Below are 57671 nucleotides of genomic sequence, written 5' to 3'. Positions count from 1 at the left end.
CCTTTGTTGGTATGGGCGGCTGATACCGGATCGGTTGCCATAAATACGGCGCCAAAAGCAAACCCGCCTAATACTAAGTGCCAATAAAAGGGCAAACTCATCATTAGATTGTCATCTGAACCAATCGCATTAAATACTAAAGAGGTTGCTACTAAACCGATGACACAGCCGGCGATAATGCGCCAAGAGGCAATACGTGTCCAAATTAATACAATCATGCCAAGTAAGATCGCAAGTGTAGACACTTCACCAATACTGCCTTGCATGTTGCCTAAAAATGCATCCATCCAGCTAATAACATTACCGTATGCATCCGTAAATTGGTCAGGCGTGACATTAATGGCAGATAAACCTAGCGGAGTGGCACCTGAAAAGCCATCAACCGCTGTCCATACCGTATCTCCTGACATATAAGCCGGGTAGGCAAAGTATAAGAAAGCACGGCCTGATAACGCTGGGTTTAAGAAGTTTTTACCGGTACCGCCAAACACCTCTTTTGCCACCACAACGCCGAAGGTTATACCTAAGGCGACTTGCCATAAAGGAATATCGGGTGGTAAACATAAGGCAAATAGCACAGAGGTCACGAAAAAGCCTTCGTTGACTTCGTGGCCGCGTACCACAGCAAAAATAATCTCCCAAGCGATACCCACCGCAAAGGTCACAATATAAATAGGTAAAAACTGCATGGCACCATATACAAAGGCCGCCCATATGCTATTTGGGTCATAGCCTACCATATTGGTAATGGCCGTACGCCAACCCTCAGGCTGTAAACCTAACTGCTGAATAGCGGTTAATGCTTGGAAACCGACGTTGTACATACCCCAAAACATAGCAGGAAAAGTACATAACCACACCATGATCATAATACGCTTTAAGTCAATACCGTCACGTACATGCGCCGCTGAATGGGTAGTACTACTAGGCTGACGTAAGAAAGTATCAAACATCTCAAACACAGCATAGTATTTCTCGAATTTGCCGCCTATAGTAAAGTTAGGCTCTAAGCGGTCAAACATATTGTGTAAAAATTTCATCAGCGTTAGCCCTCCTGCTCAATGCGAGTTAAGTTATCACGCAAGATGTCGCCAAACTCGTATTTACCGGGTGAAACAAATGTACATAGAGCCAAGTCTTCTTCATCTAGTTCTAATGCACCGAGGTCTACTGCTGAAACAATATCTTCTACAATTAACGCCCGTAATAACTGAGTCGGTAAATAATCTTGTGGCATGACTTCCTCATAAACACCAATGGGAACCATGGCACGAGGGGAGCCGTTTGTGGTGGTGGTAAAATTGTATTTTTTACCTTTGAAAAATTGTGAAATATAAATCGGGAGCTTAGAGAAACGCTTGAAACCAGGGCTAAAGAAGTGGAACGCTGGACGCTCATGACCTTCTTCTAAAGCGCTGACTTGATTATGAAAACGCCCTAGATAAGCGGTGGTAGAAATGGTGTTACGCCCAGATAATACTGAGCCACTAATAACACGGGGATCGCTACCTTTAAGCTCGCCACTGGTCAGCTCTGTCAAATCAGCGCCACGTTCTGTGACAACCAATCTCGGCTTATCTACAGCAGGACCTGCAAAGCTTATCAAACGACGTGTAAATAACTGACCTGTAGTAAATAGCTTACCAAATGCAATCACGTCTTGATAACCGATGGTCCACACAGTGACCTCACGGCTAACAGGATGTAAAAAGTGGATATGCGTACCAGCATTACCCGCAGGATGCTTACCTGCAAAAGCGTGGTATTCAGTCACGTTAGTTGACGCTATACTCGCAACTTTTGGAATACTGGCACTGCCATGATGGCAAACGTACGTCTTTGGTGAGAGGGTCGATAGAACTGCTAATCCATCGTTAAAGGCCTGTTGTTCTTCTTGAATAAGAACCATAGGATCAACCGCCAACGGATTGGTATCGATTGCAGTAACAAAGATAGCTTGTGGACGGGTTCCAATATCAGGTGTACGGCTATAAGGACGCGTACGCAGTGCCGTCCATTCACCTGATTTGACCAGCTGTGCTTCAACCGTTTCAGGATTAAGACCCGCTAATTCGCTTGAATCAAACTTATCAAAGCTTTCTTCACCAGCGCTGGGATCAACTTCAATAACTAAACTTTCAAAAACACGGCGCGCACCGCGATTTATAGCCACAACCTTTCCTGAAGCAGGTGCGGTGTAAATCACACCAACCCGTTTTTTATCTTCATAAATAGGCTGACCTTTGGTGACGATATCACCTTCTTTAACGTTCATCGTAGGCTTCATGCCGACATAGTCGTAGCCGACAAGCGCAACGTGCTTTGGCGAATGCTGGGTGATTTCACTGCTGGGTGCACCAGCAATGGGCAAATCAAGCCCCTTTTTAATGGTAATCATAAGCGAACTTATTCCATAAGCGAAGAAAGGCCAGACGTCCCGTCGGGAGTGAGCAAACCAGAACGGCGCAGTGGCCGAGATTTGAACTTGATGATATAAGATTTATTAGTTACCGCTCTATAATACGTATGTCAAAGCCCATCATCATATAACTATTGAGATGGGTGCTTACGAATATAAAGGTTTATTCTAATTTCTTATCATTGAAGACAGTGGCGACTGGCTACCAAAATACATATACAATATATCCTAGGATTATACGTTAAATTGCCCTAAAATTGCCAGTATGTTTACTTAATTTTAATGGCGACATCCAAAAAATAGCCGCCGGGAATAAATTTATAACCATTTTAATTTAAAATTTAAATTCAATTAAGGTTTTTGATATGCAAACTCAATCATTGAGTACTACAAATTTAACCACAGAGCAAAAGAATACTCAAACCGCTTCAGGTTCAAAAGCGCCTGTTCTTATTCCTGCAATTGATCTTAAAGATGGTAAATGCGTTCGATTAAAGCAAGGTCGTATGGAGGATGATACGGTTTTTTCAGATGATCCGGTAGCCATGGCAACCCGCTGGGTCGATGAAGGCGCGCGCCGTTTGCATTTAGTAGATTTAAATGGTGCTTTTGATGGCGTGCCTGTGCATAAAAATGTCGTTACTCAAATAGCAAAGGTTCATCCTAATTTACCTGTGCAGTTAGGCGGCGGTATACGCAGCTTACAAACGATTGAACATTACCTAACAGCGGGCCTAACCTATATTATTATCGGGACAAAAGCGGTCGAAAACCCAGAATTTGTTGAAGAAGCATGTCGTGAGTTTGCAGGTCATATTATCGTTGGTATTGATGCCAAAGATGGTATGGTAGCAACGCATGGATGGGCCAACGTAACCGATACCAAAGCCATCGATTTGGCAAAACGCTTTGCTGATGCAGGCGTGTCTTCTATTGTTTATACCGATATTGCGCGTGATGGTATGATGCAAGGGGTGAATGTGGAGCAGACCGTTAATCTTGCACGCGAAGGCGGTCTACCCGTTATTGCCTCAGGCGGTGTGACGAATATGAAAGACATTGAACTGTTAAAGCCATATGGTGATTGCTTAGAAGGCATCATTACTGGCCGCGCGATTTATGAAGGTACATTGGATTTAGGTGAAGCGCAGCTTTATTTAGATAAATAGCTTAGACAACTAGCTTTAACCAATAACTTATAGCGTTAGTTTTTAATTTAATTAAGTTGTGAACTGAGCCCTTTTTTAAGCAGTAGTTTGAAGATAAAAATACAAAAAGCTTGTTAATTTTTAAGCTAACTTGTCTAAAGTTAATGGGTTTAATAGTAAATTGGTTTAAAAGTTAATGGGTTTTAAAATTAATAGGTTTAAATACAAGTGGTATAGGGATAGCTTGCGTGCTTGTTTTAATTTAACACTGTGACTCAGTACTGCGACTCAATCTTGCGCACCATTTGCGGCTCAATACGGCGACTCAATACCAAAGGATAACTCAGTAATGGCAACCTCCCCCTCACAGCGATTAAGGCTGCGCCAAGTGTTTTTAATCCGCTTTATTGTTAGGTTTATAGCCAAGTTGATATATAGATTTATAAACCAGTCTAAGCTGCCCATAGCGATGTTGATGTTATTGCTGCTATCGGTATTGCACCTACCTGCTCATGCGGTATCAGAAGAGGTTGCGGCGGCAGGAGAAGCGATACTCACTGGTGATATTGCTGCTGCTAATGACGCATTAAAAACGGCTTCCAATGCTAATGACTCGGCAAATTCTGATGAGCAAGCACAGGCGGCAAGCGGCGATGAGGGCTCAGGGGGAAATACGGAAGAAAATAGTAGCGATGTGTCAACTGACGATGCGTCTGTTGATGCGCCTACTATCGATTCAGCACCTGCAGCAGGTAATATCACTGAAAAAGACACCGTTATTGAAACCAGTGCCAATCAAGTTAATGATGGTGATATAAAAAAACGTATTACGGGTATCTTTTCTGAAATCGAAGGATTGAAATCCATTGTTGTGGGCGTCAGCGAAGGGGTAGTGAGCTTAAGCGGTGAAGCACCAAACGAAAAAAAGGCACAGCAAGCTATTAATCTTGCTAATCGGGTGAGTGACGTCGTCGCCGTCGAAGATCGAATTAATCGCACATTAGATGTGCAGGATAATGTGACACCAGTGATTGCAGATTTAAAACAGCAAGCACGAGGTCTAATCAAAGCCTTGCCTTTATTGCTCGTTGCTATCTTAGTATTTGTTGTGGTGGTATGGATTGGGACATGGATCTCTCGGCGTAAGTCTTTATGGAAGCGCATCACCCCCAATCCTTTTGTCGCAGAGCTATTGTCACAAACGATCAAAGTGCTGTTTGTAATTATAGGCCTGATACTCGCGCTTAGCCTTATGGGAGCTGAAGCCATTATTGGTACGTTGCTTGGCGGTGCAGGAGTCATTGGTATTGCCGTTGGTTTTGCAGTCAAAGACACTATTGAGAATTACATTGCCTCGCTGATGCTTAGCGTACGTCAGCCCTTTAGAGCGCGTGATTATGTTGATATCAATGGTCAAGAAGGTATCGTCGTTCGTCTCACTAGTCGAGCCACCATCTTAATGACGTCAGATGGTAACCAACTGCGTATCCCAAACTCCGAGGTCTTTAAAGCCACTATCTTGAACTATACCAAAAACCCTGAACGGCGCTTTACCTTTCAGCTGGGTGTGGACGCCAACGATGACCCTATTGCGGCGATTAAAGTGGGTCTGGATGCGGTTAACGCACTGGATTTTATTTTAGCTGATCCAAAATCGGTGGCAATTATTCAGGAAGTGGGCGACTCTAATATCATTTTAGAGTTTCAAGTGTGGGTAGATCAAACTAATACTGATTTATACAAAGCGCGCAGTATCGCTATACGTGAAGCCAAACATGCTCTAGAGAATAACGGATTTAGCTTACCTGAGCCGATATACCGTATGCGTCTAAATGGAGATGTTGAAGAGGCTATTAAACATATCAATCGCGCGGCCAATACGGAAAGTACGCAGGACGGTATACAAGCAACTATTCAGCCTGAGATACCAGATCAGCCTGAGATACCAGAAGACGCCATCAAATCGTCCGAAGGATCATCTCAAAGCCTGAAAACTAAACCAGATGACCTTGAAAAAGAAAAAGCCAAGCAGCGCGCGAGACAAATCCTTGGTGATAAAGATGCCGATGATGTGCTTGATGCGCGTCCAGATCCAAAACTAATGCAAAAAGTTGAAGCAGAGATTTTGGAAAATTCTGGTGATGAAGACCTACTTGATCATAATAGCCCGCAAGAATAGTGGCCGAACCTCATAAATGAGACGTGTTATAAAAATAAAACAAACAAGGAGTCAGTTGTGTCCGCTAATCAATCCCTACCGCAAACCCAATCCGCCATTATTATTAATGATTTTGGAGAGCCTGATGTTTTAACGTATCAGTCAGATGTCCAAACGCCTGATATGAAAGAAAATTTGGTGTTTGTTAAGATCGCTTATGCGGGTGTAAATCCTGTGGACTATAAAACTCGACAAGGCTTGGGCTGGGGTGCGGATAAGATTAAAGACAATCAGTTTGCACAAAATAAGCCCGCTATCTTAGGATTTGATATGGCAGGTGAGGTGCTTGCCAGCAATTCTCAAAATTTTAATGTGGGAGATAAGGTGGCTGCACTAAGCTTTGATGGTGGGTGTTACGCGCACTACAATGCAGCAGATGCAAGCTTATTTGCGCGCGTACCTGATGGGGTGTCGCTACAAACTGCGGGCGCTATCCCGTGCGTAGGTACTACGGCATATCAAGCAGTTAGATTTGCACAGATTAAGTCAGGAGCGCATGTCGTTATGAATGCTCCAGCAGGGGGCGTGGGGCACCTTATGCTACAAATGCTAATCGATAAAGTAGACAATAATGACATTAAGCTCACGCTTATCTGTTCTCCTGAAAAATATAATAAGCTTAAAGCGCTTATTGATATCACGAAACTTGAAGGGTGGATAGATTACACCAAAGAGTCAGATTTTCCAGCGCTTGAGGCAGACTTGTTATTTGATTTAGTTGGTGATGATGCAGGCGTACGAGCATTGGCCTTGGTCAAAAAGGGCGGACGTGTCGTCGTATTACCCTCCATTTGGGTAGATAAATTACAAAAAGCAGGTTCTGATAAAGACATAGAGGTTGATGGGTTTGCAGTAAAGCCAAATGGAGAGGATTTAAAGCGCGTGTTAGATATGGTTGGTAGTGGTAAATTAACGCTTGGATTTGAAGCTGTGTATTCGTTACAAGATACCAAGCAAGCACACGAACACATTCAAAATGGCGACAGCTTTGGTAAAATAGTCCTTAAGGTCTGACGTTATTAACGTGAAACTTAAACAAAATCACGCCTTTGTATTGAGGCAACATATCCTTTTATAATTGGAACATAGAGCCAACCTTATAAAAATTAACGCTTTTTAACAAGGCTTATATATAAGCATTAAGTCATACATGTTTCACTAAACTGTATTAATTAAAGCGGCTTATTAACAACCGTTTATTAAAAGCTATTTGTTAAAAGCGGCTTATTTAAGCACCCTGTTAAAAGTTATAGGGTTAGTTTGGAAGAGCTAAGCTTCTATGAGCTCTTTTCTTTTTACCGCTTTTTGGTAACTCTCTAAAACCTTAAATAAATATAAGACGCTAATAATCAATAAAACACTTAATTAAAAGGATGATGATTAAAATATGCCAAACGATAATATGGACAGTACACAAGAAAATTTGGATAATAACCAAACAGATTCCAAAGACTATAATGAAAAAGCTAGAGCAGAGATCAATGAGTGGATGCATCCAGATTCAAATCTGCTAACCAAGTCACTATCTGCACTAAGTACCCCTATAGAAAAAGCAGGGGATGCGTTATTAAATGCGCCGCAGTTTGGTGAGACGTTAAAAGAAGTCATTGAAAAGTCGTTGACAACGTTTAGCGATGCGGCCACCTGGTCTATTGATATCCAAGACATACTTAAAGCTTATAATGAGCAATCAAATGAAGTGATTGCTACTCTAGAAGATATCCAAAAGCTGCCACTTGAGACTATTGATAATCAAGTTAACCTGTTTAAAAGTAAATATGTTGCGGCAACCAGTGCGCAAGGCGTTACCACTGGCATGGCAGGCTGGGCTGGTATTCCTGCTGATATTGCGGCTGTGATCGCAGCAAATTTACGCGCTATATCCGAATTCGCCACTTATTATGGGTTTGATGTCAGTAAAAAAGAAGAGCAGCTATTTGTCATGTCGTTGCTCTCTATTGCCACATCGACGTCAACAACAGATCGACAAGCGGCATTAGATGAGACCCTAAGTCTATTAAAAGACCCTGAAACGCTTGCCTTTAACAAAGTGAATGAAGAGGTGGCCTCACGCATCATTAGACAAACGGCGACAAAAGTTGCGACAGATATGGTAAAAACCAAAGCCGCTCAAGTTATCCCTGCAGTTGGCGCTATCGTAGCAGGCGGTGTGAATGCTAATTATACTGCCAATGTGTGTGAAGCAGCCTATCAATGCTATCGTGAGCGCTTTTTAGACCGCCAAGCATCGGCATCTCAATAGTGCATAACATTTATATAGACAAGTGCTGTAAAGGCATTTGCCGAAAGGTAAGACTGATACGACCTTCTTGAACACTTTTGGTCTTAGTGACGGTATGTTTCCAATTCTGCTGCGTCTTACCTCGCATGACAATCAATTGACCTGACTCAAGATAGAGCTCAACTTTATCTTGAGTCTTTTTGTGTTTGAGTACAAACTTTCGCGTAGCACCAAGCGATAGCGAAGCGATGATAGGCTCAGGACCAAGCTCAGCTTCATCATCCGCATGATAGCCCATACCATCTTGCCCTGTGGGATAGAAGTTTAATAAACACGTATTAAAATGGACTTGAACACCGATTTTTTGCAGTTTGGATTCGATGATGTGTTTCACGTGAAACACAGTATCATGCCAAGGAATTATGGGGCGAGTATGCCCTGAATAAGTATAAGCGAGCGAGGAGCCGTGTGCCATATCTCCCATCCAGACAATCTTGCGCGTGGTGATGTGCGTCTTACCGAATAGCGTGACCTTATCTGACTGCCAAGGGAGTTGATTTAAAAGCGTATGATATAGAGCTTTATCTTCAGCACAATTATCCTCAGCGTCATTATTTTTTGCGTGAGGGTATAAAATAACACCCAAGTCATTCACAACACCATCATAAGGCAATAGGTTGTCATGTTCGCTTTGGCTAAATAGATCTCGCATGCTACGGGTACTCGTTAGGTTGTCGACTTAACTGTAGGTTTAAATCGCTTGCCTATGGACTTTATCTTAGCGAATGTTCAAGGTTCATTTTTATATGATAGGCCTTTATTATCTTAGCTTAGTGGCGCTTCGTGCTTGCTCATAATCAAAGATAACATTGGCACATACTTTGGGTGCTTCCAGTGGCAATAGATGACCATAGTCTCTTAGCGTAATCATATTATCGTTTGGCACCACGTTTCGCCAACTGACGCGGACTTTGTCACTATTAAATATCGAAGGCTTTGCCAATATAAGTAAATAGGGTACTTCTTTTTTATTAAGCTTTTTTAAAGCAGGGGTCATATAAGGCGTACCATAGTAGCTTGCGAGCTCGTATTTTGGATCAAATAACAAGGCAAAGCTGGATGACGCGCTGTCTTTTTTATACAGACTGTTTTGCGCAAACAGGGTTAAGTTTGCATTACTAATACGTTTAAAAGCCCGATTATTACGTAAATACTGATAATAGTCGTCAACACTGGCCCAATTTACCTGCTTTACTTTTGTACTCTTAAAAGGCTCTTGCGTCTGTAATATAAAACGGGGAATACGGTTTACCAGTAGCGTTTGACTTTTGGTGAACGTGACTGGATCTATAAAGTAAAGACTGGAGAATAGGTCAGGGCGTTTAGCTGCGGCTATTGCTGTTGCTGTAGCACCTTGAGAATGCCCAATACCAATAACGGGTCCTGACTGGGTCTTTTCCAAAAACTTAATCAAAAGATCAGCGTCTTGTTCGCGCGTGAGTGTCTTTTTTTTGGGTAGGTCATACCAGTAGCCTTGTAGCGCCAAGCTGCACAAGTCATATTCCTGACTTAACTCAGTTAATAATGGCTCGTATGCGCCTACTGGAAAGCCATTACCCCCATAAAAATGAGCAAGTGGTTTTTTAGAGTCAGACATCTTGGATGTTTTGGATTGATGCTTGCTACCCAAAATGTGTGGCTTATCAGAGTATTTTGAGCGAATTGGGCCATCTGATTTAGCTGAGCTATTTGATACAATGAGCTCTTTTAAATCATAGTATCGAGCCTGTCTGCCCTCTATTTCAATACGCTTTTCAAACGGCTGCATTCGATCATATTGTGTCTCATCCATATATGTACTTATTCCCTACGTGTTAACTAAGTTTTTAGGTTAGCTAAGTGGTTAGGTCAACGACGCTAATAGATTAAAAAAGCTATTTGGTTAACTTTACTCACTCATTTTAACGCAATTATGTCTATAATCCTTATTTATATAGTCGTTTTTTCTATAGTCGTTGTTTCTATAGTTGTTATTAAGGTATCAGTTATACCTATTATATTTTTATCAATAATTTACATTTAAAGCATCTATCTACACATCAATCATCTTCACCCAAGAACCCACCACTTTGACGGTCCCATAAACTTGCATAAACGCCATTTTGCGCGAGTAGCTCATCATGGCTACCTTGCTCAATAATACTGCCTCTATCCATAACCACTAACCGATCTAGCGCAGCAATAGTGGACAACCTGTGGGCAATAGCAATGACCGTTTTACCTTCCATCATAGCATTCAAGCTTTCAGTAATGGCGTGTTCGACTTCTGAGTCTAGTGCGCTGGTGGCTTCATCAAGCAGTAAAATAGGTGCGTTTTTTAGCATAACTCGGGCAATGGCGATACGTTGACGCTGCCCGCCTGATAGCTTAACGCCGCGCTCACCCACTTGGGTGTCAAGCCCGACATTGCCTTTGGCGTCATGTAGCTCTTGAATAAACTCCCACGCCTGCGCTTGTTTGCACGCTTCGATAATCTCCTCATCAGTTGCCGAGGGGCGTCCATAAGCGATGTTTTCACGTACCGTTCGGTGCAGCAAAGAGGTATCCTGCGTGACCATACCAATCAGACGGCGTAAGCTTTCTTGAGTCACTTTATCGATAGCCTGTGAGTCAATAGTAATACGACCCGAATCCACTTCATAAAAGCGCAGCAATAAATTCACCAAAGTAGACTTGCCGGCACCCGAGCGACCGACTAAGCCTATTTTTTCACCGGGCTTGATATCTAAGTTAAAGCCATCTAGCAGTTTCACATAATCAGACTCACTATCAGCCGATTGAGGTACCCCATCCAAACTGTCATCCGCAGTGGCAACCTTACACCCCATACTCGCTTTATCAGCATCTTCATAACCAAAGTCAACGTCTTCAAAACGAATATGCCCTTTGCTAATAACAAGCTCTTTGGCATCAGGGGCATCCACAACTTTTTGCGGTGTGGATAAGGTGCGGATACCATCTTGCACTGTACCAATGCTTTCAAACAAGGTTGCCATCTGCCACATAATCCAGTGAGTCAAGCCATTGATACGCAGTGCCATTGCGGTAGCGACCGCAAGCGCACCGACGCCCACATCACCACGTTGCCACAAATACAAGCCAATCGCAGCGGTGCTACCTATGAGGGTAACGCTCACCACATGGTTAACAAATTCAAGCACCGTTACCCAGCGCATCTGCGCATGTACCGTACCCAAAAACTGCTTCATGGCAGACTTGGCATACCCAAGCTCCCGCCGTGAATGGCTAAATAGTTTCACCGTCATAATATTCGCGTAAGCGTCGGTGATACGCCCTGTCATTAATGCGCGAGCATTGGCCTGAATACTTGCCGTTTGACGAAGTTTGGGTAAAAAATACCACAGCGTTGCACCAAACATAATTAACCATAGCGCAAAAGGGAGTAATAACAAACTGTCTAATTTAAATAAAATAATCCCACTGGTAACGAAGAATACCAATATATAGGTCAACATATCGACCACAGTCAAAATAGTGCCTCGAACCGCCAGCGCAGTTTGCATTACCTTGGCGGAAACTCGACCCGAAAACTCATTTTGGTAAAACTCCATCGATTGACCAAGCATACGCTTGTGGAATCGCCAACGCATTTGCATTGGAAAAACACCTTGAATGACCTGAAAATGCACCAAGGAGGCAAACCCTACCCAAAAAGGGCTTAATATGAGCACCGCGGACATCAACTTTAAGTCACTACTTTTGTCCGCCCAGAGTGTACTTGGCGTGTAAATACCCATCCAGTCAACCAAGTCACCAATCCACGCGTATAGCAAGGCTTCATACACCCCAATACCGGCAGTGAGGATCATAAATAAAACCAGCCATTTGCGTAGGCCATAAGTACATGCCCACAAAAACTTTAACAAGCCCTCTTTTGGCAGAGGCACCTTGTTATCGGGAAAGGCAGAAAGACGGGTTTCAAAAAAGTGAAAGAGCTTATTCATAGAGTATCAAATTAAGTCGCTTTAATAGTTGGGCTGTATTGAGCTTAAACAATCGATCTAAAATAAGGAATCTTAAATAAGGGATCTTAAATAATGGAGCAATAATAATGTACTTGAATAATGAAGATTAAAAGTTGGTGATTATATTATTAAGTTTGGCAAGCACGTCATGGCTATCGTCCAAAATGCTGCGCAATGCGCTTCACCGCACTCAAATACCCTGTACCAAATAAATTTAAATGATTCAGGTAATGATACAAATTATAAATGTCCATCCGAGCTTCAAAACTAGGTTCAACCAGACCAAATGCCGCATATGTCTCATAAAATGACGTATCAAAACCACCAAATAATCGAGTCATGGCCAAATCAGTCTCGGGATGTCCAACATAAACGGCAGGGTCTATCAAATAGCCCACAATGTTGTGGTTATTCTTGCCGTGAGCATTAGTATTAGTATTAGTATTAGTATTGTCATTAATATTGTCATTAATATTGTCACTAGTACTGCCGCTATATTTGTCACCACTATCACCGATAGCTTTAAGGTTAGCACCACTCGATGACCCTAGCATCGCATTACCTGCCCACAGATCCCCATGTAGTAAACTGGGCCTGGGACGCCCGTTATCGTCTTTAAGCGGATAGTCAGGTAAAAGGTGGTTTAATTTAAGCTGTAGGCGCTCGATTTGCTGAACGGTTTGCCGATCAATCAACTGATTATCATACGCCATCTTAGTCTGCACGCCCAGCCGATGTGTGGCAAAAAATTCATGCCAATCGGGCGTCCACTCATTACACTGCGGGCTGCTACCGATAAAGTTATCATCAAACCACCCTGCAAACCATTGCCATGCATCGCTCGAATCAAGACTTAAATTCGGCTCTAAATTAGACTCCAATTTAGGCTTAGCTCTACGTTTGGAGGGCTGAGGAGGGGGCGCTTGATGCAGCGTTGCCAATTGTACTGCCATATCCTTCCAGCCTTGCGCTTCAATGCTGGATGTATTAAAAGCAGCAGTATAAGAAGGTATCATCGACAGTATTAAAAAACTACAGTCAAGCGCATTATCTGTACCAAATGCTAAGGGCTGGCAAGTGCGTGCGCCAGTTGCGCTTATCGCCGAGAGTCCAACCATTTCAGCGGTCAATAGAGGCAGATTGTCAATGGCGTTACGCTTCAAAAATACTTGAAGGGGCGCGTGTTTGGAGTGGGTTTCTATTGGCTGCTTTGGATGAGTGTCGTATTCTTTGAAATAATAGTCATCAGATATTGGTATGCTAAGCACACTAGCGTCATTGATACAGCCTCCAGACATAGGCTTAAGCGTGACCTCATCTAAGCTATTAATCATGAGCGTATTAGTACTGAGCTTGTTAGTACTGAGCGTATTAGTACTGAGCTTATTGCTACTGTTATCGGCATTATCCGTCTGCTGACTTGTAACCCCACCAATTAATGAATTGATAGCATCAATCAAGCTGTCAAATTCAAGCGCTCCAAACTGCGTCCTATCAAAAGGTTTTTGATCAATAGAGACAGTCGTTGTGTCATGCTGATCCGAATGCTTACAGTCTGAGTTTATTGAGTATGATTGCCTCATCGCTATTTACCTAATCTTCTACCTAACCTTAAAGCTCTATTAACCATATCAATACGAAACGCCCAAAATTCTCATAACAGGCGCAAAAATATGGTATAACTTGTAAAATATTTTTACATTCTCACATTTTTTATTGATTGGTTATAACTGTATGAGCTATCTCATAATTGCAGTACTCTGTAGTGTTGCCGTTTCAGTATTGCTAAAAATACTGCGTCAAAACAATATTGATATTCGTCAAACCATCGTCGCAGGCTATCCTGTCGCCTTTATATTAACGTGGACGTTATTGAATCCAGACATAAGCGCCGCTGTGCATTTGGGTAGTGCATGGAGCATCATACTACTATTGGGTGTGTTGTTGCCGTTAGTGTTTGTTATCTTAGGTCGCGCAATTGATGCCGTGGGCATTATCGCCACCGACGCCGCGCAGCGATTATCACTTATCATACCTATCATTGCAGCATTCGCTTTATTTGATGAAACGCTAACCACTCAGCGCATCATCGGCATCGCAATAGGATTTCTTGCTTTAGCAGCACTGGCTTATCGGCAAAAGGACGTACACAGAAGCGAAGACGCTGTTGTTGCGCCAAACACTATCGCTAAACAAACCAAAAAATCCTCACTCGTTATGCCAGTCGGCTTTTGGCTACTGAGCGTGTGGGTAGGCTATGGTGTTATCGATATTTTGTTCAAACAAGTCGCCAAACAAGGCAACGCCTTCCCCTTGACCTTATTTATGGCATTTGCAATGGCAGGCATCTTGCTATTTATTTATCTGCTTATCATCAAAGTACAGTGGCAAGGTAAAGCGTTAGCATCGGGGCTAATATTGGGCGTATTAAATATGGGTAACATATATGCCTATGTCAAAGCGCACCAAGCGTTATCTGATGCGCCGAGCGTAGTGTTTACAGGCATGAATGTCGGTGTTATAGCGGTCGCAACGCTCGTTGGCGTATTTGCCTTCAAAGAGTCGCTTAGCAAATTAAATATGCTGGGCATCGCACTGGCGATCGCATGCGTGTTTGTATTATTTATGGGGTAGGGCAAGGCTTATCCTAATTTGAGTACTATGAGCGCAGTCTTAAAACCTTAATCACATTAATTATAAATACAAGTAGCTGATCCCGCTATTCGCTACTATCTGCTAGTTTTAGCAAGGCGGTTCGCTAAGTCATGGGGTGTCTCTTGCTTCGCGAGCCACCCTATGTCAAGCGTCCGCAACTTGCTAAACCGAGCAGTATATCCGCTGCTATCGGGGCTATTTGTCCAGCTCAGCGTCTTTTACCCAGCGTCCTTTAGCCAGCGATTATCCTTTATTTAGAACCCTTATTTTAGTTAACGTCTACTTTTTCACATTTATTTTACTGATACCTATCCTGAACTTTCATTTATTATGTAGTAAATATAAATTTATAAAGATAATTTCATTAAAGATGCTGCTTGCTCATACTGTTTGTACTGATTCAATAAGTTTTGGGATTCAATTAGATAGCTGATTCAATAAAATTGATAGCGCCTCTTATATTTGGTTTAACTAATAGTCAATCCTGATAGCACCTCATAGTTACAATGCTCAGGCTCATAACCTGACATATGCTGACCTGTCATTGCAAAGTATTTGCCCTCATAGTCAAGATAAGTGTGAATGGTTTTACCATCAGATAAGTATATGTGATTATTAACCTTATCCATATATTGCTTATACAAAGTATCGACTATTTGTGCAGCTTTGGCTCTATCTTCAATCACCAGCGTGATCATTTCTATCATCTCATAGCGTTCTTGTTTTAATAGTTGGTGTTTATATTTACTTCTAAGGTGAGTATAAAAGTTACCATAGCTTAGTGTCTTTATCTTTTGAGTTGGTTTTGAAAGATAGCTAGCATGGTTGTTGATAGCTATATAACTATCAAAACCAAATTCATCAATCATGGCTGTTAATCTATAACTACTACCATAACTACCATTGCTTAATTTTTTATCACTCAAAGACTCCCATAAGGGAGATTGTTGAATCTTGTCATTAAACTCTTGTCTGGTCATTAAGACTATTGGTTGAGTCCTTTCAATACCTGTACGAGGTGGGGGTAGCGGGTTCATTCCCGAATTTTCATAACGATGAGCACAGACTATAAAAGGATTGGCCTGTAATTTCTCTGCAGTAACTTCTGACATAAGGGGGACTATGGTAATTTCAGTAGCGCCACTACTGGCAATTTGTTTTAACTTTTCTCTTTCTGTGAGTGGGTTTTTTTTAGGCGTTTGGGTAGGCTTTACGGTGCTACAACTTAGCAAGCTGGTTGCTAACAAAACGCCTATTAGTACTCTTATCGGTTGCATGTGCTTTTTCCTTAAAGTCTTGAGTCCATGGTTTAAACTGTAGGCGTCAAAGCTTAATTACCATATTCATTTAATTAACTACTGTGTTGTCCCTACAAGACATCTTGCTAATTAAGGTATACAGCTTTTTGATAATTAAATAAAAAACCGATTAAACTTCATCCGTGTTTAGTATGATTCAATGAAATTAAGCGCTGTTAAACAATTAACAACGCTTAATAATACTAATTATAGTAGCAGCTATTAGAATCAGTCACATAAAATTTATTAACTTCTAAAAGGCGATCAAAAATCAATATTAATGCCTTGCAATAAACTCACTCACCTGCTCACTTAATATATCCCACAGCTTCTGTTGCGCCGCTCTACTGCCCCACGCATTGTGCGGGCTAAAGATGACTCGTGGATGCTCTTGACGCGCCAATTCAAGTAGCGGATCGTCTTGGGCGACAGGCTCTTGTTCAAACACATCGGTTGCATAGCCAAGTACTTGTTCGTTTTGCACAGCCTCGGCCATTGCCTGTGAGTTGACCACACCGCCTCGGGCAACATTGACCACCAGCGGATGCTTATCCATCATCGCCAGCGTATGACTGTTGATTAAATGCTGAGTTTTGTCAGTTAGCGGCACATGCAAGCTGATCACGTCAGAAGTCCTAAGCACCGTTTCAAAGTCGGTATAGTTGTCATTGCGAGGTGGTTTGCCCTGATGCTCTGCCCACAACACTTGCATACCGAAGGCTTTGCCAATCTCAGTGACCCGTTCACCAATCGTACCGACACCAATAATACCGAGCGTTTTGTCTTCTAGATCTATAAGCGGTACATCCATTAAGCAAAAGCTTTCTGAGGCTTGCCATGTGCCATCAACCACCTTGTTGTGATAATGCAGCGATGCACGCATTGCGCTCAACATCAGCATAAAGGTATGCTCAGGGACGCTTTTGACTGCGTAGCCTGCCACATTATATAGTTCGATGTTGTGTTCTTTACACGCTTCTTCATCGACATTGTTCATACCCGTTGCGGTCAGCTGAATCAGCTTTAAGTTAGGAAGCGCTGAGATAATGTCGCGATTTATTTCCACTTTGTTGGCAAAAATAATGTCTGCATCCTGACAGCGCTTGATAATCAGCTGATTGTCTTGCTCGGTATCTGTATGCACCTCATAGTCTGTAACGCCTTCGGGTGCGGACAAGTCAACACTATCCAAAAACGTTCCTCTATCCAAAAAGACGGCTTTCATCATATTCTCCTAATGGTCTGTATAAGTATTTAATCGGCATTTAGTTGATATTTGGTTGATATTTGGTTGTTATTTAATTGGTATTGATAGCAACACCGCGATAGGTGAATGCGGCATAGCCAATATTAAAAAGATGCACCAAAACATATCGGGTTAGGGTCAGGATTTAAAGTATCAACTTGTTCACTCTATTCTTGTTAACTCTATTGCTGTTTATTCTATTATAAACAGCGAACGTCTGAACAATTACGATATTAACCGCGCTAAACCTACAAGAGTCGTACATGCGTTCGGTTATCTTGCAATCATTTAATCTCTTTGACTATAGCAGTGTGGTGAGAGATTTATAATGATTTGGTATATATCGTCTCTATGCGCGTCATAAGTTGTTAAACTATAGGGTGCTAAACTAGCGACTGTTAAATTAGGGTCTGTTAAATTAGGGACTGTAGGCTGCAAATGATAACTTTTTAATGAGAAAGCGCTTTACTATAAGAGCCAGTTATCAAAAAGTTATGTCGCTTTGTTTAAAAGCAATGTCGCCAATATCAGTAATATTTGATCAATGCGCTTTAAATTATGAATTTAATCGTAATATAGGCAAAATAAGGTATAGAAATTAATAAGTTTGACCTCATAATTGTAGTTATGAATCCCTATGAATGCTGTTAATTAGTAGATGCTGTTAATGGTAGATGCTTTTAATTGTAGAGTGTGTATGAACGGTTATATAATCTGTGTGGCTCGCTATCATTACAGCTAGATCAATCATAGCGTACTTCAGTAATAGCTATAGCAATAGCTATCTCGTTGACGTGATACAAGAATAATAAACATACGTTAATCGTGTTTTAACAACCCCACCCCTGTAAAAGAATATATTTATTTATGACAATAGCTGCTTTAATTCCTGAATTTGCCGTTGGCCAACGTTATTTATCTGATACCGAAGCTGAGCTTGGCTTGGGCGTGGTCATTGATGTTGATGACCGCTGTGTACACATCTTGTTTGCCCAAAGCGAAGAGACGCGGGTATACGCCAAGAACTCAGCACCGCTATCGCGTGTCATCTTCAAAGAAGGTGATGAGATTACCGACCAAGAAGGCAACACCCATATCGTCACTGGTGTTGATGAGGTGATGGGGGTGCTTAAATATCATGTTGAAGGGCATCCTCGCGGTATTATGGAAACGCGTTTAGCGGCGAATATCACGCTTGCCAAACCACTTGAGCGCCTACTTGCAGGACGCGTAGAACGCGGAGATTGGTACGAGCTGCGTCAAGACATATTGCGTATGCAGTCGGCGTTAGCAGGTCATCCTCTAAAAGGTCTAATGGGGGCACGTGTCGATATTATTCCGCATCAGCTCTACATTGCACATGAGGTGGGTAAGCGTATTGCGCCACGTGTGCTACTTGCAGACGAGGTGGGGCTAGGCAAAACTATTGAAGCAGGACTGATTATTCATCAGCAGCTATTAATGGGTAAAGCCAAGCGGGTGCTGATACTCGTTCCTGATAGTTTGCAGTATCAATGGATGATTGAGATGCGTCGCCGCTTTAACCTAAATTTTGCTTTATTTGACCTGGTGCGTACGGCATCCATTAAAGAGCACAATCCAGATCAAAACGTATTTACCACTGAGCAGTGTATTATTGCGGGTGTGGATTTGCTGCTCGACCACCAAGACTTATACGATCAAGCCATCGAAGCTGGATTTGATTTATTGGTTGTGGATGAGGCGCATCATCTGCACTGGGATCGTGAGCAAGGTGGTAACGATAAATATGAGCTGGTGGCAGATTTTGCACATGAAATGCCAGGCGTATTACTATTAACCGCAACACCAGAACAGCTTGGTATCGAAAGTCATTTTGCTCGCCTGCGCTTGCTTGATCCCGATCGCTTTGATGATTTAGATGACTTTATTGACAGTCAAGATGCCTTTGCACAGACTGCTGCCGTGGCAGAAGTATTGATGGATAAAAAGCCATTGTCTGACGCTCAAATTAAGGCGCTAACTCAACTGCTTGGATTTGATGACAGTGATGAGCTGGCATCAATTAATGAAGATGACAAACTACGCACTTATGCGCTAAATCAATTGCTAGATCGGCATGGTACAGGGCGGGTATTGTTCCGTAATACCCGTGATAGCGTGCAAGGGTTTCATGGTCGTAGCAGCCATCCACATCCGCTTCCTTGCCCAGACAGCTGGAAGGACAGCTATCAAACTTGCGGCAAGCTGCGTGAACAGCTTTGGGGTGAAGAAAATCAACCTGATGGCGGCTGGCTTGAAGATGACCCTCGTGTGATGTGGTTGATTGACCTACTAAAAGATGACTTAAAACAACAAAAAGTATTATTAATTGCCCGTAGTGGGGCAACGGTTGAAAGCTTGGAGGCGGTACTGCGCTTACATGCTGGTATTAAGACGGCATTATTCACAGAGCAAATGAGCCTACTTGAGCGTGACCAAGCGGCGGCATTCTTTGCAGATGAAGAAGGCGCGCAGATTTTATTAAGCTCTGAGATTGGCTCTGAGGGTCGTAATTTCCAGTTTGCAAGTCATTTGGTACTGTGGGATCTACCGGCCAATCCAGATACATTGGAGCAGCGTATTGGTCGTTTGGATCGCATCGGTCAAAATGAAAAAATCACCCTACACGTTCCTTATGTCAAAGGCACAGCGCAAGAGCGTTTATACCGTTGGTATGATGAAGCGCTGAATATATTTAACCGCATCTCACCAACGGCGCAAACGGTCCAAGAGCAGTATATTGTGGATCTAAAGCCGCTGCTTGAAGGCGAAGACACGCCGCAGAATCGCCAAGCGTTGTCCGATCTAATCAATGACGCGTCTAAGCTACGTCAAGAGCTTGAAGCAGAGCTGCAAGCAGGCCGCGATCGACTTTTAGAGTATAACTCTTGCCGTCCTCGAGTGGCAGGTCGAATTGCCGATGCAATGAGCGAATTTGATGCTAATAATCTACTGCAATCTTTCCTCGATCGCTTCTTAGCCTCAGCCAATATAGATCATAGTGTACAGCGTGATGGCTCTTGGGTGATTCATCCGCCAGAAGCGGAAAACAGCCAGCATCCTGATATTGAGAATCTACCCCTATCAGAGGATGGTATGAGTCTGACCTTTACGCGTAGCCAAGCACTCATGCGTGAAGACATGGCGTTTATGACTCATGAGCATCCTTTAATGCAGTCTATTTACGATATGGCAAACTCTGGCACGTTTGGTAATACGACGGTCGCCATGCTTAAGAGTAATACGGTTCCAGAGGGTATGCTGCTACTAGAAGTTAACTTTAGAGTGACTACGATTGCACCTAAAGTGCTGAATCTAGCAGCCACTTTACCAACGCAAATGTTGCGCGTATTTTTGGGTGAGCAGGGTAATGATCTGTCCGAACGTATCACAGCCGATATGATACTGCCGCATATTGAGCGCCTGGACAAAAACCGCGCGCGTCAAGTCGTTAAGGTTCGCAGCCAAGTCATTGAGGCGCGCTATCACGATGCAGAGTCTATTGCTCAAGCTAAGCTTTGTGACATCAGTGCGAAAGCGCTTGAACGCTTTAGTCAACTGTGGCAACGTGAGATTAGCCGCCTGAAGCAGTTACAACAGGTGAATCCAAACGTACGTGATGAAGAGATTGAGCGATTAGAAGCGCTTAAAGCGCAGGGTGAACAGGCGCTAAACAATTTGTCTTTAGTGCCTGATAGTATCCGTGTTTTAGTAGCGGTTAAACCTTAATAATACTGTTAGCAAACGAGTGTTAGCAAGCGGCTGTTGTCTAGCAATCGACTGTCAGCTGTTAATTAACGGTATCTATAATATTTATGAGGGTTCTTAACTTTATTGGTTTAGAGCCCTTTTTATTGCTTTTAGATAATTGAATGATCATGAAGTTAATTGAAGTTTAAGTACAGATTATTGTGTAGAAGGTCGTCTATTTTAAATGGAGCAGTAGGCGTTTAATGCATTGTTCCTAGACTGAAGTTACTGGCGCATACCCCAAATCCTACGACACCACCAATTAAACTAAACAATAAGATTTTTTTAGCGCTATTAAAAATCTTTGGTTTTTTATCGACATCTTTGATAAATGCACTGACAATCAGTTGGATCAAGCTAAACACAAACATAATAAAACAAAACACAAAGGCGATAGCCCCTATTATTACTAATGCTTCATCCATATTTAGTATCTCCTCGAGTCTATTGGTAAATATAGTTAAAGAACTACTAAACGGTTACAGCGTTAACCTCGCTAAGTTTACATGGGAAGTACTTGCAATCAGTTAACTTATAAATATTTTGGACTTCCTTAACTACAATTTTATTGATGTATTTTATGCTAAATTTTTATAAGTCTAGTTGAATGGCTTATAATTGTTCACAGAGCTTTCTAAAAATTTCTTTCTAAATGGCAGCTTCAGCTTAATAAGAACGTTAATAATAACTAACGTTATCTTTAAGACTAACCTATTAGCAGTTGGTTTGCTATTATTTTTAAATGTTAGTAGCTTAGTAATTAGTTGTTTTATGCTTAAGCTTAACTTTACTATTGGTAATGACTATATTTAAAACAATGGCTGTATTAGTGAACGTTTTAGCTCATTGGAATTTTACCGATTAAAGAATTCAGATACTGATCTTATTTGAGCGAGTATTTAGATAAGTTTTAGGCTGCTTTCAGATTGTATATGATAGCCTCAGCTTATGCTTTAGAAACTACTTTTAGGATGTAACACCATGACGCCAGCGGTAAACCTCGCCAAAAAACTAAAGCTTGACTATCATATTCACGAATATGAGCACGATCCGAATGCTGAATCCTATGGTCAAGAAGCAGTGGACAAATTAGGCGTACCTGCTGGATATGTGTTTAAAACATTGGTCGTTAAAATGGACGCCAATAAGCTTGCCGTTGCTGTTCTGCCTGTCATGCATACATTAAACTTTAAAAAATTAGCCAAAGCCTTGGGGTGTAAAAAGCTACAACTGGCTGATCCTAAAGCCGTTGAACGTACAACAGGCTATGTGCTCGGCGGTGTCAGCCCGCTGGGTCAAAAAAAGCGCTTGGCAACGGTCATACATCAAAGCGCTGAAACGCTTGAGACTGTGTATGTCAGTGGCGGCAAACGCGGTTTGGAAATAGAGCTGCCGCCAGAACAGCTTATTGATACCTTGTCGGCGCATACTGCTGATATTGTGGATTGAATGATTTATCAACTACTAAACTATTAAAGGAAGTACAATGCCTCACGTTATTGTTCAAGCCACACCCAATGTGGTTATCAAAAACGCAGAAAGCTTACTAAAAACGTTAAATAGCACTTTATGGGATACAGGACATTTCAGCACGCGACAAGCCATTAAAGCCCGAATAATGGATGTTGAAACGTTTTTGGTCGGTATAGAAGATGATCAGCAAGAACAAGGGTTTATCTACTTACAATTAAGGCTTATGCCGGGACGTAGCCAGCAAATACGAGATGACTTAGCTCAAAAGCTATTGGACTGTTTAAAAAGAGAGCTAACAGAGCAGCAATCGGGCCGAGTATCGATTCAATACTGTGTAGAGGTGGTTGAGTTGACAGAGGCTTATAAAAAGCAAAAGATCTAATACCAAATTTAAAAATTAACAAATCGATTAAAACGAGCACAAACGCTAGTAGATTTAGCGAGTTTGGCAAAGATATAATCAGCGAACGACTAAGCGAACGACTAATAGATTACGGCGTTAACCTCAATAAGCCTACACTTTAATGGTAGGGCACTAAATGCACTCGGTAGCCTTGTAACCAATTTAAACGTCTTTGACTATAGGTTGTTTTTCACAAAAGTATAAATTTAAAAAACCGCCCTTAACTATTATTAAGGGCGGTTTTGTTATTAAGAACGATTTTGTATCGCGTACTTACATCAATATTTATACATTAAACAATTGATTAGTCATAGAATGCGAAGTTTTCAACATCCATATCTGTCATTGAAGAGCTTGGTGCTACCATGCTCTCTGCATGACCTGAGGTACGTGGTAAGATCTTATCAAAGTAGAAATCAGCGGTTTGAACCTTAGCTTCATAGAAACCTGGTGCTTCGGTACCACCATTTTCAAGCTTATCTAACGCAACTGCTGCCATACGTGCCCAGTGATAGGCCATCATCACATAACCTGAGTACATGAGATAATCGACAGAAGCGGCTGAGATAATCTCACGATCTTTACGCGCACTTAGCATTAAGCGTACGGTTAATGTGTTCCACTCAGCACACAGCTTGGTTAATGCCCACACGTATTTGCGCATGTTTTTATCAAGCGCATACTCACCACACCACTTCATGATGCTAGCTGTATAATCACGGACGATTTTACCTTTAGATTGTAAAATAACTTTACGGCCTAATAAGTCTAGTGCTTGAACACCCGTTGTGCCTTCATAAAGGGTGGCAATACGAGCATCACGAGCGATAAGCTCCATGCCCCATTCTTTGATGTAACCATGACCGCCGTATACTTGCTGGCCTTCTTTAGCAGCTTCAATACCAAGCTCAGTCAAGAAACCTTTTAAGATAGGCGTATAGAAGCCAAGCTTGTCATCCCACTTTTCAAATTCGTCGTTGTCCCCATCAGCCACACCTTGCGACATCTTATCTGCATAGCGCGATGCATGGTAAATCATTGAACGACCACCTTCTGCAAAGGCTTTCATGGTCAATAGCATACGACGAACATCAGCATGATGAATTATAGCATCAGCAACATGATCAGGATCTTTAGTACCTGAAAGGGTACGCATAGAACGACGATCTTTGGCATATGGTAGGGCATTTTGGAACGCAAGTTCAATGTGTGCCAGACCTTCAATACCAGTACCAATACGGGCAGTATTCATAAAGGTAAACATGGCTTTTAAGCCTTTGTTTGGCTCACCAATCAAGTATGCGGTAGCGCCATCAAAGTTTAATACACAAGTTGATGAAGATGCGATACCCATTTTATGTTCAATTGAGCCACATTTAACGCCATTGCGCTCGCCCGCTTCACCTTCTTCGTTCACCAAAAACTTAGGTACGATAAATAGTGAAATACCACGCGTGCCTTCAGGCGCATCTGGAAGACGTGCCAATACAATATGGATAATATTATCAGTTAGATCGTGCTCACCACTTGAGATAAAGATCTTAGTACCGTTTAATTTATAGGTACCATCATCTTGTGGGATAGCTTTAGTCTTAACTTGACCTAAGTCTGTACCGCACTGAGGCTCAGTTAAGCACATCGTACCTGACCAAGTGCCTTCTACTAACTTAGGTAGATAGGCGTCTTTTTGCTCTTCAGTACCATACTGTAATAACGTATTAATACAACCAGTGGTTAACCCAGGATACATTGACCAAGGCCAGTTAGCCGTACCAATCATTTCTGATTTGATGAGGTTAATCGACATAGGTAAGTTCATACCGCCGTACTCTTCAGGGTACGAAATACCTTGCCATCCGCCTTCTACAAACTGGTTGTAAGCATCTTTGAAGCCTTCAGGTGTCGTTACTTCACCATCTTCAAAATGACACCCTTCAGCGTCTGCTGGCTGATATAAAGGGGCAATAACGTTTTCAGAAAAGTCAGCAATACCCTGTAAGATCATATCTATAGTTTCAGGATCGGCATTTTCGCCATTACTCAAGCTCTTATAATGTGTTTGGTAGTCAAATACATCATTAAGCAAGAATTTAATGTCACGTAGGGGAGCTTTATAACTTAGCATAATCTATTCTCTTTGATAAAATTTTAATGAATTAACGGAGCGATGCCTTCCTTGACCATATTTATTCAACCTTACTGAGTATAAGGGCAAATACTTGAAATAACTAATATTGATAACAATAATTCATAAGTAAACATTTGTCTTATAACAATAAATTATAACCCTGCCAATTATATACCTATCATATGACATTATAAAGTGATAGATAGAGTGACAGTTAAAACGATAGATAGGACAGCTCTTTAATTAAGTCTCACTATCAATCCATGCTAACTATGCATATTATTAACTATGAATATTATTAACTATGCATATTATTAATATGAGTAACAGCAGTCCCTGTCCAAAGCGCAAAACTTAATGCTGCTTGCCCGATTAGCATGCCATAACCATCAGATACAGCAGCGCCTTTTGACTTAAAGTGATTTAAAAAAGGTAGATCACGGCCATACATCATGTCATAAGCGTATGAGCCGTTTAATTGAGGACTAAGCGGCAGAGCATCCCCTGATAATCCAATAGAGGTTGCATTGATAATGATATCAAAGTCACCTGTTAAGTCTTTGATAGAACTGCTATTAAGCTGCATGTCATGAATCGTGGGGCTTTTTTGAGACACCTCTTCAATTAAACTTTCAGCTTTACTCACCGTGCGGTTGGCGATGGTTATATGAGCGACGCCTGCTTCAACCAGCGGTAAGATAATGCCACGCGAAGCGCCTCCAGCGCCTATTATGGCGACTTTAGACCCTTTAATAAGCCAATCTAATTGGGTCAAATGATTGACCAAACCTTGCCCATCTGTATTATCGCCGTATAGCTGTCCGTCTTTTAACATCAGGGTGTTTACCGCACTTGCGACAGCGGCATGAGCTGACAATCCGCCGCGTGAAGCGCAAAGGCTATAAGCGGTCTGCTTAAATGGAACCGTGACATTGGCCCCTACGCCGCCACCATTAAAAAAGGCATCAACCACCGCAGTAAAGCTGCCTTCATCATCAGGGCAGTATTGGCGGCTGTACTGGATAAGGATATCAGCTTGTTTGGCAAAGGATTGATGAATCTGTGGTGATTTACTATGTTCAATGGGATTACCAATAACAATAAAATGTTGAGTAGCAGGTAAGGTCATAAATAGCTCAATTATTGTATGTGTAGTCTGAAAGTGAGAGTGCGAGAATTTATCATTCAAAATCGTGTTTGTGTCGATATCTTATACTTACTATAACAAACACACTAATATAATGAGAGCTATGCGTAATAAATTGATAAGGTTGTGTGCTTTTGCCCCTATGCAATAGCTAAGCTTTTGGATAAACTAAGCATCAATCATATAACCATACGAAAAGTATGACTTAACGAAAACTACCATTAAACAAAACTACGACGGTATAAATTATAACCGCATGACTAGTATGGCGATATAACTAGTATGACCACATCATTAGCATGATCATATGAGACGGTGCGAATTAAGTTTGGTTACGTCTGATTGTTATATAAACTATATAAGTAGTTTAGTAGATAATTGATAAATAGTTTATAGATAGTTTATTTAGATAATTTAATAAATAGTTATATGTGTAAGTATAATGCGTTAGGCTACGTCTTAAGATAATTGTGGTTACTATTAATGGCGGTTACTCTTAATTGTAATCACTCTTAATAGGGTTAATCATAACAGGGACTACTCCCTAGCATATCTGGATTTAACAACGTTTCGTAATATTGGGTTATAAATGGAATGAGAATGAGTATAAGCAAAATTACAAACATTAGCAGACAATTGTCAAACGTTGCCTCGTTATCTCGCACCAGTCTATATGATAATGGTCTATCTCATATTAGTCGTATGGGTATAAGTGCCACCCTTATGGCAGGTCTCTTACTAACAGGGTGTAGTAATAATGAAAAAGACGTACCTGTTGAAGAGATCGCTGATGAGCAAGTGGTAGGTGAAGAAGAGACGGTTCAAGCTGCAAATGGCAATGCGGTCGTTGCTCATGGTATGGGTAATGAAGCATTAGATTCAGATGCTTCACAAAATGCTGATGACGCTGGAGAAGCCCCAAAACCTGTCAGCTATGATGTGCAAAACTGGAAGGGGCATGATCAGCAGCTAACGCTTAACGATCAGGATGATATTAAAGATTTGTTAGGTTCCGTCACCGCCACTGATAAAAATAGCTTAGATTATGTCAGTAGTACGGCCACCAAGTATAGATTTATGGAAGGTGAACAACCCTATTTAGACCTTATTGACTCAAAAAAGTATCTGGAAATAGGATGGTATTACGCCAATCCTAGAGATTCAGATAGCGAAAAAGAGATGAGTATCGATCACGCCAAAAAAGTCTACGCCGTCGCAACAGCGCTTATGGGTGATGCAGGTGCACAGTTGGTTGCAAGTATTCTATCGGGTCAGATTATCAAAAATAAAGAGATTAATGGCGTCAATGTCGAGCTTGCCAAATGTGAGTTTTATAGCTGTATGCTGATTATGCAAAAAGACAGCTAGAGCATTTTTTAAGTCTGAGTGCTTTAAAACTTTTGACTATATCCTTCAAATTCCAATTATTAATAGTTTAAATAGCTATTGGTTTTTATAGCTATTGGTTTTTATAGCTATTAATTTAAATAGCTATTAGGATTGCGGCTTGAGGGTTTTTTAAACTTTAAATGAGTTCTAAAGTAGAATTATTATGTCTCAAGTCATGATGTGGTATCAGCTTACAGAGTCGGGGATGGCGCGCTGTGACCATGACGGTGGTCATAACGTTGATACTGCTTCAACCCCTTGTCATCAAGTTATTGTTGATAGCACTTTCTCAGCCAGTCCCATCTCTAATAACAGCGACTCTAACTCTAATAGCTATTCTTATCACTGTGTTTCTTATAACTGTGTTGCTCCAGCGTTAAGGGGCATGGCATACGGTGACGGGTTTTTTACCACTCTTGGTGTTTATAACGCTGATCCCCTGCTGCTGGAATATCATCAATCGCGAATAGATAGTCATTGCAAGGCTCTGCATCTACATTTACCTGAACCTTTAAAGTCGCAGCTATGGCGCTCAGTCATTCAGCATTCAGCCGATATCCAGCATGGTATCCTCAAAATTATAATTACTCGCAGTCCTCAGTCTGTTCGCGGTTATGGCTATGCGCCTAATCTTGAGGACAATACAGCGATGGTTTGGATAGGTGTGAACAAAACACAGCCTTTGGCCCATGAGCGTACCCCAATTTTGAATACCGAAGTGTCGTCACCTAATGATGTGAGTGATCATACATCTGTGATTTTACAGCAGTCACCTATTACTGCTATTTGTTTACGCTCAAAGCTTGCAAGTTGGCCTGAGCCTTTGGCAGGGCTTAAAACCCTAAACCGTTTGGATAATGTCAAAATCGCCGGCGAGCTTGAGCAGATTAAGCAAACATTAAACAACGTAGCAGAAGGGCTGGTTCAAGACATGAGTGGTAACTGGGTAGAGGGGGTTATGAGCAATATCTTTTATCAACTAAACCCCACCACTAAAGATAATACTCCGAATCATTGGTACACACCGCCTATTAGTCATGCTGGGGTGCGTGGGATTACGCGCCAAGCTATCTGCGATAGATTAGACACTAAAGGCTATCCTGTTCAAGAACGCCCTCTAAAAGATAAAGATTTGAGTCAGTTACACTCACTGTTCTTTTGTAATGCAGTGAGAGGCGTTATTCCAGTTCGCAAGCTTTGGATAAAGGATGAGGTGCTTGAGTTGTCGTTAAAGGCCTTTCAATAAAAATTCTGTGGCAATGTGATGGCTGCTATTTAATACAATATCTTCGTTTGTATATTCCTCATGTATTTGTTCAATAGCTTCTTCCTTACTGCTAGCTTATATTTCAATCGTTTTGGCTAGAGTTTCAATAATTTCAACTGAATAATTCTGACTCTTTAATGTCAATGTTAGTCCCTTATTAGGATTTAAATATAAAAATGAAGCCTTTTACTTATATAAGTATTGTAAACAGCTTTTGATTGTATTTTAAAAAGAAATTATGCTTACCTACTTCCATAAGTTTATAGAGTTAATATCCCATATACATAGTTCATTAAAGTATTAACTATATCTTCTAACTTTTATAATTAATAGAGTTAAATTAGAGAAACTATATATAGGCTGTCCTAAGACAATTTGCGGTATCTGCCCCTGCCTATGAATTCAATGATGCCCTTATCTCGCAGAATTTGTAATTGCTGACGTATTTTCGCTTCAATATTATTGTTCTCAGGATATAGAGATTTGAAATAATCCTTGAAGAAATAAACCTGTTCAAGTTTGAACTGTGGGGATAGTTTATCAATATAGCTCATAACCTCAAGTGTCCAGCCTCTATTTTGAACAGACTGATGACGCAAAAAAGTAGTTTTTTGAAAGTGGGAGGTAACTTGAGAAAGCTGTATAACCTCTTGGTCTCTTACTATAAAAACTTTTCCTAATTCTGGGATTTTATGCAGGTTTATATTACAGCCTACCCATCCAGCTCTTCTAGCTGTTGAAGGTAGAGGAGGGCGTTTAATGATGATATCTGGTGTAAAAAAATGTTTAGGTATAATTATAAAGTTATTAACTGTGAATTGCTTTGAGTAGGTCAGAAAGAAGAAGTTAGGATTGTCTTGACTACTTATACGTTTAATCATAGTCGCATAAGACCCGTCATTAATAATACTGCTTAATTTTGCTCTCTTACTTTTTAACTCATACTGTTCATTACAAACGGAACAATAGAAGTCAGCCACAGGTTGGTTGTTTTTAAATTCAGATAAAGGACTATCTCCACAATTTGGGCAATAACCATTATTTTGAACCCAGCTCTCACTTAGCACTCTAATTATTTGACTTGGCGATTTGTAGTTCTTTGCTAAGCGTATATCAAACTTTAAGTCCATTGATTGCTCCTATCGCACCGTATTATATAGTTAAAGAAATCTAAAATTGTTATAAGCCAACCGAGTGGAAATTCTGCTCATGTAGGTTTAGCGAGGTTAACACCGTAACCATTTAGAAGTTCGCTGACTATAACTAAATTTTAGGCCAAAATAGGTTAGATGCCGAATCACCATTGAATATCATTGCATAGAGTGCTAAATTCTAGCAAACTTTAACTTCGTGAGTGACCATGAGCGATATTAATTCTGAAAAACCAAATAGCATTCCGCCTAAACAGCCCAATACACACACCAACACACAACCTATCGAGCCCACGGATGTCTCTTTAGTGTGTAATGAGACTGAAACTACCCCTCCTAAGAAGTCGCCCGAACCGACGGCCAAGAAAGGCTACCGGTTTTTATTGGTGTTGGCATTAATAGGGGTGTTCGTATTAGGTATGGGGTATCAAACCTTATTTGGACATTCTGATATAGCCGAAGGGGATATGGTTGTTGAAGAAGGGCAGAGTTACTACGGGCTGTTACCTCAGTTTCAGCGTGACGTGCCTATGTTTTCAGCAAGTATGGCAAAGCTATATATCAAATATCGCATTAACGAGCCATTAAATGCGGGCACGTACCATGTCCCAGCGCAAGCAAACTTAGTGGAGCTGATGGACGCATTACAAACAGCCCAAAAGCTTGATATGGTGGTGGTTCAAGCCATCGAAGGGAGAATGGTGAGTGAGCTTTATGAGAATTTAGCCAATACTGAGGGTGTGGTTTTAAACGTATTAAATGAAGATGGCACACCAAAACCAAATTTAAAACAACTGCTAGAGATTGACGCCACTACTCCTGAGGGCGAGTTTTCTCATAATTTAGAAGGTTGGTTCACCCCAAATACCTATCATTATGCTAAAGGTGTTACGGACACCCAGATATTAAAAGATTTATATAAAACTCAGCGTGAGGCGCTTGATAACGCATGGGCAAATAGAGCAGACGGCTTACCGTATCAAACGCCCTATGAGGCGCTGATTATGGCGTCTATTATCGAAAAAGAAACCAGTGTGCCAAGTGAGCGTGAGTTGGTATCGGCTGTCTTTGTGAACCGTCTCAAACAAGGCATGCGCTTGCAAACAGACCCAACGATTATTTATGGTATGGGCGATCGCTATGATGGCAATATACGCCGTAAAGATATCGATGAAAAAACTGCTTATAACACGTATCAAATCGATGGTTTACCACCGACACCTATTGCATTGCCTTCGCCTGAATCGATAGAAGCTGCCATGCATCCAGCAGACAGTGATGCGCTGTATTTTGTGGCGACGGGTACTGGCGGACACAAGTTCACCAAGACGCTTAATGAGCACAACCGTGCCGTGCAAGAATATCTTAAGGTGCTGCGTGAACAAAGAGCAGCCGAAACCCAATGACTGAACTCTTAAAATTATAAGCTCTAGAACTGTTAGCTTTAAAACTTTATTCTTTAAAACTATTAGCTCTCAAACTATAAGCTCTCAAACTACTAATCTTAAAACTATAGAGAAACATGCGTCATGATACAGACGGTCAAGTCAGGTCAGTTCATAAGCTTTGAAGGTACAGAAGGTGTGGGGAAGACCACTGCCATTAATGGACTGTGTGAGCGTTTAGATGCTCTAGGCATCGATTATGTACGTACGCGCGAACCAGGCGGCAGTCCTTTTGCAGAGCAATTGCGTGAGCTACTGCTAGATACCAATACAGAAATTGATGATGATACTGAGCTGTTATTGATGTTTGCAGCACGCAGCGACCATCTGTACAAGGTGATTTTACCTGCACTTAATGAAGGCAAATGGGTGGTGTGCGATCGATTTATAGATTCGACGGTAGCCTATCAAGGGTATGGGCGTGCTCATGCCGATGCGGCAATGCTGGATAAGATAACTCATTTGATTACCCAGTTTGTGCCACGTTTGCCTGACTTAACCTTGTGGTTAGACTTAGCTGTTGAAGAAGGTATGCAGCGGGCAGGTAAACGCAGTGCTGCCGACAGGTTTGAGCAAGAGGCAAAGGCATTCTTTGAACGTGTTTATCATGGATTTAGTGAACAGCATAAAAACCATCAGCGTATTAGACGTATTGATGCCAGTGGAGATGAGCAGGCAGTAGCCGAACGTATTTGGGAAACGGTACAGCCTTATATAAAATATGCCTGACCCCCTCTCGAGTACAGCTCTCGCCTTGCGGACGGGCAAAGCAGTGCTTTGCTCGAGAACCGTTCACAGAGCTGATGCTAAAATCGCCCTAAACGTTGTTGTTAATCTAGCTAAGGTCCAATACGCTTCGGGCATTATCGTCGATTAACGCCTAGTTTGGAACACAGCTTGGATCAATTGATAGCTATCAGCAGTCCTAATATTTGAATGTTTCACACGCTCTAATCTTAGCGTTAGTCTCAAATCAGCGGTAACAACAGAAGCAAGAGTCTAATCGTTAGACTTCTTGTCAGCTTCTGTCTTACGAGCTTGAGTATCTGGCAAACGTTGAGGGTCTAATGAGCCGTCTGCTTGTTTTGGCGCTTGAGAGTTACCATTTTCTTGAGATTCTAATGACTTAGATTTCAAAGACCTTTGTGATTTAGTCAGCTTGTTCGGATTTTCAGCATGCTTTTCAATCGATTTTTCAAGCTGATTAGCAAGATCTTCTTCAAGTTTGGTAGCTGGCGCAGGCGTCACGACATTAGATTCGGCCTTAATTTCAGATTTGTTTGCCGCTTTGTTTTTATCTGTACTATACGTTCCTTGCGTGCCATGCGTTTTAAGTGCTTTAGACGCTTTAGTCGTTTCAGCCGTTTTGGAAGCGTCTGCCGATTTTGATTTTTGAGTGTCATCGTACATGGGATCACGAACGTCGTCCGTTAAGATTTTCTCCTTACGTTTTTCTGGCGACTTAGAGGTAGCTTCAAACTGAGAGTCTGCACGCGCACGCGCTTCGTTTTGTTTTTCAGTGACGTCGACTTCCTTCGGCTGCACCTCATCCTCAATGACCAAAGCGACTAATTTATGATCACGAGGTATATTGTTATCAAAGCTGTCTGTAATAACGCTTAGACGGCCTTCTTTGTCCACCGTATATAGCGGAACAAACTGCTTGTTGTCAGCTCTATATTGGCTATAGCTGTAGCTATCGGTAATATTAGTTATTTTGATACGCGCTTTTTTAGATAGCATACTGGCCATCTTAGTGTAAGTCACATCTTTACCGAACAACCAACGAGACTCAAAGTGAGAGCGTTTTTTATCACGTTCTGTTTTTGTTTTATCTTCACTAAACTTTAACCGATAAATCTTTTGATCTCCAAATTCGTGACGATAGTGTATTTCAGACAAAGTATTCATCTCTTTGTCCACACTCATTGCGAATAGGTGCCCAATGCCAATTAAGTCTAAATAACGCTCTGCATGGTCTGATATTGGATTGCCAAAGTAGGTGCGTAGCCCCGCCATACGCGCTTTGGCGATATTGGTGTAGTTATTGTGCGCAACTAAAACATCGAATCCCTGATCTTGTAGAGATTCGGCGACTTTTAATGCCACAGGGTTTGAGCCAACAACGAGCACGCCATTGCTTGCAGGTTCACGTACCCCCAATAGGTTGCCGACCATCTTCGCTCCCAAGCCTTGGATTAGCACCGTACCGATAATCACCATAAACACAAGAGGGACTAATAACTCGACTCCCACAATGTCATATTCTTCCAAACGAATGGCGAATAGTGAGGAGATTGCTGCGGCAACAATACCGCGTGGCCCAATCCAGCTAATCATCAGCTTCTCATTGGTTTTAAGATTGGAGCCCATTGACGATGCCCAAACGGATAGGGGGCGCGCCACAAACATAACGATAGCCAGTAAGACAAGCCCGCTAAACCCAACACTTAGTAGACTCTCTAGCTGCACACGCGCGGCCAATACAATGAATAGCACCGAGATTAATAATACGGTTAATGATTCATTAAATTCGAGAATCTGATCACGCGGGAAGTCTTTCCAGTTGGCTAAAGCAACACCCATGACGGTCACAGCCAGTAGCCCTGACTCGTGCTCGAAATGGTTGGAGATAGAGAATAATAACAACACAAATGCCAGCGTAAATACATTATGTAAAAACTCTGGAATCATATGACGTTTGATTAAGTTTGCTAATACAAAAGCACCAAACATACCAATAATAGTAGCGATAATGACTATTTCGGCAAACAAGAAGATACTATTGGCTTCACCACCAGATATGATGTATTCGTATACTAAAACAACGGCAATAGCACCCACTGGATCAATGATGATACCTTCCCACTTCAAGATATTTGAGATGGTTTTGTTGGGGCGTACACTGCGCAGTAGCGGCATGATAACAGTAGGACCAGTGACACACACTAGCGAGCCAAATAACAGTGCAATTAAAGGATCAACGTCAAATAGGATATAGGTAGATAAAGCGACGACGGCTATGGTTATCAAGACACCAACGGATACCAGCATTTGTACAACTTTACCGTGCTGTTTGATCTCGTCAAACTCTAAGGTCAGTGAGCCTTCAAATAAGATAATGGCGACACCTAACGAGATAAAAGGAAACAATAAGTCGCCAAGCACCTCATCCGGGTTTAAGTACCCCATCACTGGTCCAACAAGAATACCAATAAGTAGTAAAAATAGAATAGACGGTTGTTTCAAGTACCAAGCAAGCCACTGAGCGGCAATGCCAAGCCCAACCACGCCAGATAAGAGTAAGGCGGTATCCATGAAATTTTCCTTTTGTTATCAAGACATCATCACGATATCGTCTAGTGTCAATTAAGCGTATGCTCAGGATTGCAATTTTGATTTTTGATTATAAAACAACGTATTGTTAACGCCATTAACTACGATACACCCAGACAGTTGTTCAATAGTGATTCTATATTAGGGCTACACGTTAATTCAAAAAGGGTACACGGTGTAAAAAAAAGCCTAGTAATGACTAGGCTATAACAAAATGTAATTAAGTTTAATGCGTTTTGCGTTACTTAGTTTAATATATGAACATTTAATTCTGTTGAATTAAGATAACGTTTTTTTAAAATAACGTTCATCTACTTAACGTTTATTTACGTTGCTATTTTATAAAATGGCTAAAATAAAATATCTATTATAAAAACAACATTTACAAAGTTTGCTTCTATATAGTTAGCTTTTACGTACATTGCTATTAATTGAGTAGCTCTTATATTAATGGATTTAATTAAATAGTATAAAAGCGAACGTTAATTTTAATAGGTTATCAAAGCCTATCTTTATTTTGCACCCACGAACCTCACTTTGAGAACTATCCTTCTTGATGGCTGTCTATAATAGATAGCTGTCTATAAATGGTTATCAAACCATTAAATATTTAATTAAGCTTAATATTTTTCGTAAGCTTAATATTATGTGAATCACAATAAATATTATTATTTTTAGGATTTAGGATAGAGTTAAGCGTCATAATGATGAGGCAGCGTACTTTAATACCAAAATTATACGTAGTTTATTATATCACGAAACATACATACTATAAGGTAAAGTAAAATCACTACCCCTTTTCTCGATCCTTTATTTACATAACATGAAATATCGGCGCTAATCTAGGGCGGAGAAATTATAATGAAAAAAACCAACTTTATGCTTAAGGAGACAGCTATCAAACATAACATGCCTAAACAGCATCGCGTATGCATAACGCAAGCGTCACAGGCACCTACCAAACGTCCCCCTTCTTTATTAAACGCAATGGCATACAATAGCCAACGCCTGTTCAAAGCCATAAGTGTGAGCTCATTACTCGCCATGAGCAGTTCAGGTTTAATAGGTACCGGCGTGATAGGATCAGGATTAATCGGTACGGCAGCGTTAACGCTAACGCCCTTAGTCTCGAATTCTGCGCAAGCAGCCGTAATAGCAACAGACTTCTCTGAGCTGGTCGAACAAGTATCTCCAAGTGTGGTGCGTATCAACGTCACCAAACAAGTTAGCCAAGAAGAGCTTGCTAAAGCACAAACTGCCGAATTGCTACGTCAATTTTTTGGCGATAGAGTTCGCATACCAGGCGCTCAAACGGCACCTGCTATTGAATATAGTTATGGTACTGGCTTTTTTGTGACTACCGATGGATATATATTGACCAACCATCATGTTATCGCAGGCGCCGATAATATTACCGTCAGTTTAAACGATCGCACCGAACTTGATGCCACGTTAGTAGGTAGCGACGAACGCTCAGATGTGGCGGTGTTAAAGGTTAAAGAGAATCCAATAAAACCTTACTACAAGATACCCACAGGCGATTCTAGTAAAGTCAGAGTTGGCGAGCCTGTTCTGGCCATTGGATCACCATTTGGGTTTGATTATTCGGCATCAGCAGGTATCGTTAGCGCGAAGTCGCGAAATTTCTCTCGTGAGACCAGTGTCCCTTTTATACAGACCGATGTGGCGTTAAATCCAGGTAACTCAGGCGGACCTTTATTTAACCGCCGTGGTGAAGTTATTGGGATTAACTCACGAATATTTAGCGGTACAGGTGGCTATATGGGACTGTCGTTTTCCATACCCATTAATGAGGCTATGGATATTTATAAGCAGCTCAAAAACAATGGCGAGGTTATACGTGCTTATTTGGGCATATTCCCACAAGATATCGACCGTAATCTAGCAGAAGCCTATGGTTTAGCTAAACCGCAGGGTGCTTTACTCATTAAGGTGACTCCTGACTCGCCTGCCGAAGCCGCAGGATTTAAAGCCGGTGATATTATCACCGAGTTTAATGGGCGTACGGTATTAGAGTCGAACGATGTGATTAATATTATTAACCGTGCTAAACCCAATGATAGATTTAATGCAAAATTAATTCGTAAAGGAAAACAGCTTAGTGCAAGTGGTGTACTCAAAGCGGCGCCAACTGATATGAGTGAAGATAGTATGGCGCAAGCTAATACTCCTCAAGTTCGTTTGGGCTTACGTATACAGGCATTATCTAAAGAGAATCAAGCGCAGCTTGGTAGTGGCGGGGTGCTAATTACTGAGGTTGATCCTACAGGGCTTGCAGCACGTGCAGGTCTAAGACCAGGTGATTTAATTACCAATTTCCATCAAAAGTCTATTAATAGTATTGATGACTTTGTATCCGCACTTAAGCAGTTGCCTGATGAAGGGGTAGTAACTATTGAAGTGGTACGTCAAGGTATTCCAGCCATTATCGGTATTAGATTGGACTAAATTAAACTAAAAAAATAAGCGCTCTAACTGAGCGCTTATTTTATATTATTACTAGACAATCAAACTAACAATTTTAAATTTATATTCAACGAAATACTAAACGGTTACAGTGTTAACCTCCTTCAGCCTACTATAGTAGTACTTGCACTCGGTTACCTTGTAACCATTTTAGATTTCTTTGAATATCGTCTATGGCTTAGCGTACATTGTCACCTAAAGTAATGATAGGCTTATCTAAGCGATAGTTAGCTGCAGCATTACGAGCACCCATAGTACTTGCGATGAATGTCAATAGAGTACTGATTAACCAAAACAGCCCTGAGTATAACGCTGCTTTACGTGCATAATCTTCGGCAGTGTTTAATGCTTGATTCGCTTTTTGTTCAGCAGTCATAATCATGTCTTGAGTCTGAGTTTTGTAGTCATTGTATGACGCCACAACTTCTGTACGAACCTGTTGTGCTTCAGCTTCAGAAAGACCGGCAGCTTGAAGACGGTTAATAATTTCTTGACTTTCAAGTGTTTGCTGAATGTCATTCAAACGATTTTTAGCAATATCGTTAAGGTTCTTCCACGTTTCAAGATTAGTGAAATCAAGCGACTGAACTTCTGCTTTTTGCTCATTTACTAAGTTTGCAATAACTGTTGTCGAAGCATTGATCTGTTCTTGATCTAAACCTTGCGTGTTTTTGGCCAACCAGCCTTCAACATCGCTACGACTAATATCACCCGTTAAACGGTTATAGATGTTTTGCGCTTCTTGTTGAACGTTAACATCAGATTGCTGAGCTGCAGTACCGACAGCAGTAGCAACGCCACCAGTCGCAGTTGCTGCAGTGCTAGCAACAGAGCTTACCGTACTACCGACAGCACTAGTTGTTGATGAAATGATGTTAGTTGCGCCATTTAGCGCCATTACTGAGGTTAAGACTACCATAGTGGCAGCAGTTAGCATGCCGGTCAATGTGGCATCTTTTGGATCAATCTCAGTGCCATCACCAAATAAAGCTTCTGGTGCTGAGTATTTTACCGCGAAATAACCAGCGACATAAGCGCTGACTAATGCCGTGATAGCAGCATATATACCAGCCGCTATACTTGTACCTTGCAAGCTAAAGGGTAAGAATGAACTTAATACTAAGGCTAAAGCAACCATAGCCATAACCACAATCAGTCCCATTAAGAGACCTGCAATTACGCCACGCCATGATGGGCGTCTTTGAGGACGATATGAAGGTGTCATTTTTATTATCCTTTTAATTGAATTAATAAAGAGATTTGTTATATTGGAACTATTCAAAGAATTAATTTAATATAAGATTCTTATAAATAGCAGACCGCAATATCTCTTCTAAAATTAATCTTAAAATTATTAAACTTATGCGTCGTCTAAATGACTTAAAAATTAATATGTATAGATTAATCAATACAGAGTCAAGGTAACGAGCGCACAAACCCATATATCTATAATTGCGAATGTTATCAATAGATAACGAGAAAAGAAATATAGTTTAGTAAGGATATGCCAAGAAATGTATACCAACTGCGCTTAATGTAAATATAATGTTATGTTAGGTATAAATTAGATATGTTTTGGGATATTTATGGAGAACTTTAAATCACTTTAAGCATTAGTTATTTTAAATGTTAAAGTGTTTTGACATACAACGCTTTGAATATAACGGATAAGTTAGCTGATCGATAGTCAGAACAATCTCGCATAAAAAAACCTCCAATCAATTTGATTGGAGGTTTAGTTGTTTATATTTATACTAGATAAACACAAACAGAATAGGTGGTATCCCGTAGGGGATTCGAACCCCTGTTACCGCCGTGAAAGGGCGGGGTCCTAGGCCTCTAGACGAACGGGACACAATATCATGTAAACATGAAATATTTTACAACGTAAGGTGCTAACATTTATAACTAAATGAGCATTGCCTAGGTGCTTACGTTGGTGCTGTTGATGCAGCATTATATCCAAAAGATATGAGCGAATCAACGGGTAATACAACGAATACTTTTAACAAAATTCTTAGCGATAAGAATTGGTGGAGCTAAACGGAGTCGAACCGTTGACCCCTTGCATGCCATGCAAGTGCTCTACCAACTGAGCTATAGCCCCTTGTCAAGAGTGGGCGTATTTTATGTAAGAAGGGCTAGGTTGTCAAGCGTTTTTTTAAATTGATTCTAATTTAATCTGTTTGGCTATTAAAGAATCTAAAATTGAATCCTAAGCACCTTCTCCAAACCGTCCTTGTTGAAAGTCGTTGACTGCTTGCATGATCTGTTGTTTATTATTCATCACAAATGGACCGTATTGAACAATGGGTTCATTTAGCGGTTTACCTGTGACCAATATTACTCGGGTATCCGTATTGTCATTTGCTTCAATTACCACACCATCTGCATGCATATCATTTTGTAAAATTGCCATGTTTTTAAGTGGTATTAACTGCTCATTAATGCGAGAAATTCCACGATATACAAAGACAAATGCATTATGAGTAGTCGGTATAAGATGGCTAAAGCTTGTACCTGCAGGCAGGTGGATGTCTAAGTAAGTCGGCTGGGTAATTTTCCGAGTTACTGCACCTGTAACGCCATGAGACTCTCCAGCAATAACGGTGACCTTTACGCCTGCATCGGTTGTAAACTTGGGTAAGTCTGCATTTTGAAAGTCTTTGTACCACGGGTCATTCATTTTATCTTTTGCAGGCAAGTTTAGCCATAGCTGAAAGCCTTCCATAACGCCATCTTCTTGTTCGGGAGTTTCTGAGTGTATAACCCCTTTACCCGCGGTCATCCATTGGACGCCGCCCTTTTCAAGCAGGCCTTCATTTCCCGCACTGTCTTTATGGCGCATACGTCCACTAATCATATAAGTAATCGTCTCAAACCCTCGATGCGGATGATTGGGAAACCCAGCAATATAATCATTAGGATTGTCACTTTTAAAATTATCTAACATTAAATACGGATCAAGACGCTGCTGTAAGTCTTGTGTCAGTACTCGCGTAAGCTTAACGCCAGCACCATCTTGCGTATCGTTACCCACAACCAGATGCTCTACACTACGAGGATGAGTAATAGTAAGTTTTTTTAGTTCATCGCGTTGATTATTTATAGTATTCATAATGTTTTACTTGTTTCACAAGTGCTTAAATGTTCAGATACTATTGATATGAGGTTTACAAGGACAAATTTAAATTAAGACATACTAGGGGCTGTATAGAATTGATTCATGGAACTGGCAGAGGCTATTTTTTATCAATATATGGTGACTGTTTATGAATAATAGTTATAAGTTAGAATAACTAAGTGTCTAAAATTTCCCTGCATATTGCCTAAAAAATTACCGCCGCCAGTTACATATTTGAATGTTCAACAGACCCTAATATCTAGCATTATTTTATCAGTTAATATACATAATTATATAATGATTTGTTATAACATAGTTTAAACTGTCAAACGATTTAGGTTTTATAAAACATTAATTGTTATGTCACAAACCTCGTTAAATCCATTTATTTTTTCTAATAATAACTATTTTATAATAACTATACGACATACGTGGAGACGGTATGAGCACCTTGTTTAGCGTCAATTTAAATAAGCTTGCATTAATTCGTAATTCTAGAGGCACAGATTATCCCAATTTGCTGTATTTTGTGCAAAAGCTGATAGATCTAGGAGTCAAAGGGTTTACAGTGCATCCAAGGCCAGATGAACGTCATATACGCTATCAAGATGTTTATGATATCAAAGCGCACTTAGCAGATTATCCTGATATTGAGCTTAATGTAGAGGGCAATCCGAACGCCACGTTTTTGGCCATGATTAAAGAGCTCAAACCGCATCAATGTACCCTAGTGCCCGACAGTGTCGATCAGCTCACCTCAGATCATGGTTATGATATTATCCAGCACAAAACATTTTTATCTAAGCTTAGCCAAGAGCTTAGCGCAATCGGTGTACGCTGTGCGGTATTTGTTGATCCTGATCTAAACCAAATTCAAGCGGCGATAGACAGTGAGCTTACGGCAGTAGAGATATACACCGAAGAGTGGGCGCGCCAGCATGCTAGCGGTGATTATGATACCATCAAAAATAAGTATCAACAGAGCATTGCGCTGGGTAATCAAAATGGCCTTAGAGTCAATGCAGGTCATGACCTAAATCTAGATAATTTGACGACCTTTTTAACATTAGGTGAGGTGGCAGAGGTGTCTATTGGGCATGCCTTTACGGTTGAATGTATCCAGCAGGGTATGGATACCGTGGTAGCGAAGTATCTAAAGATATGTGAGTAAATCAACCCACATTATCTTATTAACTTTATAGATCAAATAGCTCAACTGCAGAGTTTAAACCTGTTTTTATATACTGTAATATAGAATACTGTGATCAACGATAAGAAGGTGTCATGTACGACGTAAATAAGTGCCCTAACGATAAGCAGCGAGGCGAAGCAAGGCTACAAAGTGCTTTTTGGATCATTGGTATCATTGTCGGTATTTTAGGTATCGTACAGTTTGCTTTGCCTTATATCGTCTTAAAGCCTGATACCACTGAGTCACAGGTGCCAAATGAAGATGAGGATAAGGCTGCTGAACCTAATCCAGAACCAGAACCTGAACCTGAACCTGTTGAGCCAAACAGTCCTTCAACCAAAATTGATCAGTATACGGCTTATGATAATGGTGTAGTCATCGATGAGAAGACGGGCATAATGTGGATGCGCTGTACCTTAGGACAAGAATGGGATGGTAATACGTGCCAAGGTAGTGGTAAGACCTTAACTTTAGAAGAAGCTGGGCAGCGGGTCGAACAGCTTAATAAAGTAAGTTATGTCGGATTATATGAATGGGAGCTGCCTAATATAGAGGCATTACAGTCGCTGATTTATTGTAGTGAAGGGTATGACTCAAGCTACACCATACCGCTGACCTCCGGAGAGTCAGCAGAGGTGGAAATGGGCTGCACCAGTGGTTATATCCAACCGGCGATCAAGAGTAATGTTTTCCCGAATACTCAAGAGGCCATGTTCCATGGTTATTGGTCCAGCAGCCGCGATGTTGATGGCACACCGCTAACGGTTTATTTTAATTCAGGAAATATTAAACCTAAACAAGGGACACACTATGTACGTCCCATGCGCAGGGTTGAATAAGATTGTGCTAAATAAGCTTATAAAGATAAGCTATAGTCAAAGAAACATAAAATGGTTACAAGTCAACTTAGTGCAAGTACTATTATAGTAAGGCGACCGGGGTTAACACCGTAACCGTTTAGTATTTCGCTAACTATATTGTATGTATGATCGATCAAATGGTAATTCTAATCCTACAAAGTTTAGAAGACAAAGTCTTAAATACAAGTCTAAACCATCAGTCTAAACCATAAGTCTAAACCATAAAGTCAAACACAAAGCTTACTCAGTCAGCATTACTCCGCTAAAAAGTCAGGTAACTCACTGGCGCGTTTTTCAAGTTTTTTAAGTTTTTTCTTACCGAGGCCGCCTAGTACTTCAACGGCGTGACGTAAGCGAGTTAAGGTCATGTCTGCGCCAATAATGTACATTGAGTTCATGACCGGCGTAGAGGAGGTGCTACCTGCGATGGCGATAAAGAAAGGCGCCATCATGTCACGCAGTTTAATTTCTAAGGCACCGCTCAAACCTTTAAGGGTTTTAAAGATATTGTCTTCTGTCCATTCGGGTAGCGCTTCTAACTTCCATGTCGCTAATTGCAAAATTTCCATAATTTGCTCAGGTGTCAATGTCTTATGTTCAAAATCTTCTAAGGCAATATCGGGTAGATTTTGGAAATAAAAGCCGCCCCAATTTACCGCATCAGATAACAAATGAATACGCGGTTGAATGGCAGCGGCGATGGCGGTTAATTTATCAGAATCATTCGCCCAGTCTAAGATTTTATGTTTAAGCGCCTCAGGCGACAATTCACGCAGGTATTCTGCATTAAGCCAGTTTAGTTTTTCAATATCGAAGATAGGCCCGCCCAGTGAAACACGCTTTATATCAAAGCTATCTATCATTTCATCAAGCGTAAACTGCTCCTCTTCATTTGGCATAGAATAGCCCATACGCCCTAAATAGTTTAGTAGCGCTTCTGGCAACACACCGGCATCACGATAATAAGTGATCGACGTTGGGTTTTTGCGTTTTGATAGTTTGGATTTATCAGGATTACGTAGTAGGGGCATATGACATAGCGTTGGCATCTCCCAACCAAAATAGTCATATAACAGCTGGTGCTTAGGTGCTGAGTTAAGCCATTCTTCACCCCTGATGACGTGAGTGATTTCCATTAAATGGTCATCTACCACGTTTGCAAGATGGTAGGTGGGCAATCCATCTGTTTTTAGAAGCACTTGCATATCTACTTGCTCCCAAGGGATATCGACTTCGCCACGTAGCATGTCTTGAACCTTACAGACACCATCTGTAGGCACTTTCATACGAATAACAAAAGGCTTGCCCTCGGCAGCCATTTTGTCAGACTCCTCTCTGGGTAGATGTGCATAGCGGCCGTCGTAATGTGGGTTTTCACCACGGGCGATTTGTTCTTTACGCATCTCATCGAGCTCTTCGGCAGTGGCAAAGCAGCGAAATGCATGACCTTTATCGAGCAGCTCTTGAGCGTATTTTTTGTAGATATCAGTACGTTCACTTTGACGATAAGGCGCATGAGGACCGCCAATATCGGGACCTTCTGCCCAGTCAAGACCTGTCCAGCGCAGCGCATCTAAAATCATTTTTTCTGATTGTTCGGTGGAGCGGCTTTGATCTGTATCCTCAATACGCAAAATAAATTCGCCACCGTTAGCTTTAGCAAATGCTAAATTAAACAAAGCAATATAGGCAGTTCCAACATGAGGAAAGCCTGTAGGCGAGGGTGCAATACGGGTTCTAATAGGGCGATTAGAGGCAGATTGTGTCATAAAAATTCTCTTAGCTTTTATTGGAGGTTAGGGAGTATAAATTTGCGAGATTTAGATTAGGGGCGGTATAGTAAGCAGACGTAAGCGATTACGTTGTGCTTATGTCTCATTGTGCTTATATGAAATTGCGCTTATGTGTAATTGCGCTTATGCCTAATTGTTGTTTTGCCTATTATAGCAGGTTTGATTTCAAGCTTTTAAGCCCTATGTTGACGGCGTGTCACTAATTGGATTCGCAAACTTAAACAATAATGAAAACTATATTTTAAGTTAACTTATATTGCTGTCCTTGACATGTAGAGTAAGCTTGCCATAATGAATAGTTTGGTTGCTAAAAACATAAAGTAGAAATAGAAACTTATAATAGAAACTATAATTTAAACTATTCACTTATAATAATTGCTATTGGCCATTGTAACTGTCCAATACGTCCATAAATGTCCAATAATATATAAAAACGTCGTATAGACGTATAAACACTAATGATTTTTTATAACTTTTAATCTCTCTATTAAATACTGCTTATATCAAGCCTACAGCGAGCTGATCAGATCACCATGCACTCATCCAAACCCATTAACGCCAATCCTAGAACCGCGCAGTTTAGCCATGAAACAGTGCTATTATACGAAACTGTGGCCGCAGTAATAGGGGAGACAGCGCTACATGAAGATACGCCCATGCATTCTGGTATTTTTGTGGATGCGACATTCGGTCGAGGTGGTCATAGTAAGCTATTGCTCAATTATTTAAGCGAAGATGCGACGCTATTAGTTTTTGATAAAGATCCGCAAGCCATTGAAGTAGCAAACCAGCTGGCACAAGTGGATAATCGGGTGGTGGTGGTTCATAATAGCTTTGCCAATATGACCCACTGTTTGCAGCGACATGGCGTCAATCAAGTTAATGGTATTTTGGCAGATTTAGGGGTATCGTCTCCGCAGTTAGATGATGGCAGTCGCGGCTTTAGCTTTATGCGAGATGGCGCTATCGATATGCGCATGGACACGAGCCAAGGCCAGTCGGTAGGAGAATGGCTTGAAACGGTCGATGAGGAAACCTTAGCAAACGTACTTTATGATTTTGGTGAAGAGCGCCACAGTCGGCGTATCGCACGGGCCATTAAACATATGGATAGCTATACGTCGACGCTTGAGCTTGCCGAGGTGATCAAACAGGCGCACCCAAAATGGCAAAAAGGCAAACATCCTGCCACCCAAAGCTTTCAGGCCATGCGAATTTTTATTAACAATGAGCTTGGTGATATTGATAGTTTTTTAGAACAAAGCCTGCCGCTGCTCGCGACGGACGGCTATTTGGCAGTGATTAGCTTTCATTCTTTAGAAGACAGGCGCATAAAGCAGTTTTTTCAGCGTCACAGTCGTGGACAGTATCCAGAAGATCAGTGTTTACCTATGCCACCGCAGCGGCCGCGCTATTTTAGTAAGCCGAAACGTATTGCGCCAAGTGCAGCAGAAGTTAATGTTAATAATCGTTCAAGAAGCGCGTGGTTAAGAGTAGCAAGACGCACTGATACGCCATATAATACGCATACAGAAATTTAAACCAAACAGGTAGTCGTAGTTTGTATTGTTAAGCAGACCCTAAAAACTACGTGTGTTGATAGAGTTTTTAAATCGTTTGTTTGTATCATCGCTAGATAATGAGATTGAGATGCAGATATTGCGAGGAAAAAGCATAAGATAGGACCTCCAAAGAGTGATATGGTTAAGTCAATGAAGTCCTCTAAAGTAAACGATGCTGCACTGTCATTAAGTACGTCGCATCAAAAAAAAAGCGCTAACATAAAGCATATGACAGACCGTAATAAACAGATCCAAGACGATCAAGACTCAGCATCGCTAGAATTAACAGATATTCTAGCGAATCGGTTTCGTGCCAATCGTATTTATCCCTTGGTTATGTTTGTGTTAGCAGTGGGCATTATTTGGACCGCTGTATTAACCGCTGAACAGGTACAGCAATACCATAATGACTATATGAAATTGCAAAAAATGAAGGTTGCTCACCGTAATTTACAAATTGAGAATCAGCGATTAATTATTGAGCAGCAAACCTTTAGCGCCACTCCGCAAATTGCAAGCCGTGCTGTTACCCAGCTTGGTATGTTTTCACCCTCAACAAAAGATAAGCTTATTCTACAGCCGATGGCATCAACTCAAGGGGACAGGCTAAACGTTGACGACCGAATCACCATGCAGCAATCAGATGAGCTGACCCAAGGAGGCCAAGATGAGTAAAAAGCCTTCTAAGACCACAATCAAACGCAAAAAGTCCACATCAGCTAAACGCTCAAAAGTCGATAGCCAGCCTATGCACGGTAAGGTCACCGAACCTTTGACCACAGCTAAAGCTAGCTCAACTTCTAAAAAAAGTAGCGCTAAAGGTAATAATAAAAGTAACACTAGATCCAAAACCACTGGCAAAAACACTGCCCCCAAAAAGCTGGGAAAATTAAAATTCTGGCAAAAAGAATACGACAGTAGCGCCCCTTATACCAGTATCAAGCAGCGCGGCAAACCCTTCTTTGGTAAAAAAGGCGGGGCAACGACTCGAGGCGGTGTTGAAGATGATAAAACCCGTTTCCATGTGGTGTGGTTGATCGCCTTCTTGTTGCTTGTAGCACTGGTGACTCGGGCATTCCAGCTACAAATATTCAAAGCAGATGAGCTTATGGCGAAGGGCAATCAGATTATCACAAGCGAGCGTACCCAGCGATCATATCGTGGTATGATTACCGATAGAAACAATCAGCCCCTTGCTATTAGCGCGCCATTATCTAGTGTTTCTTTTAGTCCGCATGATTATGCATTGGCATATTATGATTTGCTCAGACGCATTGAGATTAATAAAAACAATCCCACCGCACTAGAGCGCTTACATACCCGATTAGAGAGTATGGATTTGGCACGATTAGCAAATGCTTCGGGCGTCTCGTTAGAGCGCTTAGAGCGCGCTGTAGATATAAAAGACAATATCGCTTATGACGATGAAGATGTGGTCAAAGCAGCTTTACCTAAAGGCGCCGGTTCTCACTATGTACCGCTTCTTAATAAAGTAACGCCCGAGATTGCAGATGCCGTTATGGCGCTGGATTTTAAAGGGGTGTATGAAAAACAAGAATTTAGGCGCTATTACCCGCAGCCGCAGCCTAATGCGCAGCTTTTAGGATTTATGGGTTATAACGCTAATGATCCTGAGAGTGGGTATGAAGGCCGTGCTGGTATCGAGCGGCAGTATCAAAGCAAGCTTGCTGGCGAAGATGGCAAGGTTTTAATTCTAAAAGACCGTTATCAACATAGTATTGAAGAGCTTGAACAGATCAAACCCATGATTCCGGGTGAAGATGTGACGTTGTCTATTGATTCACGTCTGCAATACTTGTTATATAAAGAGCTTGAGCGTGTAGGGCGTGTGCAAGAAGCACGATGGTCGACAGGTATGGTGGTGGATGTGCATACAGGTGAGGTGCTTGCCTTATCAACATGGCCTGCATTTAACAATAACAACCTAAACGAGATGACAGGTAATAATCAGCGAAACCGTGCGGTGCTTGATGTGTTCGAACCTGGGTCTGTAATGAAACCTATTACCGTCGCTGCAGCATTAGATTCGGGCAAATACACGGAGCATTCGTTAATAAATACCAGTCCAGGCTCGATAAGAGTCAGGGGCTACACGATCCGCGATCATAATAATTTAGGCACCATCAATATGGCCACTTTGATTCAAAAATCCAGTAACGTGGCCTCGACTAAAATTGCATTATCGCTACCGCCAGACGGCATTACCAGTATGCAAAAGAAATTTGGCTTTGGCACCAAAACCGCACTGCAATTCCCTGGGGAGCAGTCAGGAATAGTGCCTACACCAAAAGAGAAAGAAACCTCACGCCGAGCAACTTTAAGCTATGGCTATGGCTTGCAGGTTACTTTGGCTCAAATCGCCCAAGCATATGCCGCATTAGGTGCAGGCGGAGTTATGCATCCTTTGACCTTAATCAAGCAAGACCAAAAAGTACCGGGTAAACGCATCATCAGTGAAGATCAGGCAATGTCAGTGGTCAAAATGATGGAAACGGTGACTCAAAAAGGTGGTACAGGCACTAGAGCAGCAATAGATGGGTACCGTGTGGCAGGTAAAACGGGGACTTCTCGACGTGTTAATCCAAGTGGCGGGTATTATAGCGATCAGTACCGAACGGTTTTCGCGGGCATAGCGCCTGTGTCTAATCCGCGACTGGCGACCGTTATATTGGTAGAAGACCCTCGTAAGACTTACTATGCAGGTTTGGTTGCAGCGCCTGTATTCAAAAACGTTATGCAAGAGGCGCTTCGTTTATATAATGTTCCTCTTGATAAACCGTTACTGGATAGCTCTTTAAATGCTCAGCAGTAGTTTAAAATGTAAAAAAGATGGGTTTGCCTTTTGTGTCATAAGCTACTTATGATAAGCCATTTTTTAATCGCTAATACTAATACTAATACTACGTATTATATGACCAATCAATGCGATTATACTAAACGTCTACCTTGATTAATCGGCTACCCAAATTAACCCGCTATCCAAAACGATTCTATCTAATGGAGCGGTATCGACTAAATAAACGTAACGAACCAATAAACGCAACGAACCGATAAACGCAACGACCAAATAAATTAAGTGGTAACGACTAAGGTAACTGTATGGTGATCAATATTTCAAATGACGCCCTTATCTCCAAGCCCTCTGCACCCCAGTCTTCAAAGGGTGGGCATACGTTAATTGAGATAATACAGGTTGCGATGCGAGTATTGCCCAATCATACGCCTATATTCGAAGCCCTACTTAGTCAACTCAGCCCAGATGAGGCTGAAACTATTGAATTTTCTGAGTTTGTCTTAGACAGTCGCAATGTAGCTCAAAGTGAGTCCAATTTGCCACTTCAGCCAATTCAAGCATCAACTCAATCCAAACGAGCGTTTGTGTTATTAAAAAGCCATACTCAGCCCATTGAAAAAAGCAAGCAGTATGCGCAATCTGCCTCAAAGCAAGCGGCATTTATCCTGACTGAAATAGACGCTGAAAGTTTGGGTGTCTCTTTAGATAAAGATTCAAACAGTGGCGATTATTTGAAAGATGCAAATAAGCCCACACAGCATAAAAATACCTGTCCAATAATAGTGGTGCCCAGACTACGCGAAGTTCTTGGTACCTTAATACAGCTGAGTCTACTGCCGTCAGATCAACTTGCGACGATTAACTCTGCTGAAGATTTGGCAAATCAGTTGCCTTTGGTTGTTGCCGTGACTGGGACCAACGGCAAAACCACAATTACACAGCTTATCGCACAATTGTGCCAAAAGTCTGGGGTTGAAGGCATATCTGATACCGCCGTGATGGGTACGGCTGGCAATGGCCGCTTAAATCACTTGATTCAAGCCAGCCATACCACTGGAGATGCCTTGGCAGTACAGAGCTTTTTACGTCAAATGCAAAACGAGGGCATAGAAGTCTTATGCTTAGAAGCCAGTTCACACGGTTTGGATCAGCAGCGCTTACAAGGCGTGCCTGTCTCAGTAGCAGTGTATACGAATCTAAGTCGAGATCATCTAGATTACCATCCCGATATGGATGACTACGCCAAAACCAAAGCGCGTTTGTTTGATAAAAACTACTTTCCACTATTAACCCATGCCATTATTAATGGTGATGATGAGTTTGCGCCCTTAATGATAAAGACAGCCTCTGAGTCAAATCTCAAGGTATGGGTGTATAGTCTCGATGCAAACTCTGGTCTGGGCAAAATCGCTAACAACAATAGTGACGCTATAAGAAAAGCTGATACAAATTCAATAGATGCTTACTTCATTGCAAAAGATATACGACCAAGCTTAAAAGGGGTGGATATACAAATTGATACGCCTGATGGTACTATGCAGGTTCACAGCCCTTTGTTAGGACGATTTAATGTCGCAAATGTATTGGCGGCAATGGAGACGGGTCTTGCCCTAGGGATTGATGTAAAAGCCATGCCGCAGCTGGTGATTCAGCTACAAGGGGCAAGCGGGCGAATGCAGCGTGTTGAATTAGAACAGCCTAATTTAGAAACGAGTTCAGAAACGAATTCAGAACAACCAAATAATCAAGGTGTGTTTATTATTGATTATGCACATACGCCAGATGCCTTAACCCAAGTTCTTAATAGCTTGAAGTTACATTGCCGAGGGGAGTTATGGGCCTTATTTGGATGTGGCGGGGATCGTGATAGCGGTAAGCGGCCACTTATGGCGCAGGCGGGGCTTTCAGTAGCTGATAAAGTGATTCTGACCTCAGACAATCCGCGTAGTGAAGATCCTTTACTTATTTTAAACGACATGCAGCAAGGTATGAGTGATATACAGCATGCTAAAACGCACGTTATAGCTGACCGCAGAAAAGCGATTGCATTTGCAGTAGCGCACGCAGGTGTAGAAGACATCGTCGTGATTGCCGGTAAGGGTCATGAAACCTATCAAGAAATCAAAGGTGTACGTTATGACTTTGATGATCGCGAAGTTTTGAAAAACGCACTTAAAGCATAGGGTCTATTTAAACTAACCACAGTACTTAGTGAATGTGGCTATGACAACCATAAATCAACCATACATCGTCCTAATCATATGAGAAACCAGTAAGATGACATCAGCGGACAATAACAATAGTCACCACTCAATCAGCAATCATAACCCTATCAAATCTAGTAAAAATATCAGTAAAAACAACAGCACTCATACTCCTAATATGCCTAATAGCCTAATTACCTCTAATATCTCTAATACTTCTAATATCTCTTCAATGACTGAAACGGACTCCGGTTTGTTTGTTTGGGATAACGATCACCTATTGGCCGCGACGAATGCGCTAAACGGGCAATGGAGCGGCGGTAGTCAACACACTAACATTCAAGCCACCCGTATCATCACCGATACGCGAAAGATTAAGTCAGGTGATATATATTTGGCCATCGTAGGGGATAAATTTGATGGTCATCAGTTCGTAAGTGATGCAGCCGATAAAGGCGCCGTGGCTGTTATTGTCAGTCGTATTGATCCCAATGTCTCTATTGCGCAGTTAAAAGTTGATGATACCCGCCTAGCTTTTGGTCACATTGCGGCCTATCGCCGCGAGCAGCATAAAGATTTAAGAATTATCGCCATTACTGGTTCAAGCGGTAAAACTACGGTCAAAGAAATGCTACGCAATATTTTTTATCAGCAGCAGTTCAAACTGGCGAAGCAAGATAGCCGCAACGTATCAGTAAACGACTCGTTTGAATCTGGCGATAATCTTGCCCAAACCGTATCTCAAGATACTGTTTCACAAAAAGCTGTATCTCAGACTCAGAGCATAATAACTTTAGTAACACGCGGTAATCTAAACAATGATTACGGCGTGCCTATGATGCTATTGGAGTTGTCAGATCAGCACCGCTATGCTGTATTAGAATTGGGCGCCAATCATGTCGGTGAAATCGCCTACACTGCTGATATGGTCAAACCTGACGTGGCCTGTATTTTAAACATAGGTACGGCTCATTTGGGCGAATTTGGGGGTAGAGATAATATCGCCAAAACTAAGGCCGAGATTTATCAGCCCTTAACCGCAGATGCAGTGGCGGTAGTACCTTTTAATGATGACTATAAAGACGATCTTGCCAAAACTGCCAAACAATATACACAAAATGTTGTTTATTTTGGCGCTCAACCAGATGCATTATCGACATTGAGCGATACGCCAGATGTCTTTGCTACTGACATTGACGCATCCGCAACGCATTGCGCATTTACGCTACAGGTCTCATCCTCTATAATGCGTGCTGAAAACGTCTTTAATAAGTCCAGCAACAGTAATAAGATCACTAGCAGTGACAAGGCTGATAGTGATGATGACAACAATGACAACGACAACGACAACGACAACGATAACGGTAGTGTTGGCAGCATCAGTACTAACGTTACCGCCTTGCCTGTAAACCTGCCGATGGCGGGACTACATAATGTTAGTAATGCGCTTGCGGCTGCAGCTTGTGCCTATTCAGTAGGTATTGAGCTTGACACCATTGTGGCAGGTTTAAATCAGTCAGAATCTAGCAAAGGCCGTTTGGGGCGTCAAACATTGGGTCGACATCATATTATTGATGACACCTACAATGCCAACCCTAACTCAGTACGCGCTGCTGCAGAAGTATTGGCAGCCCAGCAAGGATTTAAAATTTTGATACTGGGTGACATCGGAGAGCTTGGAGATGCCGCACAGCGCGAACATTTTGAGCTAGGTCAAGCCATTGCGAACAAATCAGTGGATATGTTGTTATGTGTGGGCGAATTTGCTGCAGATACGGTAAGCGGTGCGCTGTCTAATAGCTCAATTTCTGATAGTCAGCAATCGGTAATAGCATCTGACGCAGACGCTATGCCGCCAGTAGGTTCAAATCCAGCATCCAGTGGTGTAATGATTGCACACGCTTTTGAAATCAAAGCGGCATTATATCAGCATCTATATAATGTGCTAATTGCGAAAAGAGATAAGGGACAGACGTGCACCTTATTATTTAAAGGGTCTCGTAGCGCCACAATGGAAACACTTATAAATGACTTAGTGCAAGACCCCGCTTTGATCTAGATATCATCACTATTTATCGGTGTCTTATAACACTGTAGCGCCAAATCAGCACCTAAAAACTGTATATAAAGGGATGCGTATTTATATCAGGGTTTGTTACTGTGTTTTTTTAGTGAAATAGATGTGATTTGTTTAATCCGCGGCCATTTATTGCGATAATTAAAGTTCGTGTTTCCATCATTAGCGTTGTAATAGTTAGCTTTCTAAGAATTAGTTTTTAAAGAGTTAGCGTTTTAATTTTGGGCAAACCAAGACTTATTCATACGTCATTCAACTAGCCATTAAAATTTATGAGTGATAAGAAATTAAAAGTAATTGAGGAGTAAGCGGTGTTATATTGGTTATTTGACAGTTGGTTAAGTCAATTCTATTCACCGTTTTCAGCGGTTTCTTCTCTTACCTTACGTGCATTGCTAGCGGTGATCACCGCCCTAACATCCAGCCTTGTTTTAGGCCCGCGTACTATTCGATATTTACGACGCTTAAAGTACGGACAAGCCGTACGTGATGATGGTCCAAAATCACATTTGGCCAAAACAGGTACGCCTACGATGGGCGGGGTGCTGATTTTAAGCTCAATAGGCTTTGCTACCTTGTGCTGGGCTGATCTCGCCAACCCGTACGTTTGGATATTAATCATCGTTATGCTTATATTTGGCGGTGTAGGCTGGGCAGATGACTGGCTAAAAATCAAATATAAAGACCCTAAAGGTCTCATTGCTCGTAAAAAGTATTTTTGGTTATCGATAGGAGCTTTATTTGTAGGCGTCTCATTGTATTATATTGCCACACAGCAGCCAGATGTTGCGACCACACGAGCAATGCAAGATTTACTAATTCCCGTCTTTAAAAATTGGATGATTCCATTTTCAGCCGTTCCTCTGGGCATAGGGTTCATCATCTTTACTTACTTCGTCATCAATGGGTCATCCAATGCGGTAAATCTAACCGATGGTTTGGATGGCTTGGCAATATTGCCTGTGGTATTTGTTGCCGCAGGATTAGGTGCTTTTGCTTATGTATCTGGGGATGTCAGATTCTCAGAGTATCTGCATGTTCCTTATATTGCTTATAATTCAGAGGTAACAATCGTTTGTGCTGCCATGATAGGCGCGGGGTTAGGTTTTCTATGGTTCAACGCCCATCCTGCCCAAGTCTTTATGGGCGACGTAGGCGCACTAGCACTTGGAGCGATGCTTGGAACAATGGCGGTGATGACACGCCAAGAGATTGCTTTTGCCATCATGGGTGGTCTATTTGTGGCAGAAGCGGTATCGGTGATATTGCAAGTGGGGTCTTTTAAACTACGCGGCAAACGTGTGCTATTGATGGCGCCTTTACATCATCACTTTGAAGAGCTGGGCTGGAAAGAAACCCAAGTTGTGGTACGCTTTTGGATTGTGGCCATTTTACTGGTGGTACTCGGTTTGATGACGCTTAAGTTAAGGTAGAAAAATATTCAGGTAATAGATTTTGATTTCTAATGGTAGGACGAACAACCCAATTCTGCGTAACCATGTTGGTCCTGTAATCAAGCAGCAAGCTTATCTGTATAATATTTTATTAACCCGTTTTAGCAGTATATTGACCAACTACTTAAGCACTGGGATTAATAGCGGTATCACCAAATAAGATATACCCTAACCCATAAAAAGCGGTATATTGTTATAAGAATATAACTACAGGATTAGAGATGTCAGCGTATGCTCTCCAAAGATTTGTCTAAAAACCCAGTGAGTAAGGCGGCATCAGATGCCATTACACGAAAGCAGGCCACCGCTTATAATGCATTATTAACCCAGCTATCCAAAACGATAGTGAATCTACATCAGCAGATATTATCGAACCCAAATATTGATGCAAAGTTTAGTCCATTGGTATGTTGGCAGCATTTACTCGACGATTTGCAGCAAGTGGTATTGCCTGAGCTATATGTGGTGTTTCAAGATAGCACAGCGACAGCTAGGGACAGACGGCGTTTGTACGATCTCACCCAAGCCATCTATTATGCGTTAGAAAGCTATCGTAAACCCATATTTTTGCAAAAACTATCACTTGCCAACCTACCGCCGTCTGCCTTTTCAAGCTCCATCAAGGTATTTTTCGACTACTTTGATCCTTCTCCGCGCATCTCTAATGACGTTATAACCACTGCCGATTCTTATCTTAGCGGTGAAGGGGTGAATGCAGAAACGGCCTATGCTCTAAGAAAGATTGCCAATCAAGTAAAAGTTGATGGCTATTTATATTTGGCAAAATTTAAACCGTACTATGAGCTATTGCTCAGTAAAGAGCGGTTAATCCGCTATTTTGAAAACAATGGCATAACCGAATTATCAGAGACTTTAACGACATGGCAAAACGAGCGTTTGAAGGCGTTTGGGCATGTGACAGACGATATAGAATTGTTAAGGCTTAAGACGGCGCATGATGCTAATGATAATGTTAAAGCTACTGTCGATCACAAACTGGCCATATGGATGCTCAGGGATGGGTCTGCCTTAACAACAACTTCTGACAACCGTTATGAGGTAGCAACCTCAAGTGACTCACAAACTGCGCTTATAGCCAACGTTGATAATTTTAAAGCTGGCTTAAAGTTTAGTGCCATAAGCTTGGTTATATACGCCATTATCGCATCTTGGGGCGTCACAATGGGGGTTGTATTGGGCGTGCCTTATATAGCGACCTTGCTATATGGCAGCTACCGTCTCAGCGATTCATTCAATTATAAAGACAAAGCCCTTGCTTTAAATAATAGTGTCGGGGTCATTGGGATAGTCTCGTTTGTTGCGTTATTCTCAGGCGGTGTATTTACCGCACTGGGCCTTACTTCGCTTGTCACTTTATATTGGACGGCTCAATTATCAAACAAAGCCCTAAACTCAAATAAGTTAATTGAGTCACAAGAGCGTAAAACCGACAAGCCACACCTAGACAATAAACAGACAGCCTCAAATACAACAGCTCCAAATACACCGAAGTCGCAACTCGATAGCTTCGATGCCATTAAAGTTTCTGCCGTTGATGTGGCTGCAGAACCCGTCGTCACTATAAACTATGATCTGCCCTTAGATATCAATCGACAGGGTCACCATCTGGCCATACTGCTATCAAAAACACCAACGGCGCATTTAGAGCAGCTAATAGTAGCGACAAATAAACTGTATAACCATTTGCCTTACCTACAAGAGGCACATCCTTATCTGGCGACCAAAGTAGAAGAGCTGGTCAAAGACCTAACTGAAAATACAATCCTACGCCTAGATGAGTTGGCCAGTCAATTTGTGAGTAGCGGCAAAGTTGATACTGACGCCAGCGCGCTGTTCAAAGAGCAACACGAGGACCGAGTTGACGAGCTGATTGTTCTAAATTTAAATCAAGTTAATGAGCTAAATAAAACCATATTAGAAAAGCAAATGTCAGGCTTTGCCCAAATTGGCAACGATGCTGAGCATAAGTTTAGAAACAGTGTCATGGAGCTTAAGATACTACTGCGCTGGCTAATCGCGCAGCAGCCCGATGAGATCCAAGCTTCCAGTCACGAGGTTATATTAGAGAATTTAGAAAAAACCACCTTGGCGGACATGCAGACAGCGTTCTTTGATACACAAACCACTCAAAGCCAGCGTGACGCGCTACAAACACAGTTACAAAGCCTGCTCAATCATTTTAAAACCCAGTCAATAGAGCACATGTATGTCAGTAGTACGCAGCCAGATAACCATGAAATAGTGGATTTGTTGAACCTGTCTCAATCACAATACAATGCAAGCAGCTCCGAGGATACCTCACGTTTAGATACAGACGATAGGCAAAGTCAGCTAACGACTCAGCGCTTTGTTGAATTGAACCAGCACTATGTGAACGAAATCATGAAACACTGGCACTAAAACGCATTCAAACTAAACAGGTACGCATTCTAAGCGTCTACCTTCCAAGCTTCTAATAGCGGCGATCTTTTTAATCATTATGTCACCAGCGCCAAACTTGTCTTCAGGAGTTTTATCATGGCAGCAGCAGAGTGCTTAACGCACCCTAAGTTTTTATGCCCATACTGTCAGTCGCCGCTAACGCCTTATGCCATGACATGGCTTTGTAAAGGTAATTTAAACCCTAAAGGCATGCAACATCCTTTTGATATGGCCAAGCAAGGTTACGTTAATCTATTGCCTGTGCAGAACAAAAAGTCCAAAGATCCGGGGGACTCACAAACTTCCATTGAGGCGCGGCACCGTTTCTTAAACCAAGGTCATTATCAGCCGTTGCAACAGTTGATTACCAAGTTGGCAGGCGATGTTACGGTTCCTGTTATTAAGTCTACCAATACCAAGCCTACCAATACCAAGCCTACTAATACTAAGCCCAACACCAGACCTAATAAAGACGACAGCAATCAATACAGCAATATTTGGCTCGATATCGGTTGCGGAGAGGGCTATTACACCCAAGCTATCGCTCAAGCACTCAAGACAAACTCTGTCTTAAATACCAACAGCTTGATTGCGGTAGATATCAGCAAGCCTGCAGTTGTTCAGCTGTCCAAGACGGCAAAGCAGCAATGCGGGTTGTGGACTCAAATTGAGACAGCCAAGCAACACACGATCAGTGCTATGGCACAGGGCATCATGATTGATCTTTTGCCCTCATTGCCTGCCATTTACCCCATCGTAGCCAGCGCCTCGCAACTGCCATTAGCCGCTGGTGGTGTTGATGGTATAAGTACTATTTTTAGTCCGATATTGCCCGAAGAGTTTGCGCGTGTATTAAGAACAGGTGGACGGCTTATCATT

At 41.6% G+C, this 57671-nt stretch carries 39 protein-coding genes, 2 tRNA genes and 1 pseudogene (2 of these 42 running past the window's edge); 23 read left to right on the top strand and 19 right to left on the bottom strand.

All coding sequences use genetic code 11. The features are described from left to right. Both AC2SLP_RS03170 and AC2SLP_RS03165 read right to left on the bottom strand, forming a co-directional pair. A protein-coding gene (locus AC2SLP_RS03170; RefSeq protein ID WP_486535183.1) for an NADH:ubiquinone reductase (Na(+)-transporting) subunit B crosses the window boundary here: on the bottom strand, positions 1-1040 show its 5' portion. Its footprint begins 193 nt before the window's first position; 1040 of the gene's 1233 nt are visible here — the first part of the coding sequence; it begins with the start codon at positions 1038-1040; its stop codon lies beyond the left edge, outside the window. Positions 1041-1045: 5 nt separating this feature from the next. Further along, positions 1046-2398 carry a Na(+)-translocating NADH-quinone reductase subunit A gene (locus AC2SLP_RS03165; RefSeq protein ID WP_486535182.1) on the bottom strand — a complete coding sequence of 451 codons (1353 nt, stop codon included), beginning with the start codon at positions 2396-2398 and terminating at the stop codon, positions 1046-1048. 386 nt (positions 2399-2784) lie between these two features. Here AC2SLP_RS03165 and hisA point away from each other — a divergent pair, with 386 nt between their 5' ends. The 4 genes from hisA to AC2SLP_RS03145 all read left to right on the top strand — a co-directional run bounded on the left by hisA (position 2785) and on the right by AC2SLP_RS03145 (position 8048). Then, a complete protein-coding gene (hisA, locus tag AC2SLP_RS03160) occupies positions 2785-3588 on the top strand; it encodes a 1-(5-phosphoribosyl)-5-[(5-phosphoribosylamino)methylideneamino]imidazole-4-carboxamide isomerase (protein ID WP_486535181.1) in 804 nt (267 codons plus the stop codon). 448 nt (positions 3589-4036) lie between these two features. Then, positions 4037-5746: a mechanosensitive ion channel family protein gene (locus tag AC2SLP_RS03155; protein WP_486535264.1), complete on the top strand. Its 1710-nt coding sequence runs from the start codon at positions 4037-4039 to the stop codon at positions 5744-5746. Between the two features lie 57 nt (positions 5747-5803). Continuing rightward, positions 5804-6799: an NADP-dependent oxidoreductase gene (locus AC2SLP_RS03150; protein WP_486535180.1), complete on the top strand. Its 996-nt coding sequence runs from the start codon at positions 5804-5806 to the stop codon at positions 6797-6799. A 373-nt stretch (positions 6800-7172) separates the two neighbouring features. Continuing rightward, positions 7173-8048 carry an EcsC family protein gene (locus tag AC2SLP_RS03145; RefSeq protein WP_486535179.1) on the top strand — a complete coding sequence of 292 codons (876 nt, stop codon included), beginning with the start codon at positions 7173-7175 and terminating at the stop codon, positions 8046-8048. 10 nt (positions 8049-8058) lie between these two features. Here the strand turns inward: AC2SLP_RS03145 and AC2SLP_RS03140 are convergent, their stop codons facing one another. The 4 genes from AC2SLP_RS03140 to AC2SLP_RS03125 form a co-directional block, all read right to left on the bottom strand. Further along, complete coding sequence (locus AC2SLP_RS03140; RefSeq protein ID WP_486535178.1) at positions 8059-8739, bottom strand: alpha-ketoglutarate-dependent dioxygenase AlkB family protein; 681 nt, start codon at positions 8737-8739, stop codon at positions 8059-8061. Between the two features lie 108 nt (positions 8740-8847). After that, entirely contained in the window at positions 8848-9879 is a 1032-nt protein-coding gene (locus AC2SLP_RS03135) for an alpha/beta fold hydrolase (protein ID WP_486535177.1), read from the bottom strand. A gap of 247 nt (positions 9880-10126) precedes the next feature. Further along, on the bottom strand, positions 10127-12052 hold the full coding sequence (locus tag AC2SLP_RS03130; protein WP_486535176.1) for an ABC transporter ATP-binding protein: 1926 nt from the start codon (positions 12050-12052) through the stop codon (positions 10127-10129). Positions 12053-12225: 173 nt separating this feature from the next. Further along, positions 12226-13656 (bottom strand): fructosamine kinase family protein, encoded by a 1431-nt coding sequence (locus AC2SLP_RS03125; protein ID WP_486535175.1) that lies wholly within the window; start codon positions 13654-13656, stop codon positions 12226-12228. A 151-nt stretch (positions 13657-13807) separates the two neighbouring features. Between AC2SLP_RS03125 and AC2SLP_RS03120 the strand changes: the two genes are divergently transcribed. Then, a complete protein-coding gene (locus tag AC2SLP_RS03120; protein ID WP_486535174.1) occupies positions 13808-14707 on the top strand; it encodes an EamA/RhaT family transporter in 900 nt (299 codons plus the stop codon). Positions 14708-15195: 488 nt separating this feature from the next. Here AC2SLP_RS03120 and AC2SLP_RS03115 read toward each other — a convergent pair whose 3' ends face one another. Both AC2SLP_RS03115 and AC2SLP_RS03110 read right to left on the bottom strand, forming a co-directional pair. After that, positions 15196-16005, bottom strand: a complete 810-nt coding sequence (locus AC2SLP_RS03115; RefSeq protein WP_486535173.1) for a hypothetical protein — start codon at positions 16003-16005, stop codon at positions 15196-15198. A 298-nt stretch (positions 16006-16303) separates the two neighbouring features. Beyond that, complete coding sequence (locus tag AC2SLP_RS03110; protein WP_486535263.1) at positions 16304-17251, bottom strand: D-2-hydroxyacid dehydrogenase; 948 nt, start codon at positions 17249-17251, stop codon at positions 16304-16306. 888 nt (positions 17252-18139) lie between these two features. Here AC2SLP_RS03110 and rapA point away from each other — a divergent pair. Beyond that, a complete protein-coding gene (gene rapA, locus AC2SLP_RS03105) occupies positions 18140-21022 on the top strand; it encodes an RNA polymerase-associated protein RapA (protein WP_486535172.1) in 2883 nt (960 codons plus the stop codon). 221 nt (positions 21023-21243) lie between these two features. Here the strand turns inward: rapA and AC2SLP_RS03100 are convergent, their stop codons facing one another. Then, complete coding sequence (locus AC2SLP_RS03100; RefSeq protein WP_486535171.1) at positions 21244-21468, bottom strand: hypothetical protein; 225 nt, start codon at positions 21466-21468, stop codon at positions 21244-21246. 556 nt (positions 21469-22024) lie between these two features. Here AC2SLP_RS03100 and ybaK point away from each other — a divergent pair. Continuing rightward, entirely contained in the window at positions 22025-22492 is a 468-nt protein-coding gene (ybaK, locus tag AC2SLP_RS03095; RefSeq protein WP_486535170.1) for a Cys-tRNA(Pro) deacylase, read from the top strand. 37 nt (positions 22493-22529) lie between these two features. Further along, complete coding sequence (locus tag AC2SLP_RS03090) at positions 22530-22898, top strand: 5-carboxymethyl-2-hydroxymuconate Delta-isomerase (protein ID WP_486535169.1); 369 nt, start codon at positions 22530-22532, stop codon at positions 22896-22898. A 325-nt stretch (positions 22899-23223) separates the two neighbouring features. On the opposite strand, the gene AC2SLP_RS03085 is transcribed toward AC2SLP_RS03090, so the two are convergent. Continuing rightward, complete coding sequence (locus AC2SLP_RS03085) at positions 23224-25044, bottom strand: acyl-CoA dehydrogenase C-terminal domain-containing protein (RefSeq protein WP_486535168.1); 1821 nt, start codon at positions 25042-25044, stop codon at positions 23224-23226. 301 nt (positions 25045-25345) lie between these two features. After that, on the bottom strand, positions 25346-26176 hold the full coding sequence (gene aroE, locus AC2SLP_RS03080; protein WP_486535167.1) for a shikimate dehydrogenase: 831 nt from the start codon (positions 26174-26176) through the stop codon (positions 25346-25348). Positions 26177-26794: 618 nt separating this feature from the next. On the opposite strand from aroE, the gene AC2SLP_RS03075 reads away from it, so the two are divergent. Both AC2SLP_RS03075 and AC2SLP_RS03070 read left to right on the top strand, forming a co-directional pair. Beyond that, positions 26795-27562, top strand: coding sequence for a hypothetical protein (locus AC2SLP_RS03075; RefSeq protein ID WP_486535166.1), 768 nt, complete (start codon positions 26795-26797; stop codon positions 27560-27562). A 184-nt stretch (positions 27563-27746) separates the two neighbouring features. Then, the gene (locus tag AC2SLP_RS03070) at positions 27747-28829 is read left to right on the top strand and encodes an aminotransferase class IV (RefSeq protein ID WP_486535165.1); all 1083 of its coding nucleotides are present in this window, start codon (positions 27747-27749) and stop codon (positions 28827-28829) included. On the opposite strand, the pseudogene AC2SLP_RS03065 reads toward AC2SLP_RS03070, so the two are convergent. Then, positions 28812-28913: pseudogene (locus AC2SLP_RS03065) on the bottom strand (hypothetical protein); the annotation flags it as partial. The gene AC2SLP_RS03070 and the pseudogene AC2SLP_RS03065 overlap by 18 nt on opposite strands. A gap of 302 nt (positions 28914-29215) precedes the next feature. After that, positions 29216-29980 (bottom strand): DpnI domain-containing protein, encoded by a 765-nt coding sequence (locus AC2SLP_RS03060; protein WP_486535164.1) that lies wholly within the window; start codon positions 29978-29980, stop codon positions 29216-29218. Between the two features lie 230 nt (positions 29981-30210). Here AC2SLP_RS03060 and mltG point away from each other — a divergent pair, with 230 nt between their 5' ends. After that, on the top strand, positions 30211-31407 hold the full coding sequence (gene mltG, locus AC2SLP_RS03055) for an endolytic transglycosylase MltG (protein ID WP_486535163.1): 1197 nt from the start codon (positions 30211-30213) through the stop codon (positions 31405-31407). Positions 31408-31530: 123 nt separating this feature from the next. Then, the gene (gene tmk, locus AC2SLP_RS03050; RefSeq protein ID WP_486535162.1) at positions 31531-32175 is read left to right on the top strand and encodes a dTMP kinase; all 645 of its coding nucleotides are present in this window, start codon (positions 31531-31533) and stop codon (positions 32173-32175) included. Positions 32176-32445: 270 nt separating this feature from the next. Here the strand turns inward: tmk and AC2SLP_RS03045 are convergent, their stop codons facing one another. Beyond that, a complete protein-coding gene (locus AC2SLP_RS03045) occupies positions 32446-34764 on the bottom strand; it encodes a cation:proton antiporter domain-containing protein (RefSeq protein WP_486535161.1) in 2319 nt (772 codons plus the stop codon). 1062 nt (positions 34765-35826) lie between these two features. Between AC2SLP_RS03045 and AC2SLP_RS03040 the strand changes: the two genes are divergently transcribed. Beyond that, complete coding sequence (locus tag AC2SLP_RS03040) at positions 35827-37251, top strand: Do family serine endopeptidase (RefSeq protein WP_486535262.1); 1425 nt, start codon at positions 35827-35829, stop codon at positions 37249-37251. A 196-nt stretch (positions 37252-37447) separates the two neighbouring features. On the opposite strand, the gene AC2SLP_RS03035 is transcribed toward AC2SLP_RS03040, so the two are convergent. The 4 genes from AC2SLP_RS03035 to AC2SLP_RS03020 all read right to left on the bottom strand — a co-directional run bounded on the left by AC2SLP_RS03035 (position 37448) and on the right by AC2SLP_RS03020 (position 40387). Then, positions 37448-38494 carry a hypothetical protein gene (locus tag AC2SLP_RS03035; RefSeq protein WP_486535160.1) on the bottom strand — a complete coding sequence of 349 codons (1047 nt, stop codon included), beginning with the start codon at positions 38492-38494 and terminating at the stop codon, positions 37448-37450. A gap of 553 nt (positions 38495-39047) precedes the next feature. Further along, positions 39048-39123 (bottom strand) — tRNA-Glu (locus AC2SLP_RS03030). 177 nt (positions 39124-39300) lie between these two features. Beyond that, positions 39301-39376, bottom strand: a tRNA-Ala gene (locus AC2SLP_RS03025). Positions 39377-39484: 108 nt separating this feature from the next. Then, complete coding sequence (locus AC2SLP_RS03020) at positions 39485-40387, bottom strand: pirin family protein (RefSeq protein WP_486535159.1); 903 nt, start codon at positions 40385-40387, stop codon at positions 39485-39487. A 448-nt stretch (positions 40388-40835) separates the two neighbouring features. On the opposite strand from AC2SLP_RS03020, the gene AC2SLP_RS03015 reads away from it, so the two are divergent. Together AC2SLP_RS03015 and AC2SLP_RS03010 are read left to right on the top strand one after the other, a co-directional pair. Next, complete coding sequence (locus AC2SLP_RS03015; RefSeq protein ID WP_486535158.1) at positions 40836-41564, top strand: pyridoxine 5'-phosphate synthase; 729 nt, start codon at positions 40836-40838, stop codon at positions 41562-41564. Between the two features lie 113 nt (positions 41565-41677). Further along, the gene (locus AC2SLP_RS03010) at positions 41678-42424 is read left to right on the top strand and encodes an Lcl C-terminal domain-containing protein (RefSeq protein ID WP_486535157.1); all 747 of its coding nucleotides are present in this window, start codon (positions 41678-41680) and stop codon (positions 42422-42424) included. A gap of 275 nt (positions 42425-42699) precedes the next feature. Here the strand turns inward: AC2SLP_RS03010 and gltX are convergent, their stop codons facing one another. Beyond that, entirely contained in the window at positions 42700-44214 is a 1515-nt protein-coding gene (gltX, locus tag AC2SLP_RS03005) for a glutamate--tRNA ligase (RefSeq protein ID WP_486535156.1), read from the bottom strand. Between the two features lie 557 nt (positions 44215-44771). Here gltX and rsmH point away from each other — a divergent pair. From rsmH to AC2SLP_RS02965, 8 genes are all read left to right on the top strand, one after another. After that, positions 44772-45779, top strand: a complete 1008-nt coding sequence (rsmH, locus tag AC2SLP_RS03000) for a 16S rRNA (cytosine(1402)-N(4))-methyltransferase RsmH (RefSeq protein ID WP_486535155.1) — start codon at positions 44772-44774, stop codon at positions 45777-45779. A 159-nt stretch (positions 45780-45938) separates the two neighbouring features. Beyond that, positions 45939-46475, top strand: coding sequence for a cell division protein FtsL (gene ftsL / locus AC2SLP_RS02995; RefSeq protein WP_486535154.1), 537 nt, complete (start codon positions 45939-45941; stop codon positions 46473-46475). Then, positions 46468-48633, top strand: a complete 2166-nt coding sequence (locus AC2SLP_RS02990) for a peptidoglycan D,D-transpeptidase FtsI family protein (RefSeq protein WP_486535153.1) — start codon at positions 46468-46470, stop codon at positions 48631-48633. The genes ftsL and AC2SLP_RS02990 overlap by 8 nt, the downstream gene beginning before the upstream one ends. A 287-nt stretch (positions 48634-48920) precedes the next feature. Continuing rightward, complete coding sequence (locus tag AC2SLP_RS02985; protein WP_486535152.1) at positions 48921-50798, top strand: UDP-N-acetylmuramoyl-L-alanyl-D-glutamate--2,6-diaminopimelate ligase; 1878 nt, start codon at positions 48921-48923, stop codon at positions 50796-50798. Between the two features lie 253 nt (positions 50799-51051). Continuing rightward, positions 51052-52878, top strand: coding sequence for a UDP-N-acetylmuramoyl-tripeptide--D-alanyl-D-alanine ligase (locus AC2SLP_RS02980; protein ID WP_486535261.1), 1827 nt, complete (start codon positions 51052-51054; stop codon positions 52876-52878). Positions 52879-53207: 329 nt separating this feature from the next. Next, positions 53208-54329 (top strand): phospho-N-acetylmuramoyl-pentapeptide-transferase, encoded by a 1122-nt coding sequence (gene mraY, locus AC2SLP_RS02975; RefSeq protein ID WP_486535151.1) that lies wholly within the window; start codon positions 53208-53210, stop codon positions 54327-54329. Between the two features lie 252 nt (positions 54330-54581). Continuing rightward, positions 54582-56771, top strand: coding sequence for a hypothetical protein (locus tag AC2SLP_RS02970; RefSeq protein ID WP_486535150.1), 2190 nt, complete (start codon positions 54582-54584; stop codon positions 56769-56771). Positions 56772-56888: 117 nt separating this feature from the next. Next, positions 56889-57671, top strand: the 5' portion of a protein-coding gene (locus AC2SLP_RS02965; protein ID WP_486535149.1) for a putative RNA methyltransferase. 306 nt of this gene lie beyond the right edge of the window; 783 of the gene's 1089 nt are visible here — the first part of the coding sequence; the start codon lies at positions 56889-56891; the stop codon falls past the right edge of the window.

The sequence above is a fragment of the Psychrobacter sp. CX21 genome (genome assembly GCF_057396255.1).
Note: the sequence above shows the minus strand (reverse complement) of the source record. Positions and strands in the feature narration are given on the sequence as shown.

Coding starts and splice junctions, on each gene's coding strand:
- AC2SLP_RS03165 (WP_486535182.1), bottom strand. CDS start 2,398: ATGATTACCATTAAAAAGGGGCTTGATTTGCCCATTGCTGGTGCACCC.
- hisA (WP_486535181.1), top strand. CDS start 2,785: ATGCAAACTCAATCATTGAGTACTACAAATTTAACCACAGAGCAAAAG.
- AC2SLP_RS03155 (WP_486535264.1), top strand. CDS start 4,037: ATGTTGATGTTATTGCTGCTATCGGTATTGCACCTACCTGCTCATGCG.
- AC2SLP_RS03145 (WP_486535179.1), top strand. CDS start 7,173: ATGCCAAACGATAATATGGACAGTACACAAGAAAATTTGGATAATAAC.
- AC2SLP_RS03140 (WP_486535178.1), bottom strand. CDS start 8,739: ATGCGAGATCTATTTAGCCAAAGCGAACATGACAACCTATTGCCTTAT.
- AC2SLP_RS03135 (WP_486535177.1), bottom strand. CDS start 9,879: ATGGATGAGACACAATATGATCGAATGCAGCCGTTTGAAAAGCGTATT.
- AC2SLP_RS03130 (WP_486535176.1), bottom strand. CDS start 12,052: ATGAATAAGCTCTTTCACTTTTTTGAAACCCGTCTTTCTGCCTTTCCC.
- AC2SLP_RS03125 (WP_486535175.1), bottom strand. CDS start 13,656: ATGAGGCAATCATACTCAATAAACTCAGACTGTAAGCATTCGGATCAG.
- AC2SLP_RS03120 (WP_486535174.1), top strand. CDS start 13,808: ATGAGCTATCTCATAATTGCAGTACTCTGTAGTGTTGCCGTTTCAGTA.
- AC2SLP_RS03115 (WP_486535173.1), bottom strand. CDS start 16,005: ATGCAACCGATAAGAGTACTAATAGGCGTTTTGTTAGCAACCAGCTTG.
- AC2SLP_RS03110 (WP_486535263.1), bottom strand. CDS start 17,251: ATGAAAGCCGTCTTTTTGGATAGAGGAACGTTTTTGGATAGTGTTGAC.
- rapA (WP_486535172.1), top strand. CDS start 18,140: ATGACAATAGCTGCTTTAATTCCTGAATTTGCCGTTGGCCAACGTTAT.
- AC2SLP_RS03100 (WP_486535171.1), bottom strand. CDS start 21,468: ATGGATGAAGCATTAGTAATAATAGGGGCTATCGCCTTTGTGTTTTGT.
- ybaK (WP_486535170.1), top strand. CDS start 22,025: ATGACGCCAGCGGTAAACCTCGCCAAAAAACTAAAGCTTGACTATCAT.
- AC2SLP_RS03090 (WP_486535169.1), top strand. CDS start 22,530: ATGCCTCACGTTATTGTTCAAGCCACACCCAATGTGGTTATCAAAAAC.
- AC2SLP_RS03085 (WP_486535168.1), bottom strand. CDS start 25,044: ATGCTAAGTTATAAAGCTCCCCTACGTGACATTAAATTCTTGCTTAAT.
- aroE (WP_486535167.1), bottom strand. CDS start 26,176: ATGACCTTACCTGCTACTCAACATTTTATTGTTATTGGTAATCCCATT.
- AC2SLP_RS03075 (WP_486535166.1), top strand. CDS start 26,795: ATGAGTATAAGCAAAATTACAAACATTAGCAGACAATTGTCAAACGTT.
- AC2SLP_RS03070 (WP_486535165.1), top strand. CDS start 27,747: ATGTCTCAAGTCATGATGTGGTATCAGCTTACAGAGTCGGGGATGGCG.
- AC2SLP_RS03060 (WP_486535164.1), bottom strand. CDS start 29,980: ATGGACTTAAAGTTTGATATACGCTTAGCAAAGAACTACAAATCGCCA.
- mltG (WP_486535163.1), top strand. CDS start 30,211: ATGAGCGATATTAATTCTGAAAAACCAAATAGCATTCCGCCTAAACAG.
- tmk (WP_486535162.1), top strand. CDS start 31,531: ATGATACAGACGGTCAAGTCAGGTCAGTTCATAAGCTTTGAAGGTACA.
- AC2SLP_RS03045 (WP_486535161.1), bottom strand. CDS start 34,764: ATGGATACCGCCTTACTCTTATCTGGCGTGGTTGGGCTTGGCATTGCC.
- AC2SLP_RS03040 (WP_486535262.1), top strand. CDS start 35,827: ATGAGCAGTTCAGGTTTAATAGGTACCGGCGTGATAGGATCAGGATTA.
- AC2SLP_RS03035 (WP_486535160.1), bottom strand. CDS start 38,494: ATGACACCTTCATATCGTCCTCAAAGACGCCCATCATGGCGTGGCGTA.
- AC2SLP_RS03020 (WP_486535159.1), bottom strand. CDS start 40,387: ATGAATACTATAAATAATCAACGCGATGAACTAAAAAAACTTACTATT.
- AC2SLP_RS03015 (WP_486535158.1), top strand. CDS start 40,836: ATGAGCACCTTGTTTAGCGTCAATTTAAATAAGCTTGCATTAATTCGT.
- AC2SLP_RS03010 (WP_486535157.1), top strand. CDS start 41,678: ATGTACGACGTAAATAAGTGCCCTAACGATAAGCAGCGAGGCGAAGCA.
- gltX (WP_486535156.1), bottom strand. CDS start 44,214: ATGACACAATCTGCCTCTAATCGCCCTATTAGAACCCGTATTGCACCC.
- rsmH (WP_486535155.1), top strand. CDS start 44,772: ATGCACTCATCCAAACCCATTAACGCCAATCCTAGAACCGCGCAGTTT.
- ftsL (WP_486535154.1), top strand. CDS start 45,939: ATGGTTAAGTCAATGAAGTCCTCTAAAGTAAACGATGCTGCACTGTCA.
- AC2SLP_RS02990 (WP_486535153.1), top strand. CDS start 46,468: ATGAGTAAAAAGCCTTCTAAGACCACAATCAAACGCAAAAAGTCCACA.
- AC2SLP_RS02985 (WP_486535152.1), top strand. CDS start 48,921: ATGGTGATCAATATTTCAAATGACGCCCTTATCTCCAAGCCCTCTGCA.
- AC2SLP_RS02980 (WP_486535261.1), top strand. CDS start 51,052: ATGACTGAAACGGACTCCGGTTTGTTTGTTTGGGATAACGATCACCTA.
- AC2SLP_RS02970 (WP_486535150.1), top strand. CDS start 54,582: ATGCTCTCCAAAGATTTGTCTAAAAACCCAGTGAGTAAGGCGGCATCA.